The sequence below is a fragment of the Roseovarius bejariae genome (assembly GCF_009669325.1).
In the GTDB taxonomy this organism is placed as follows: Bacteria; Pseudomonadota; Alphaproteobacteria; order Rhodobacterales; family Rhodobacteraceae; genus Roseovarius; species Roseovarius bejariae.
On sequence record NZ_SZWE01000001.1, the window covers coordinates 1,183,999 to 1,241,669 of the forward strand.

Annotated in this window: 42 protein-coding genes, 1 tRNA gene, 2 pseudogenes and 1 other annotated feature (2 of these 46 only partly in view); of the genes and pseudogenes, 28 read left to right on the plus strand and 17 right to left on the minus strand. The window is 57.7% G+C overall.

Annotated features, from left to right (window positions below):
• A protein-coding gene (locus FDP25_RS05675) for a histone deacetylase family protein (RefSeq protein WP_154149768.1) crosses the window boundary here: on the plus strand, positions 1 to 324 show its end. The gene continues 600 nt to the left of window position 1, outside the view; 324 of the gene's 924 nt are visible here — the last part of the coding sequence; the start codon falls outside the window, past its left edge; its stop codon occupies positions 322 to 324.
• A gap of 72 nt (positions 325 to 396) precedes the next feature.
• Here the strand turns inward: FDP25_RS05675 and FDP25_RS05680 are convergent, their stop codons facing one another.
• Entirely contained in the window at positions 397 to 1,320 is a 924-nt protein-coding gene (locus tag FDP25_RS05680; protein ID WP_154149770.1) for a sulfite exporter TauE/SafE family protein, read from the minus strand.
• A 301-nt stretch (positions 1,321 to 1,621) separates the two neighbouring features.
• On the opposite strand from FDP25_RS05680, the gene FDP25_RS05685 reads away from it, so the two are divergent.
• The 12 genes from FDP25_RS05685 to FDP25_RS05740 all read left to right on the plus strand — a co-directional run bounded on the left by FDP25_RS05685 (position 1,622) and on the right by FDP25_RS05740 (position 15,193).
• Positions 1,622 to 1,906: a lipid-A-disaccharide synthase N-terminal domain-containing protein gene (locus tag FDP25_RS05685; protein ID WP_425500501.1), complete on the plus strand. Its 285-nt coding sequence runs from the start codon at positions 1,622 to 1,624 to the stop codon at positions 1,904 to 1,906.
• Positions 1,890 to 3,401, plus strand: coding sequence for an ArnT family glycosyltransferase (locus tag FDP25_RS05690; RefSeq protein ID WP_154149772.1), 1,512 nt, complete (start codon positions 1,890 to 1,892; stop codon positions 3,399 to 3,401). The genes FDP25_RS05685 and FDP25_RS05690 overlap by 17 nt, the downstream gene beginning before the upstream one ends.
• Positions 3,398 to 4,234 carry a glycosyltransferase family 2 protein gene (locus tag FDP25_RS05695; protein WP_154149774.1) on the plus strand — a complete coding sequence of 279 codons (837 nt, stop codon included), beginning with the start codon at positions 3,398 to 3,400 and terminating at the stop codon, positions 4,232 to 4,234. Before FDP25_RS05690 ends, FDP25_RS05695 begins: the two co-directional genes overlap by 4 nt.
• Before the next feature lie 199 nt (positions 4,235 to 4,433).
• Positions 4,434 to 5,111 (plus strand): response regulator, encoded by a 678-nt coding sequence (locus tag FDP25_RS05700; protein ID WP_343031966.1) that lies wholly within the window; start codon positions 4,434 to 4,436, stop codon positions 5,109 to 5,111.
• Positions 5,108 to 6,463 (plus strand): ATP-binding protein, encoded by a 1,356-nt coding sequence (locus FDP25_RS17380; protein ID WP_154149775.1) that lies wholly within the window; start codon positions 5,108 to 5,110, stop codon positions 6,461 to 6,463. Before FDP25_RS05700 ends, FDP25_RS17380 begins: the two co-directional genes overlap by 4 nt.
• 361 nt (positions 6,464 to 6,824) lie before the next feature.
• A complete protein-coding gene (gene gpmI / locus FDP25_RS05710; protein WP_154149777.1) occupies positions 6,825 to 8,342 on the plus strand; it encodes a 2,3-bisphosphoglycerate-independent phosphoglycerate mutase in 1,518 nt (505 codons plus the stop codon).
• On the plus strand, positions 8,339 to 9,481 hold the full coding sequence (locus FDP25_RS05715; protein ID WP_154153163.1) for a murein hydrolase activator EnvC family protein: 1,143 nt from the start codon (positions 8,339 to 8,341) through the stop codon (positions 9,479 to 9,481). Before gpmI ends, FDP25_RS05715 begins: the two co-directional genes overlap by 4 nt.
• Before the next feature lie 7 nt (positions 9,482 to 9,488).
• Positions 9,489 to 10,829, plus strand: coding sequence for a S41 family peptidase (locus FDP25_RS05720; protein ID WP_154149779.1), 1,341 nt, complete (start codon positions 9,489 to 9,491; stop codon positions 10,827 to 10,829).
• Between the two features lie 234 nt (positions 10,830 to 11,063).
• Positions 11,064 to 12,782 carry a chloride channel protein gene (locus tag FDP25_RS05725; protein ID WP_154149781.1) on the plus strand — a complete coding sequence of 573 codons (1,719 nt, stop codon included), beginning with the start codon at positions 11,064 to 11,066 and terminating at the stop codon, positions 12,780 to 12,782.
• Complete coding sequence (locus tag FDP25_RS05730; RefSeq protein WP_154149783.1) at positions 12,769 to 13,821, plus strand: ABC transporter substrate-binding protein; 1,053 nt, start codon at positions 12,769 to 12,771, stop codon at positions 13,819 to 13,821. Before FDP25_RS05725 ends, FDP25_RS05730 begins: the two co-directional genes overlap by 14 nt.
• Before the next feature lie 53 nt (positions 13,822 to 13,874).
• Complete coding sequence (locus tag FDP25_RS05735; protein ID WP_154149785.1) at positions 13,875 to 14,357, plus strand: RNA pyrophosphohydrolase; 483 nt, start codon at positions 13,875 to 13,877, stop codon at positions 14,355 to 14,357.
• 239 nt (positions 14,358 to 14,596) lie between these two features.
• Positions 14,597 to 15,193, plus strand: a complete 597-nt coding sequence (locus FDP25_RS05740) for a hypothetical protein (protein ID WP_246175770.1) — start codon at positions 14,597 to 14,599, stop codon at positions 15,191 to 15,193.
• Positions 15,194 to 15,400: 207 nt separating this feature from the next.
• Here FDP25_RS05740 and FDP25_RS05745 read toward each other — a convergent pair whose 3' ends face one another.
• The 5 genes from FDP25_RS05745 to FDP25_RS05765 all read right to left on the minus strand — a co-directional run bounded on the left by FDP25_RS05745 (position 15,401) and on the right by FDP25_RS05765 (position 22,012).
• Positions 15,401 to 16,750, minus strand: coding sequence for a lytic murein transglycosylase (locus FDP25_RS05745; protein ID WP_154149787.1), 1,350 nt, complete (start codon positions 16,748 to 16,750; stop codon positions 15,401 to 15,403).
• Positions 16,751 to 16,849: 99 nt separating this feature from the next.
• Positions 16,850 to 19,105: a ribonuclease R gene (gene rnr, locus FDP25_RS05750; RefSeq protein ID WP_154149789.1), complete on the minus strand. Its 2,256-nt coding sequence runs from the start codon at positions 19,103 to 19,105 to the stop codon at positions 16,850 to 16,852.
• A gap of 48 nt (positions 19,106 to 19,153) precedes the next feature.
• Entirely contained in the window at positions 19,154 to 20,155 is a 1,002-nt protein-coding gene (locus tag FDP25_RS05755; RefSeq protein ID WP_154149791.1) for a YcjF family protein, read from the minus strand.
• 1 nt (position 20,156) lies between these two features.
• Positions 20,157 to 20,600, minus strand: coding sequence for a GNAT family N-acetyltransferase (locus FDP25_RS05760; protein WP_154149793.1), 444 nt, complete (start codon positions 20,598 to 20,600; stop codon positions 20,157 to 20,159).
• Positions 20,597 to 22,012, minus strand: coding sequence for a YcjX family GTP-binding protein (locus FDP25_RS05765; RefSeq protein ID WP_154149795.1), 1,416 nt, complete (start codon positions 22,010 to 22,012; stop codon positions 20,597 to 20,599). The genes FDP25_RS05760 and FDP25_RS05765 overlap by 4 nt, the downstream gene beginning before the upstream one ends.
• 113 nt (positions 22,013 to 22,125) lie before the next feature.
• On the opposite strand from FDP25_RS05765, the gene truA reads away from it, so the two are divergent.
• Both truA and FDP25_RS05775 read left to right on the plus strand, forming a co-directional pair.
• Entirely contained in the window at positions 22,126 to 22,893 is a 768-nt protein-coding gene (gene truA / locus FDP25_RS05770; protein ID WP_154149797.1) for a tRNA pseudouridine(38-40) synthase TruA, read from the plus strand.
• A 57-nt stretch (positions 22,894 to 22,950) separates the two neighbouring features.
• Positions 22,951 to 23,027: transfer RNA gene (locus FDP25_RS05775), tRNA-Arg, on the plus strand.
• 209 nt (positions 23,028 to 23,236) lie between these two features.
• Here the strand turns inward: FDP25_RS05775 and FDP25_RS05780 are convergent.
• Positions 23,237 to 25,084 carry a TniQ family protein gene (locus FDP25_RS05780; RefSeq protein WP_154149799.1) on the minus strand — a complete coding sequence of 616 codons (1,848 nt, stop codon included), beginning with the start codon at positions 25,082 to 25,084 and terminating at the stop codon, positions 23,237 to 23,239.
• A 514-nt stretch (positions 25,085 to 25,598) separates the two neighbouring features.
• On the opposite strand from FDP25_RS05780, the gene FDP25_RS05785 reads away from it, so the two are divergent.
• From FDP25_RS05785 to FDP25_RS05795, 3 genes and pseudogenes are all read left to right on the plus strand, one after another.
• Positions 25,599 to 25,988: a hypothetical protein gene (locus FDP25_RS05785; RefSeq protein ID WP_154149801.1), complete on the plus strand. Its 390-nt coding sequence runs from the start codon at positions 25,599 to 25,601 to the stop codon at positions 25,986 to 25,988.
• Positions 25,985 to 26,356, plus strand: a complete 372-nt coding sequence (locus FDP25_RS05790) for a hypothetical protein (RefSeq protein ID WP_154149803.1) — start codon at positions 25,985 to 25,987, stop codon at positions 26,354 to 26,356. Before FDP25_RS05785 ends, FDP25_RS05790 begins: the two co-directional genes overlap by 4 nt.
• A gap of 246 nt (positions 26,357 to 26,602) precedes the next feature.
• Positions 26,603 to 27,988 (plus strand): annotated as a pseudogene (locus FDP25_RS05795) (IS1182 family transposase).
• A gap of 136 nt (positions 27,989 to 28,124) precedes the next feature.
• Here the strand turns inward: FDP25_RS05795 and FDP25_RS05800 are convergent.
• From FDP25_RS05800 to FDP25_RS05825, 6 genes and pseudogenes are all read right to left on the minus strand, one after another.
• On the minus strand, positions 28,125 to 30,101 hold the full coding sequence (locus FDP25_RS05800; RefSeq protein WP_154149805.1) for an ATP-binding protein: 1,977 nt from the start codon (positions 30,099 to 30,101) through the stop codon (positions 28,125 to 28,127).
• A 462-nt stretch (positions 30,102 to 30,563) separates the two neighbouring features.
• Positions 30,564 to 31,598 (minus strand): IS110 family RNA-guided transposase, encoded by a 1,035-nt coding sequence (locus FDP25_RS05805; protein ID WP_154149807.1) that lies wholly within the window; start codon positions 31,596 to 31,598, stop codon positions 30,564 to 30,566.
• A 92-nt stretch (positions 31,599 to 31,690) separates the two neighbouring features.
• A complete protein-coding gene (locus FDP25_RS05810) occupies positions 31,691 to 31,966 on the minus strand; it encodes an MIT C-terminal domain-containing protein (RefSeq protein WP_246175878.1) in 276 nt (91 codons plus the stop codon).
• Positions 31,921 to 32,342 (minus strand): annotated as a pseudogene (locus tag FDP25_RS05815) (transposase); the annotation flags it as partial. The gene FDP25_RS05810 and the pseudogene FDP25_RS05815, both read right to left, overlap by 46 nt.
• Positions 31,942 to 32,055 (minus strand) — a sequence feature (AL1L pseudoknot). (Overlaps the previous pseudogene by 114 nt.)
• Positions 32,343 to 32,444: 102 nt before the next feature.
• The gene (locus FDP25_RS05820; RefSeq protein ID WP_154149809.1) at positions 32,445 to 35,273 is read right to left on the minus strand and encodes an SNF2-related protein; all 2,829 of its coding nucleotides are present in this window, start codon (positions 35,271 to 35,273) and stop codon (positions 32,445 to 32,447) included.
• A 12-nt stretch (positions 35,274 to 35,285) separates the two neighbouring features.
• Positions 35,286 to 38,201: a hypothetical protein gene (locus tag FDP25_RS05825; RefSeq protein ID WP_154149811.1), complete on the minus strand. Its 2,916-nt coding sequence runs from the start codon at positions 38,199 to 38,201 to the stop codon at positions 35,286 to 35,288.
• 149 nt (positions 38,202 to 38,350) lie between these two features.
• On the opposite strand from FDP25_RS05825, the gene FDP25_RS05830 reads away from it, so the two are divergent.
• Genes FDP25_RS05830 through drmB form a run of 3 tightly spaced genes read left to right on the plus strand, consistent with a single transcriptional unit; the run spans position 38,351 to position 46,636 of the window.
• Positions 38,351 to 40,648: a UvrD-helicase domain-containing protein gene (locus FDP25_RS05830; protein WP_154149813.1), complete on the plus strand. Its 2,298-nt coding sequence runs from the start codon at positions 38,351 to 38,353 to the stop codon at positions 40,646 to 40,648.
• Complete coding sequence (locus tag FDP25_RS05835; protein ID WP_246175773.1) at positions 40,645 to 43,773, plus strand: DEAD/DEAH box helicase; 3,129 nt, start codon at positions 40,645 to 40,647, stop codon at positions 43,771 to 43,773. The genes FDP25_RS05830 and FDP25_RS05835 overlap by 4 nt, the downstream gene beginning before the upstream one ends.
• Before the next feature lie 10 nt (positions 43,774 to 43,783).
• Positions 43,784 to 46,636, plus strand: a complete 2,853-nt coding sequence (drmB, locus tag FDP25_RS05840) for a DrmB family protein (RefSeq protein ID WP_154149815.1) — start codon at positions 43,784 to 43,786, stop codon at positions 46,634 to 46,636.
• A 64-nt stretch (positions 46,637 to 46,700) separates the two neighbouring features.
• Here the strand turns inward: drmB and FDP25_RS05845 are convergent, their stop codons facing one another.
• From FDP25_RS05845 to FDP25_RS05860, 4 genes are all read right to left on the minus strand, one after another.
• Positions 46,701 to 47,996, minus strand: coding sequence for an MvaI/BcnI family restriction endonuclease (locus FDP25_RS05845; RefSeq protein WP_218939968.1), 1,296 nt, complete (start codon positions 47,994 to 47,996; stop codon positions 46,701 to 46,703).
• A gap of 122 nt (positions 47,997 to 48,118) precedes the next feature.
• The gene (locus tag FDP25_RS05850; protein ID WP_154149820.1) at positions 48,119 to 48,463 is read right to left on the minus strand and encodes a very short patch repair endonuclease; all 345 of its coding nucleotides are present in this window, start codon (positions 48,461 to 48,463) and stop codon (positions 48,119 to 48,121) included.
• Positions 48,456 to 49,502 carry a DNA (cytosine-5-)-methyltransferase gene (gene dcm, locus FDP25_RS05855; RefSeq protein ID WP_154149822.1) on the minus strand — a complete coding sequence of 349 codons (1,047 nt, stop codon included), beginning with the start codon at positions 49,500 to 49,502 and terminating at the stop codon, positions 48,456 to 48,458. The genes FDP25_RS05850 and dcm overlap by 8 nt, the downstream gene beginning before the upstream one ends.
• A gap of 3 nt (positions 49,503 to 49,505) precedes the next feature.
• Positions 49,506 to 49,808 (minus strand): BrxA family protein, encoded by a 303-nt coding sequence (locus tag FDP25_RS05860; protein ID WP_154149824.1) that lies wholly within the window; start codon positions 49,806 to 49,808, stop codon positions 49,506 to 49,508.
• A gap of 479 nt (positions 49,809 to 50,287) precedes the next feature.
• On the opposite strand from FDP25_RS05860, the gene FDP25_RS17040 reads away from it, so the two are divergent.
• The 7 genes from FDP25_RS17040 to FDP25_RS05890 all read left to right on the plus strand — a co-directional run.
• Positions 50,288 to 50,623, plus strand: coding sequence for a hypothetical protein (locus FDP25_RS17040; protein WP_172982755.1), 336 nt, complete (start codon positions 50,288 to 50,290; stop codon positions 50,621 to 50,623).
• Positions 50,624 to 50,802: 179 nt separating this feature from the next.
• Positions 50,803 to 51,633: a Tn7 transposase TnsA N-terminal domain-containing protein gene (locus FDP25_RS05865; protein WP_246175775.1), complete on the plus strand. Its 831-nt coding sequence runs from the start codon at positions 50,803 to 50,805 to the stop codon at positions 51,631 to 51,633.
• A complete protein-coding gene (locus FDP25_RS05870) occupies positions 51,630 to 53,984 on the plus strand; it encodes a DDE-type integrase/transposase/recombinase (RefSeq protein ID WP_154149826.1) in 2,355 nt (784 codons plus the stop codon). Before FDP25_RS05865 ends, FDP25_RS05870 begins: the two co-directional genes overlap by 4 nt.
• Positions 53,984 to 54,946, plus strand: coding sequence for an ATP-binding protein (locus tag FDP25_RS05875; RefSeq protein WP_154149828.1), 963 nt, complete (start codon positions 53,984 to 53,986; stop codon positions 54,944 to 54,946). Before FDP25_RS05870 ends, FDP25_RS05875 begins: the two co-directional genes overlap by 1 nt.
• A 365-nt stretch (positions 54,947 to 55,311) precedes the next feature.
• Complete coding sequence (locus FDP25_RS05880; protein WP_246175776.1) at positions 55,312 to 56,136, plus strand: glycosyltransferase family 2 protein; 825 nt, start codon at positions 55,312 to 55,314, stop codon at positions 56,134 to 56,136.
• 44 nt (positions 56,137 to 56,180) lie between these two features.
• Positions 56,181 to 56,894, plus strand: a complete 714-nt coding sequence (locus tag FDP25_RS05885; protein WP_154149830.1) for an FkbM family methyltransferase — start codon at positions 56,181 to 56,183, stop codon at positions 56,892 to 56,894.
• Positions 56,866 to 57,671: the 5' portion of a glycosyltransferase gene (locus FDP25_RS05890; RefSeq protein ID WP_172982756.1), read on the plus strand. The gene runs 160 nt beyond the window's last position; 806 of the gene's 966 nt are visible here — the first part of the coding sequence; it begins with the start codon at positions 56,866 to 56,868; the stop codon falls past the right edge of the window. Before FDP25_RS05885 ends, FDP25_RS05890 begins: the two co-directional genes overlap by 29 nt.

The following is a 57,671-nucleotide window of genomic DNA, read 5'->3' on the forward strand; positions in this document are numbered from 1 at the left end:
AACGTGATCAACGTGCCCCTCGACCCGATGACCGATGGCGAAACCTTCCGCGCCACCTATGAGGAACGGGTTTTCCCCCGCCTCGGCGCCTTCGCGCCCGAACTTCTCATCATCTCGGCCGGGTTCGACGCCCACCGCGACGACCCGCTGGCACAACTCAACCTGCTTGAGGATGATTTTGCATGGGTCACGAACCGTCTCTGCGACATCACCGACAAGCACTGTCAGGGGCGCGTCGTCTCTGTCCTCGAAGGCGGCTACGACCTTGACGCGCTGGCCTCCAGCGCGGCGGCGCATGTGGATGTGCTGATCGCGCGCGGGTAAATTCCGGCCTGAAACGCGCCGCGCGTGCGTTTCAGGATCAACTTCACAGAAAGACACCACGGTCAGGACGGCTCAGATGCCCCGCGCACCGGCCACCGAATACACCTCGACCGGTTCCAGAACCATGTCGAACCCCAGCTTGAGGCATACCGCCAGAACCAGCGTGGCAAGCAGAATTCGCACCTGCTCGGCCTTCAGCAACAACCCGATCCTTGATCCGATCTGCGCCCCGATCACACCGCCGACAATCAGCAAAACAGCCAGAACCGTGTCCACGGTATGACTGCTGTAGGCATGCATCATCGTGGTATAGGCCGAAACGAAAAGGATCTGGAAAAGCGACGTGCCCACCACGACCTTTGTCGGCATACCAAGGATGTAAATCATCGCCGGCACGATCACAAAGCCGCCACCGACCCCCATGATCGCGGAAAGCACCCCCACGAAAAACCCGACGATCAACGGCGGGAAAACCGAAATATACAATTTCGACGTGCGAAACCTGACCCGCAGCGGCATGGCATGAACCCAATCGCGGCGCGTGCGCCTGACTTTCGGTTTCGGGCCCTGCATCTTGGCCCGACGGATAGCGTTCAGGCTTTCGATGAACATCAACGCGCCGATCAGGCCCAGAAAGACCACGTAGAACAGGTTGACCAGCAGATCCACCTGCCCGAGCTGCCGCAAGAGGTTGAAGACATATACCCCCACGGTCGATCCGGCCAGCCCGCCGCACATCAACGCGAACCCCATGGGAAAATCCACCGTCCCGCGCCGCAGGTGCGCAAGGATGGCCGAAAAGGACGAGGCAACGATCTGGTTGGCCGAAGTGGCAACGGCAACGGCGGGCGGAATACCGATAAAGAACAAAAGCGGCGTGATCAGGAACCCGCCCCCGACGCCGAACATCCCCGACAACAGCCCGACAACCAGCCCGACAGACAGCAGAAGAGGCCCGTTCACAGAGACTTCGGCTATTGGCAGGTACAGTTGCATGGCGCTGACTTGGGATATTGCGTTTATCCGGCCTCTACGCCCAAGACACGCAGGATGCAAGCCACGGCACCGGCAAATCCGGCCCGCCGCCCCGATGCCCTGCGATGGCATGTTGTCCGCGCCTGCCCCCTCCCTCGGGGCGCGGGCCTTGTCGTGCCGTAAGCAACAGTTCGCTCATCACATCCCAATGCGGCTCCACTTACAACCTGTAAGCATCCTGTAAGCAAGGGCTGCTTCTGGTCTGTCTCGCGCGGCATGGCCTTCTGCACGCTCGCGCGGAATAGAACACGGAGCAGACCCTTTGAACACCCTCTCATTGCCCCCGATGCTGTTGCTCGGATTTGCCGGGCAGCTACTCTTCGCCTCGCGGTTCTTGGTGCAGTGGATCGCATCTGAACGCGCTGGGGCCTCTGTCATGCCGATCGTTTTCTGGTGGATATCACTGGCGGGCGGCGTCACGCTTCTGACCTACGCGATATGGCGGCAGGACCCCGTTTTCATCATGGGGCAATCGCTTGGTCTCATCGTCTATCTGCGAAATCTCGTTCTCATCTCTCGTGCGCGGCTCAATGATGCCGCGTCCTGACAGGTTTTACATTCTCGTCGGCTTCACGCTCCTGATGGTGTCGGGCGTGCTTTTGCGCCCGATGATGCCGATAGACGAGACCCGTTATCTGTCCGTGGCATGGGAAATGCGGCTTGGCGATCACTGGCTGGTCCCCTTCAAGAATGGCACCCCCTATGATCACAAGCCCCCGCTGCTTTTCTGGCTGATGAATCTCGTCTGGCTTCCAGGAGTGAGTGAAACGGCAGCACGTCTCGTGGCCCCCGCCTTTTCCGTCGCGACCCTGTGGGCAACCGGCCGGGTGAGCGACGCAATGGGCCTGGGCCGCGACACCGGCACGGCTGCCATGCTGATCTTGACGACAGGCGCCGCATTTCTGTTTTACGGAGGCGAAACCGGCTTTGACACGATGCTGGCCCTGTCCGTCGTTTTGGCCGTTTGGCAGCTCTGGCGCATTGCGCAAGATCAGACATTCAAGACTGGTCAATGGGCACTGTTCGGCGCCGCATTGGCGCTCGGTGTCATGAGCAAAGGGCCCGTCGTTTTCGTGCATGTCCTGCCGCCCCTCGCGGGCCTGTGGCTGTGGGCGCCCCGCACCCCGCGCGTCGTCCCGGGCGTGGCCGTGGCACTGGCGGCCTGCATCGGCCTGGTCGGCCTCTGGCTGCTTCCCGCGCTTGTTCTGGGGGGGGCCGACTACCGCGAGGCCGTGCTCTGGACACAAACAGCCGGGCGCACCGTTTCGAGTTTCGCCCATGCCCATCCGGTCTGGTACTACCTGCCGCTGCTTCCGGTCTTGCTTTTTCCATGGGGGTGGCTTCCGGGCTTCTGGAAACGCCTGCCGCTGGATGCCCCCGAGCGGCTGCTCTGGATCGCCACTCTGGGGCCTTTGCTGATCTTCAGCCTTATCAGTGGGAAACAGTTGCACTATCTCGTGCCGCAGCTTCCCTGGATTGCCATACTCCTTGCGCGGCGCTGGCCGGATCGCATCCGGCATGGCTGGATTCCCGCCAGCATTCTGATCGTGCTTGCGATCGCGTTCTGCCTGCTGGCCTTCGGTGTTGCAGGGGACGAGGCCGCGCTGCTTCTGACATGGCCCATCGCCATCACCGTCGCCATTCCCCTACTGGCCGTGGCGGGGGTCATCGCGCTACGGCCCGGTTTGACGATGCTCGCGGGGCCAGCGGCCATCACCGCGCTGCACCTGTGCTACACCCTGGGTCCGGCAGGTGACATCATGTCACCTGCCCGTCTGGCCCAACGCCTGGCCCCCGCAGACGGCCACATCGCCATGATCTCCAGCGTCTATCACGCCGACTTCCATTTCGCCGGACGCCTGCAACACCCGTTCAAACTGCTGACGACGCCCGAGGACATCGAGCGTTTCGCCAAGAGCGACCCCAAGGGGGTGATCCTGGGACAGCCCGAACGCGCGCCCATGCCCTCATGGCCCCCGGCCGAAACCATCTATTACCGCAACGAGAACTGGGCCCTCTGGTCCACCAAGGACAAACCATGACAGCACCGCAAATCGCCTTCGTCGTCCCGGCCCATAACGAGGCCGGCAACCTGCCGACCCTCTTGAACGGCTTACGCAAGCTGGCCCGTGATCTCGACGCCGAAGTGCTTGTCGTGAATGATGGCTCGACCGATGAAACCGCACAACTGCTCGGCAGCTTGGCGCGTGACTGGCCCCAGCTGAGAATCGTGACGCATTCACACGCCTTGGGGCAATCCGCCGCGCTGCGCACCGGCATCCGAATGGCACGCGCGCCGATTATCGCAACCCTGGATGGCGACGGCCAGAATCCACCGGAAAACCTGCGCCCGATGATCGCCACCTTCCAGGCGTCCCCGCCATCGGTCGGCATGATCCAAGGGTTGCGCGCAAAACGCAGGGACAGCCTGTCCAAACGCCTCGCCTCCCGCTCGGCCAATGCGATCCGGGGGGCACTCCTGCGCGACGGGTGCAAGGATTCCGGCTGTGCGCTCCGGGTTTTCTGGCGACAGGCCTATCTGGACCTGCCTTGGTTCCAACACCTGCACCGGTTCATGCCCGCTCTCATGAAACGGGACGGATGGGAGGTTGTCACCATGCCGGTCTCCCACGCGCCCCGTGCAAGCGGGCAGTCACATTATACCAATTGGCAACGCGGTCTGGCCGGGCTTCCCGACCTGTTGGGCGTGGCCTGGCTGATTTGGCGGTCTCCGAAACGCATACATTATGGCTGCTGGTGGGCATCCCAAAGCCACAGCCCGGAATGCGATACCCGCCCCCAGGAATCGGCACCGGACCGTCAGAACGCAATCCCCATCGCCGCAAACAACCCAGACTCGGCGCACTCTTCGTGAACACTGCCCTTGGAAAGAGCCGATGAACACACCGCCCCACACAAGCCGCCAAGCGCCGCCCGACAGTGATCAGGGTGGTCTTGTGACCGGCGCCACACTATCTGATACTGACACGGCCCCAGACCCGGAGACTTCCGGTCGGGCTGAAACAATGGGGGCCGGACATCTCGATCCGCCCCGGTCAGGAGACAGGCGCGCCGTGCGGATACTCTATATCGAGGATAACCAGAAACTGGCACAGAATACCGCCGCCCTCCTGCGCCAAAGCGATTTCGTGGTTGATTGCGTCACGACGGCGGCCGATGCGCTCCATGCCGTCGCCAGCTTCGAATACGATGCCGCTATCCTCGATCTTGGCCTGCCCGATACGGATGGCATGGCGCTCCTTGATCGGCTGCGCGGGCAAGGCCCACAGATACCTGTGTTGATCTGCACTGCACGCGATACACTGGAAGACCGTATCGCAGGTCTCAACGGCGGTTCGGACGACTACTTGGTCAAACCTTTCGCCGTCGAGGAATTGATCGCCCGCCTCAGGGCCATCCTGCGCCGCCCGGGCGGTGCTCTCGGGCTCCACCTTCGGGCTGGCAACCTGACCCTTGATACCGTGGCACGGGACGTCAGGATCGACGGCAAACAGATCAAGCTGTCACGCCGTGAACTGGACCTTCTCGAAGTTTTCCTAAGGCGCAAAGGCCGGGTTCTGTCGCGCAGCGCAATTGCCGATGCGCTCTATGGCTTCAACGACGAACCGACACCGAACGCCATCGAGGTCGCCGCCCACAGGCTTCGCAAGAAACTCGCCGATCTCGGGGCCTCCCTGAAAATCGAAACCCTCCGCGGCATCGGGTACGTTCTGGAGGACGACGGAACGTGACACCCGTTTTGACACGGATTTTCGGGGATCGCGGCTCGTTGCTCCGGTCGATTGTCGTGAATGTTTCACTGGCACTTCTGGGCTGCGTGATACTGGCCACATCCATCATTGCCTGGGAATTCTACGAACACCTACAGGAACGGACCGCCCTGGATTTACGTCAGGAGGCGCAAGAGATCGCACAGCAGATCCGCACCGACGCCCCTGACCTCGGCCTCACATCCGGCGCCCTGCGGTTTCGCGGAGACAAGGGCGTTTACCGTTACACGGTCTTCGATCGCGACATGACACCGGTTGTCGGCGGGGAACTGGCAGAGATGCCAAAAGACGCGCGTCAACGGCTGCTGTCTCAAGCCACGTCCGCCCCCCTGAAGCTTGGCGACAATCGCATGGCCCTGACGGTTCAGGGGCCCGAGGATACGACCGTGCTGGTGTCCACCGAAACACCCAAATCCGGTTGGGGGCAGGTCAAAAGTCTACTCTACGAACTCGGCGAGCAAGTCGCATGGCTGGCCTTCGGGGCCGTCATCCTTATGGCCGCGGCCATCGCAACGGCCCGTCGCATCCAAGCCCCCCTGCGCAAGACCGCCGAACAATTGAAAGCGGTGGCCCCCGGCACCCCTGACATTCGTCTGGGCAAGGCCGACCTGCCAACGGAATTTGCGCCTTTCGTGGCCAGCGTCAACGCCGCCTTGGACCGTTTGGAAGAAGGCTATCAGGCTCAGCGCGATTTTTCTTCGAACGTCGCGCATGAGGTGCGCACACCGCTTGCGGTTCTGCGCTCGACAATCGAACTGGTCGAAAACACCACGCTGCGCAACGACCTTCTGGAAGATCTGGAACGGCTTGACCGGCTGTTCTCGCAATTGATCGAACTGGCCCGCGCCGACGCCGCCGGTGAACGCGCCATGACCACCGTTGATCTTAACCGGATTGCCATTGATCTGGCCGCCGAAGAAAGCCTGCGCGCGCTGCGTCAAAACCGCAGTCTTGCCGTGACAGGCGCCGGGACAGCCCCCGCTATCGGTCATGCCGGCTTGCTGAACGTTGCCCTCGGGAACCTTGTGAGGAACGCATTGGCACATTCGCCGGAAGGCACCGAGATCGAAATCGAGGTGCTCGCCTCGCCGCCCGGCTGGCGTGTCTATGATCGTGGGCCCGGTGTTCCCGATGATATGAAACCCGTCATCTTCGATCGCTTCGAACGCGGCAAAACGAACGCGCATGAAGGGGGCGTGGGCATTGGCCTGTCTATCGTTTGGGCAGTCATGCAGGCGCATGGCGGGCACTGCCGGGTCGAGGACCGCAAGGGGGGCGGTGCGGTTTTCACACTTGAGTTGCCAGAGGCTTAGAGGCGCCCCTCTGGCGATGGCCTGACGCTTGTCCGTCTTCGCCTTCGGCACGTCGCAACTCACGTACGAAACTCCCGTACGTTTTGTACGTTTCGCACCGTGCGCCCGGTTAACCCGCAAGTCTCCCGCAATACATACCGACGTCATACCGACGTCAAACCGACGCGATGCAGAACCGGGTTTTGCTTCTTAACCAAGGGTTTGCCCCCGATTCGTCCAGCCCAGGGGATTTGCCCCCTGCGTCACCACGTCCATCATCGTTTCAAACGCGCCCCTGCACCCCCACATTACCTGACGGCAAGGGGTTCACCCCGCCGCCGCAAGGCGCTAGAACCCCTGCAACCCGAGGCAGGAGCAAAGCATGAGTACCCCGAAACCCGTTGTCCTGTGCATTCTTGATGGCTGGGGCCTGTCGGACACGACCGAGGCCAACGCCCCCGCGCTTGCACAGACACCGAATTTCGACCGGCTCATGCAGACCTGCCCGAATGCCACCCTCATCACCCATGGCCCCGACGTGGGCCTGCCAAGCGGGCAGATGGGCAACTCCGAGGTGGGCCACACCAATATCGGCGCGGGCCGCGTGGTGGCGATGGACCTCGGCCAGATCGACCTTGCGATCGAAGACGGGTCGTTCTTCGAAAACGAGGCCCTGCAAGCCTTTGTTGCGAAACTGAAAAAAACCGGCGGCACCGCGCACTTGATGGGGCTGGTCTCGGACGGCGGGGTGCATGGGCACCTGAACCACATCCTCGCCGCGGCCAAGGCTATCTCGCAGGCGGGCGTGCCCGTGGCGCTGCATGCCATCACCGATGGGCGCGATGTGCTTCCCCGTTCCGCGCGCCCCTTCTTCCAAACCCTTCAGGAAGGCCTGCCCGAGGGCGCTCACGTGGCCACAGTCACCGGCCGCTACTTCGCCATGGACCGCGACAACCGCTGGGACCGCGTGCAGGAGGCCTATGAGGCCATGATCCACGGACAGGGCATCCGCGCCAAGGATACCCACACGGCCGTCACCAACGCCTATGCCCGCTCGGAATCGGATGAATTCATCTCGGCCACGGTGATCGGCGACTACGACGGCGCCAAGGACGGCGACGGGGTCTTCTGCCTCAATTTCCGCGCCGACCGCGCCCGCGAGATTCTCAGCGCCATAGGCGACCCGGATTTCGACGCCTTCGATACAGGCCAACGCCCCGGCTGGGCCGCGCTTCTGGGGATGGTGGAATACTCCGACCGGCACAACCGCTACATGGAAACGGTCTTTCCGGCGCGCGACATCGTCAACACGCTGGGCGAATGGGTCGCGAAACAGGGCAAACGGCAGTTCCACCTCGCCGAAACCGAGAAATACCCACATGTCACCTTCTTCCTGAACGGCGGCAAGGAAGACCCCGAACCGGGCGAGGATCGCTACATGGCCGCCTCCCCCAAGGTCGCCACCTACGACATGCAACCGGAAATGAGCGCCCCCGAAGTGACCGACCATTTCGTCGGCGCCATCGAGGACGGCTACGACCTGATCGTGGTCAACTACGCCAACCCCGACATGGTCGGCCACACCGGCGACCTCAAGGCCGCCATGGCCGCCTGCGAGGCCGTGGACCAAGGGCTTGGCAAGGTGCTGACCGCGCTGGAAAAAGCCGGTGGCGCGATGATCGTCACCGCCGACCACGGCAATTGCGAAACCATGATCGACCCGGAAACCGGCGGGCCGCATACCGCCCATACCCTCAACCCGGTGCCGGTGATCCTCGTGGGCGGGCCAGAGGGGGCAACCCTCCAACCCGGCCGCCTTGCCGACCTCGCGCCGACGCTTCTGCACCTCATGGGCCTGCCGCAACCGCCCGAAATGACTGGCGAGTGCCTGATCGCATGAGGGGGCTGGCCGCGCTTGCAGGGATCCTGATCGCTGGCGCCGTGGCCGCGCAAGACCCCGCGAGCGCACCTGCCCCGGGGGACGCCGCCCGCGCCGCCGCCGAACGCCTGTCCCGCGCGGGCCGGATGCTGGACGAGGCCAAAGGCGCCCGCAACCGCGTGAAAGCCCTGTCGGAAACCGTACACGCCTACGAAGACGGGCTGGAAGCCATGCGTGAAGGTCTGCGCCGGGCCGCCATCCGAGAAGAAACCCTGACCCGCGCATTGCAATCGCGCGAAGATGACGTGGCCCGCCTGCTGGGGGTGCTGATGGCCATGGGCGACACGCCCGCGCCGGTGCTGCTTCTGCACCCGTCCGGCCCCGTGGGCACCGCCCGCTCAGGCATGATCCTGACCGAAGTGACCCCGGCCCTCAACGCCCGCGCCACCGAGTTGCGCGAACGACTGAACGAAGTCGCCATCCTGCGCGGCCTGCAAGAAACCGCCGCCGACACACTGGCCAAGGGCTTGCAAGGCGCACAAAAAGCCCGCACAACCCTGAGCCAGGCGGTGGCCGACCGCACCGACCTGCCGCGCCGCTTCACCGAAGACCCGGTCAAAACCGCGCTGCTGATCGCCTCGACCGAAACCCTCGAAGGCTTTGCCAGCGGCCTCAGCGAAATCGCCGTGGACGAAGCGCCGGGCAGCCTGCCGGGAATCGCGGATCGCAAGGGGCACCTCCCTCTGCCCGTCCAGGGCCGCATCCTGCGCCGCGCGGGCGAACAGGACGCCGCCGGCATCGCCCGGCCCGGCATCGTCATGGCCACACGGCCCCGCGCCCTTGTGACCACACCGGCCCCCGCAACCGTCCGCTATCGTGGACCGCTCCTGGATTACGGAAACGTGATCATCCTCGAACCGCAAGCCGGGATTCTTCTGGTGCTTGCCGGGCTTGACGTGGTCTATGGTGACACCGGACAGGTCCTGCCGGGCGGCAGCCCGGTGGGCCTGATGGGCGGCACGGCCCCCGATGCCGACCTGATTTCATCCGCCTCTCTCCAAGAGACGGGTGCCGAACATAGCGAAACCCTCTATATAGAGGTGCGAGAAAACAACTCACCCGTGGACCCCGCCCAGTGGTTCAAGACAGACGAAGGATAACCGCACCATGAAGAAATTCCTGATGGCCGCCGCCGCCGGTATACTGGCCGGGATCGTCGTGACCACACAGGTGGCCGCCCCCCTGCTGGCGCAGGAAGCCAAACAGCAAACCAATGTCTACGAACAGCTCGATCTTTTCGGCGACATCTTCGAGCGGATTCGCTCGCAATACGTGGAAGAGGTTGACGAGGCCGACCTGATCGAAGCGGCCATCAACGGCATGCTCACGTCGCTTGACCCGCACTCCAGCTACCTCAGCCCGCAAGACGCCGCCGACATGCGCGTGCAAACCCGCGGCGAATTCGGCGGTCTGGGCATCGAGGTCACGCAGGAAGACGGTTTCGTCAAAGTGGTCTCGCCCATCGACGGAACCCCGGCGGATGATGCCGGCGTCGAAGCGGGCGATTTCATCACTCATGTCGATGGCGAAAGTGTTCTCGGCCTGACACTGGACGAAGCGGTTGAAAAGATGCGCGGCCCGGTGGGCAGCGAAATCGTCATCACCGTGGTCCGCGAAGGTGAGGCCGAACCCTTCGACCTGTCGATCATCCGCGACACCATCAAGCTGACGGCGGTGCGGGCCCGCACCGAACAACAAACCGTTGTGCTGCGCGTGACCACTTTCAACGACCAGACCTATGACAACCTTGCCGACGGCCTGAAAGAAGAGTTCGAGGCCGCGGGCGGGGCGGAAAACGTCAATGGCATCGTGCTTGACCTGCGCAACAACCCCGGCGGGCTGCTGACACAGGCCATCAAGGTCTCGGATGCTTTCCTGAATGAAGGTGAAATCGTCTCGACCCGCGGACGCGATCCGCAGGACGGTGAACGCTTCAACGCCACCGAGGGCGACCTGATCGACGGCAAACCCATGGTCGTGCTGATCAACGGCGGCTCGGCCTCGGCCTCGGAAATCGTGGCGGGGGCGCTTCAGGATCACCGCCGCGCGGTGGTCGTGGGCACCAAGAGCTTCGGCAAGGGCTCTGTCCAGACGGTGATGCCGCTGCGGGGCGATGGCGCGATGCGCCTGACGACCTCGCGCTACTACACCCCCTCGGGCCGGTCGATCCAGGCGCTGGGCGTCTCGCCCGACATCGTGGTCGAACAACCCCGCCGGGCGCCGGAAAGCGGAGACGAGGAAGAGGGCACAACGCCCCGCACCCGCTTCGAGGCCGACCTGCGCGGCAGCCTCGACAACGACAGCCTGAGCGAAGACGAGATTCGCCAGATCGAAGAGGAACGCGCCCGTGCCGAGGAGGCCGCCAAGCTGCGTGAAGAGGATTATCAACTGGCCTATGCCATCGACATCCTCAAGGGCCTCACCACGCTGAGCGGCGACGCCGAGTAAGCGTTCAGGTCCTTCTTTTCAACGGCCCGCCCCATCCGGCGGGCCGTTCTTGTTTGGGGGGGTGTGATCTCGGTTTCCGCCTTCGGCGGGAACCTCGGCGCCTGCGGCGGGCGGGGCGCACTGCACGGGCCTTGGTGCGGGTGGCCGGTGTGGGATGCCTCCGGCGGGAGTATTTGGCGAAAGATGAAGACCTGTACCATTGCACCGGCGCGGCACTTGCGGAAGAGTGTCGGCATGGTGCCTGACCGACCCTCCACCCCGCCAGACGTGGCCTCGCCCGCCCGCCGCGCGATCGTTTTGATGCTTTGCGCGCTTGTCATCGGGGGGGCGGCCTCGCTTGCGGCCATCGGTCTGACCGATGCGGTTTTGTGGCTCAACGATGTTCTGCTGATCGCGCCGCGCGCACGGGTGCAATACGAGGATGCCGGGATGCTGGTGCCCGTGGCCACCGTGGCCGTCCCCGCGCTTGGGGGGCTGATCGTGGCGCTGATCTGGAGGTATTTATCGTCGGCAGGCCGGGTCTTGGGGCCGCCAGACGTGATCGAGGCGGTTCAGTTCGAGCGCCCCCTGCCCGACCTGCGCAGCGGCGCGGCCTCGACCCTGGCGGCGATGGTATCGCTCGGGTTCGGGGCCTCGGTGGGGCAATACGGGCCGATGGTTTACCTTGGCGCGATGCTGGGCGGGCTGGTGCGGCGGCTGCGGCTGGGGGTGCCGAACCTGCCGGCGATCGGTGTGGCCTGCGGGGTGGCTGCCGCCATCGCCACGGCCTTCAACGCGCCGGTGGCGGGGCTGGTCTTTGCCCATGAGGTCGTCTTGCGGCATTACTCCACGCAGGCCTTCGCACCGACCACGGTTGCGGCGGTCACCGGCTATGTTCTGGCCAATGTGGTCTTCGAACGGCCCGCCTTGTTTCTGGTGCAGTTCGAAGGCGTGCAACATGGCTATGAGTTCGTGCTTTTCGGGGCCCTTGGCCTGCTGTGTGCCGCGCTGGCCATGGTCTTCATGCGGTTGATCCTGCGGGTGGCGGCCCATGCCGCGCAAAGCCGCCTTCCCGCAGTCCTGCGCCCTGCCGTGGCGGGGATGGCACTTGGCCTGACGGCGCTCTGGCTGCCCGATGTCCTGGGGATCGGCAAGGAGGCGCTGCGCTTTGCCACCATCGAAGGGGCCTTCGGCGCGGGGGAACTGGCGGTGCTGGTCGCGGCCAAGATCACGCTGACCGCGCTTTGCATCGGCTTCGGCTTCGCCGGGGGCGTCTTCAGCCCCGCTCTCCTCATCGGGATCCTCTTCGGCGCGCTGTTCTGGACCGCCGTGGACGGCACCGGGCTCCTGCCCACCTCGGGCATCGCGGTCTATGCCATCTGCGGGATGATGGCCCTGACCAGCCCGGTGATCGGCGCGCCGCTCACCACCATCCTCATCGTCTTCGAACTGACCCGCAACTATGACATTACCATCGCCGCCATGGTCGCCGTGGTCTTTTCCAACCTTATCGCGCACCGGTTCTTTGGCCGCTCGCTGTTCGACGTGCAACTGGCCCGGCGCGGCACCGACCTGTCGGCAGGACGCGACCGGGCACGACTAGAGGCCATGCCCATCACCACCTGCCTGACCACCGACATGATCCGCGCGACAAACAACGAACCACCGGAGATCATCCAGGCCCGCCTCGCCGCCTCACCATGGTCCGAGGCCTATATCACCGACACCGCGGGGCGCTTCCTCGGGGTCCTGCCGCAGGGGGGCCAAACCCTGATACCACCCGCCCTGCACTTCAATGAAGCCACCACCGTGCTCGATGCCATGCAGGCCCTGCGCGGGTTCATCGGCGATGGCATCCCCGTGGTCAACAGCGAAACCGGGGCCCTCATCGGCGTGGTCTCCGAGGCCTCGGTGATCGAAGCCTACCTCGACATCTCCCAATCCCTGAGGCGCGAAGAAAATGCGGTTCTTTAGCGCCCTCCTGATCCTCCTCGCCACGCCCGCACAGGCCGAGGAGCTGACCGTCGTCACATGGGGCGGCGCCTACGAGGCCGCGCAAACCACGGCGATCTTCGCCCCCTTCACGGCACAGACCGGCATCGAGATCACCACCGCCCGCTACGACGGCAGCCTGACCGCCCTCAAGGCCCGCGCAGACGCCGAAGGCTGGGACGTGATCGACATGCTTGAACCCACGGCGATCACCGCCTGCGACGCGGGGCTGCTTGCCCCGCTCGACCATGCCGCCCTCACCAAGGCGCCATCGGATTTCGCGCCGGCAAAACTGCGCCGCTGCTCGCTACCGCAAAACGTCTTTGCCACGGTCATGGCCTATGCCCCCGATGCCTTCCCCGGCATCAAGCCCACCAGCATCGCCGATTTCTTCGACACCGCCCGTTTTCCCGGCAAACGCGCCATCCGCAAAAGCCCCGACGACATCCTCGAATGGGCCCTGCTGGCCGAGGGCGTGCCCCCCGCGCAGGTCTATGACCTGCTCAGCACCGATCGTGGGTTGCGCCTTGCCTTCCGCAAACTCGACCAGATCCGCGATCATATCATCTGGTGGGAGGATGCCGCCGACCCGCCCCGCATTCTGGCCGACGGCCGCGCCAGCATGGCCAGTGGCTACAACGGGCGCTTTTTCGCCGCGCAACAGGCGGGCGACCCGCTCAGCGTGGTCTGGCACGGGCGCATCATCGGGTACGAGGTCTGGGGCATCGCCAAAACCACCGATGCCCCCGAGGCCGCCCGCGCCTTCCTGCGGTTCGCCACCCGGCCCGAGACCATGGCCCGCCTGTCCGAGCGGATTCCATACGGCCCCGCACGGCAAAGCGCCCTGCCCCGCATCGGGCTTCAACCGGGCACCGGCATCCCGATGCGCGACCACCTGCCCAATGCGCCGCAACACGGGCCCACCTATCTTGTCCGCGACAGCCTCTGGCACAGCCACACCACCAACCTGCGGCAACGCCGCTTCGAGGCATGGCTTGCCGATAATGGCAAGGGTGGTTGACCCCGGGCACGGCACACCGCATGTAATGGGCGAATGCTATCCACGAGGCCGCCATGACACCCGAAGAGATCGCCAAACTGCCCTATCGCCCCTGCGTGGGCGTGATGCTTGTGAACACGGCGGGCAAGGTCTTTGCCGGGCAGCGCATCGACAGCGAGGCACCCGCATGGCAAATGCCCCAGGGCGGGGTCGATCCGGGCGAGGACCCGCGCGATGCCGCCCTGCGTGAGCTTTGGGAAGAAACCGGGGTGAAATCCGACCTGGTGACGGTCGAGGCCGAAACCACCGAATGGGTTCCCTATGACTTGCCGCATGACATCGTGCCGCGCATCTGGAAGGGCCGTTTCAAAGGGCAAGAGCAAAAGTGGTTCCTGTTGCGGTTTCACGGGGCTGACAGCGACATCGACATCGAAACCGAGCACCCCGAGTTTTCCCAATGGCGCTGGATTGCCCCCAAGGACCTGCTGGATCAGATCGTGCCGTTCAAACGCGCGGTCTATGACCACGTTCTGACCGAGTTCGAAACGCGGCTCTAGGCGCAGGCCCTAATGGGTCCTGCGCCCAAGGCGGTTGCGCCGTTCGCCGGGGCCGCCGAGTACGGGTCAAAATCGCATGCCCTTCAATTGGCAAGCTCTTGCCGCCCCGCTTTCCTTGCCTGTCGCGCCGTGGCATCCTGACCGTGTCAATTGTCTAAGAGCCTGTTATGAGTAAGACCGCCACCTTCCGCGATCCGCTTTTCCCAAATGGCGATTTTCTCCATCGCCTTCACAACGCAATGACCGCGTTTACCCTAAGCCGTCTGGGCGGGTTGATGTCAAAAGGCCGGTTGCGGCCAGCCGCCGGGCTTGCCGTCCTGTCGCTATGCAGCCTGCCGTTTGCCCCGGCCCACGCGCTCAGTTGCCTGCCCCATGATGTCGCCCGGACCTACGAACAGGCCGCCCAATCCGACGATACCTATATCGTCGTCCATGGCACCCTGACCTTCGATGAGTCGCGTCTGCCAAAAACCGATTGGCAAAACCAGCAGAAGACACCGCCGAACACCCTTATCCCCGCACGGCTCGAAGGTCAGGCGCTGACGCGGAAAGGGTTTGTCGCGCCCTTCACCCGCCCGATCACCTTCAATGTCCAATGCCTCGGGCCATGGTGCGCCAGCGCCGAATCCGGCACGCCCTACCTCGCCTTCCTGCGCAGAACCGATGGGCAATCGGGCGCCGGCACCTCGGGCAGTTCCGATACCGGAAACAGCTATCAACTCGACATCAACGCCTGCGGCGGCATGGGCTTTGCCGAACCGTCCGAACAGGCGCTTGAAACAGTGGTACAATGTTTCCGGGGTGGTCCCTGCAAACCGCAACACCCGCGGCCGTGAAAAACCTTATCGCCGTATCATATCCATGCCCTTTTGCCTCGGTGGTGCCGAATCTTCACATCGCCACGCTGACAGGACAATCTTGCCAAAAGGTAAATCGGGGTGCGCGGTGGCCCGCCCCTTCCGAGTTTCGTACGAAACTTTTTCGCCACCCCCTGATTTTCGTACGAAACTCGGGGGGTAAACGTACGACTCGTACGAAAATTCTCAGCGGCGGCGCAGGTGCCCCAGAACCGTCTGACTGGGATGGCCATCCGCCTTCACACCGATCGACCGCTGGAACGCCTGAATCGCGCCAACCGTGTTCGGCCCGATCAGCCCGTCGATCTTCTCAATGGCAAATCCCTTGCGCTTCAGACGTCGCTGAAGCTCCTTTTTTTCATTGAAACTCAACGGCTTATACCCGCGCGGCCAGCTGGCCTGAATGGGCGGGCCACCCTTGATCCGGTCCGACAGATGGCCCACCCCGATCACGTAGGCATCGGCATTGTTGTAGCGTTCGATCACCCGGAAATTATCGAACACCATAAACGCCGGTCCCCGCGTTCCCGCCGGAAGCATGATCGACGCCGACCCAAAATCTCGTATGGGTTTACCATGCATACCCACAACACCTTGTGTCGCCCAGTAAGACGGCATTGCCGTGTTGCTCCGCTTCGCACGCCCCGGACTGAACCCCCGGGGCACTTTCACCTCCACCCCCCAAGGCTGCCCCTTGGTCCAGCCAAAGCGTTTCAGATAAGCCGCCGTCGAGGCCAGGGCATCCGTCGGGTCATCCGACCAGATGTCGCGTTTTCCATCGCCGGTGAAATCCACAGCATAGGCTTCATAGGATGTCGGGATAAACTGCGTGTGGCCCATGGCCCCGGCCCATGACCCTTTCATATTGCCCGGCGTCACATCCCCGGCTTGCAAAATCTTCAATGCCGCAACCAATTGAGATTCAAAGAATTTTCCGCGTCTTCCGTCAAAGGCCAAGGTCGCCAGGGACTCGATCACCGGCAAGGTACCGCGCCTGTCGCCATAGGAGCTTTCCATCCCCCACACCGCCAGCACCACCTCCTTCTCGACACCATAGCGTCGCTCGATCGCGTTCAAGGCCCGGCTATAACGGCGCAGCATCCGTTGCCCGTCCTGCACCCGTTTGGGGTTGGCCGCACTATCGAGGTAATCCCATATCTGCTTGGTGAATTCCGATTGGTTACGATCCTTCTGGATCACGCTTGTGTTGTACCGCACCCCACGAAAAGCCTGGTCGAACACTCGTGAACTGATACCTTGCGCACGTGCCCGACCGCGGAACCCGTCGATCCACCGTTGAAAGGCACTATTCGAGGTGGAAACCTGTATCACGTTGGAAGAATTGGATAAATCCGCAGGACGGGCCACTGGCCGCAAACTGCTGACCGGTGTGTCGATGACCATGACCGCCGCTTCGCTGATCAAGCCCGATCCCGGTCTGGCCTGTGGTCGCAAGGAGGTTTCAACCGGCGCCGCATGCGCCACTGCTACGGACAACATGGCCACGATCGCGGACCAGACACCACCATTTTTCATTGCTCGACCCCTTTGTTTCTGGGTTTTGAGCTATGGTAGCGCGATTAACCTAGAATCGAAAGACAACTTACCGACCGCCGCGAAACATCGCCGACAAACCTAACGCCTGCTGCGTTTGACCTTGCGCTTGACCTTATCCGCCTTGCGCTTGGCCTTTGCCTGCTTGCGCCGGGGCGGCTTGCCCCGCCCCTTGACCGGGCCACGCGGCATCTTCTCGCCTTCGATGCTGATCAGTTCAAGCGCGATACCGCCCGTCACCGGCGCCGCCTCTGACAATTTAACCGTCACCCGTTGACCCAATTGGATGGTCAGGCCAGTATCGGCCCCCATCAGGGTCCCGGCGTCGCGGTCGAAATGGAAATACTCACGGCCCAAGGACCGCACCGGAATCAAACCATCGGCCCCGGTTTCATCCAGCTTCACAAAGGCCCCGAACTTGGCGATGCCATTGATCCGCCCGGAAAATTCCTCGCCCACGCGTTCCGACAGGAAGGCGGCAAGGTAGCGATCAGTGGTATCCCGCTCGGCGGTCATAGAGCGGCGTTCGGTATCGGAAATATGCTGCGCCGTGGTTTCCAGTTTGTCGATGTCTTGAGGACGCAGGCCATCGTCGCCCCACCCATGTGCCGTAATCAGCGCCCGGTGCACCACCAGATCCGCATAGCGCCGAATTGGAGAGGTGAAATGCGCATATGCCTGCAAGGCAAGGCCGAAATGGCCGAAATTGCTGGGCGCGTAATAGGCCTGCGTCATCGACCGCAAGGTCGACATGTTGATCACTTCGGAATGATCGGTGTCCTCGGCGGCCTCCAGCAGCGCATTGAGATGCGCCGTTTTCAGAACCTGCCCTTTGGCCAGCGTCAGACCGGCAGATTCGGCCACATCGCGCAGGGTGTCCAGCTTCTCAGGCGAAGGTTCTTCATGCACCCGGAACAGTAGCGGCGATTTCTTGGCGATCAGGGTTTCGGCGGCGGCCACATTGGCCAGCACCATGAATTCCTCGATCAGCTTATGGGCATCCAAGCGGTCGGCGAAATTCACCGATAAAACCTTGCCTTCCTCGCTCAATACAACCTTGCGTTCCGGCAAGTCGAGGTTCAGCGGCTGCCGCCGTGCACGCGCCTTTTCAAGTGCGGCATAGGCGCCGTAAAGTGGGCGGATCACATCCTCCATCAGCGGGCCGCATTGGTCATCCGGCTGCCCATCAATGGCCGCCTGCACCTGCTGATAATTCAGTGAAGCGGCCGAGCGCATCAGCCCCCGCACAAATCGGTGCCCCACCTTTTCACCATTGGGTGCAATCTGCATCCGCACGGCGATACAGGCGCGCGGCACCCCTTCGTGCAGAGAACACAGGTCGCCCGATAACCGATCCGGAAGCATCGGCACCACGCGGTCGGGGAAATAGCTGGAATTGCCGCGCTTGCGGGCCTCACCATCCAGCGCGCTGCCCGGCGTCACGTAATGCGCCACATCGGCAATCGCGACCCAGATCACATAGCCGCCGTCGTTCTTGGGGTCGTCATCCTCATGCGCCCACACCGCATCGTCATGGTCACGCGCATCGCTTGGGTCGATGGTGACAAGCGGCATATCGCGCATATCCTCGCGCCCCTTAAGGCCTGCGGGTTTCATGCGGTCGGCCTCGGCGATCACCTCGTCGGGGAAATCATCGGGGATGCCGTGTTGGTGAATGGCGATCAGCGACACTGCCTTGGGTTCGGACGGGTCACCCAAGCGCTCGACCACCCGCGCGCGCGGCAGGCCCATCCGGCCCTTGGGGCCGGATTGTTCGGCCTCCACCAACTCGCCATCCTTGGCCCCGCCGGTGGCATCGTCGGGCACCTGCCATTCCTTGCCGTCGCCCTTGTCGATAGGCACGATCCGCCCGCCTTCAGATCGCTTGCGGAATATCCCCAGAACTTTGCGCGGGTTGGCCCCGATCCGGCGAATAAGACGCGCCTCGTAATGGTGGTCCTCGCCCTTTACCTCTTGCAACCGGGCCAAGATACGGTCGCCCTCGCCAAGTGCAGGATCACTGGCACGCAGGATCATCAACACCACAGGCTCCACCCCCTCGCCATGCCATTCCAAGGGCTTGGCCAGAAGCTCCCCGTCATTTGTCATGCCCGACACCTGCAAGACACTCACCGGCGGCAGTTTGTCCGGGTCGCGGTAGGTTTTCTTGCGCTTTTCCAGATGGCCCTCCTCCTCAAGCTCTTTCAGGATACGCTTGAGGTCGATCCGCGCAGCGCCCTTGATGCCAAAGGCCTTGGCGATATCGCGTTTCGAGGTGAGGGTCGGGTTATCCGAAATCCATTGCAGGATCTCGTCTTTGGAGGGCATCTGGCTCATGGCTTTGGCCTAACACGAAAGATGGGCAGGGGCCATTGCCGAAACGCATCACGCGGCCCGGCCGAACAACCCGGCCAAAGCCCGCTTGACCAAGCCGGTGACAGAAGGCCGCTTGCCCCGCGTGAACGGCAAGGGGCGACAAACTTCCATCGCCGCCACACCAACCCGCGCGGTCAGGGCCCCGTTGACCACGCCCTCGCCAAAGCGGCGTGAGATTTTCGACAAGACCCCGCCCCCAGCGACCGAGCCGATCAGGTCATCGCCCACGGCCACGGCGCCCGTGGCCACCAGGTGTGTCATCACCGCCCGGGCCAACCGCCAGCTGCCAAGCGTTCCAGACCGCCCCCCGTAAATCTCGGCAATGCGCCGGATCATCCGCAGGTTTGCCGTGAGCGCCGCGACGACATCGGCCATGGCCAGCGGCACAACGGCGGTAACGGTTGCGACCTGCCGCGCGGCGGCCTCGATCTCACGCGCGGCGGCGGCATCCAAGGGGGCCAGAACCTCTACCTCGGCCAAACCCAGAAGCGCGGAGGCATCGAATTGATCCGCTTGCAAGTCCGACAGTTTATCGCGGCCCCAGCGGGTATCCTCCCGCCCCTTGTAAAGCGCGGTCAGGTCGCGCACCACGGCCCGCGCCTTGCCCAAATCCTCTTCGCCAAGCGCCTCTTCCGCTTGTCGATGCAGGCGGTCAATCCGCGACAGCCGGGAAAAGGCGGCCAGCTCCTTCAGGGCGATCACGATCAGCACCAAAAGGAACGCAGAAATCAAACCGGTTACAGCATAACCCAAAACCGGCGCCCGGGTAATCAATCCGGTCACGAAATCCCACGCCGCCACCGAAACGACCGCCCCCAGAATAGTCAGCAAAAGCCCCCAAAAGAGCCGCGCCAAGCGAGATGGGCGGCGCGCCGCCAAGGTGGCAACCGCCTGCATCGCGCGGCCCTCGGGCGGTACGGGCATCTCCGGGTCAGGCACGGGTGGCGCGCTATCCGGCCCCGGCGCGGCCTCCTTGCCCTCCAGATCAATGAGGATCGGCCCCTTTGTCATGTCAAAGCGCCTCCCGCGCGTACCAGATCATGCGAATATCAGGCAGGTTTTCGTCATTGCCCGCGCCGGTGCCACGGCCCGCCTCGGCAAAGCCTTCGCGCGCATAAAAGGCCCAAGCGCCATGGTTTTGCTGCAAAACATAAAGGTCCAATTGACACGCCTGTGCCTTGGCGTCCTGTAACAACGCCCGGCCTACCCCGCGGCCCCGGGCCTTGGGGTGTACGTAAAGCGCATGAATACGGCTGCCCTCGCGGGCGATGAACCCAACGGGCCACGCCCCATCAAAGGCCACCCGCACCCAACCCCGCCGGATTACCGTGCACATCACGCGTAGATCAGTGAAAGGGGAGCGCACCTTTGGCAACCATGCAGTCCCCCGCGTGAAGGCCCACAGGATCGCCAATAGCCTTGGCACATGGCCGATATGCCCCTGTCCTAGCCTCATAGCTTATCCCCGATCAGGAACTGCGCCGCACGGTCCAGCCGGATATGCGGCGGCCCCTCCCCGGGTTTCAGAGACAGTTTGGCAGGCGCGAAACTCATTACCTCGTAATCGGCGTCCAACCATGTTTCCGCGCCCTCCCGTGCAGGCCCCAACAGGCGCGCGGGGTCTTCGGGCAGATCGCCGGGATAAAACGCCGCCTGCTTGCCACTACTCAACAGCCGCCCACGCACGCAATCCAATGGCGTGCCATCATGATCGATGGTTTCCTCCACCGTAGCCCGAAGTGCGGCCAAGGCCATGGCCTGCGTCTCGGCCCCGGCGAAATCCGCCCGGTCCCGGGCCTCGCGCATCAGGGCATTCATGATCCCCGTAAGGCGGGCGTGCTGGCTGTGATGCAAATGGTCGGCCTTCGTGGCGGCAAACAGGATTTTCTCGACCCGCTGCCCCAGCAACAAACGCGACAGAAAGGCGTTCTTGCCGGGCCGGAACGCGCTCAGGATGTCCGCCATGGCGCGCCGCATATCCTCCACCGCCTGCGGGCCGCTGTGAATGGCGCCAAGCGCATCAACCAGAACCACCTGCCGGTCGATCCGCGCGAAATGATCGCGAAAGAAGGGTTTGACCACCTGCCCCTTATAGGCCTCGAACCGCCGCTCCATTTCCCGCCACAGCGATTTGCGCGGTGGGTTATCTGGCGCGGGCAAAGGTGCAAAAGTGATCGCAGGGGAACCCGCCAAATCGCCGGGAAGCAAGAAACGCCCCGGAGTGCAGTCGTAAAACCCCGCCAGTCGGGCCTCCTGCAAATACTCGGTAAAGCCCTGTGCCAAGCCCTGCGCCACGGGCTCTTCCAGTTTGTCTACCGTATCCGTCGCCTTGGCCTGCGCAAGATAGGCCTCAGCCTGTGGACGCGCGCCGATCCGCTGCAATACATCCTCGGACCACTCGGCATAGGTCTTGTCCAAAAGTGCCAGATCAAGCAACCACTCACCGGGATAATCCACGATATCCAGATGCACTGTGCGCGGGCCGGAAAGCCCGCCAAGCAACCCCGTGGGCTGCACCCGAAGCGACAGACGCAATTCCGACACGGCCCGTGTGCTTTCGGGCCAGCGGGGCGCCTCCCCGGTCAAGGCCGCCAAATGCGCCTCGTAATCGAACCGCGGCACGGTATCGTCTGGCTGTGGTTGCAAGAAGGCCGCACTGATCCGCCCATCGGCGGCAGCCAAAAGCCCGGGCATCCGCCCGCGATCCATCAGGTTGGCTACAAGCGAGGTGATGAAAACCGTCTTGCCCGCGCGGGAAAGGCCCGTCACGCCCAGCCGGATTACCGGCTCGAAAAAGGCTTCCGACAGGGTGTCGGTTACATTCTCAACGCCCCGCGATAGGCCATCAGCGATATCGGTAATGATCAAATGACCTGCCCCTTTGCCCGTCTTGCCAAGAAGATAGCCCCCCGCCCCCCGCGATACCAGAGGGGAGCTTTGGGGGATTGTTCCCCCATCCGGGCCGCGCTATGGCTCGCCCCATGCCCAGATATGCGCTCAAAGTCGAATACCATGGGGCCCCCTTCGCGGGCTGGCAACGGCAGGCCGATCAGCCCTCCGTGCAAGGCGCGATTGAAACGGCGCTCGCCAAGCTGGAACCGCGCGAGCACACCATCGCCGCCGCAGGACGCACCGATGCGGGTGTGCATGCCCTGGCGCAAGTGGCACATTGCGACATGGAGAAAGACTGGTCGCCGTTTCGCCTGTCCGAGGCACTGAATTACCACCTCAAGCCCGCTCCCGTGGCCATCGTCGATTGCGCACAGGTCGAAGATGACTGGCACGCCCGGTTTTCCGCTCTCGAACGGCGCTATTTCTTCCGCCTTCTGATGCGCCGCGCACCTGCCACCCATGACAAGGGCCTGGTCTGGCAAGTGTTACAACGCCTTGATGCGCAAGCCATGCGCGAAGGCGCCGCACACCTCATCGGCCACCACGATTTCACCACCTTCCGCTCGACCATCTGTCAGGCGAAAAGCCCGGTCAAAACCCTCGACGCACTTGACATTTCCGAGGTGCAGGGGCTCGCAGGCCCGGAGCTCCACGTTCACCTGCGCGCCCGCTCCTTCCTGCACAACCAAGTACGCAGCTTTGTCGGCACGTTGGAACGGGTCGGCGCAGGCGCTTGGGCTCCCGCTGAGGTGAAAGACGCTCTGGAGGCCCGCAACCGCGCCGCCTGCGGCCCGGTCTGCCCGCCCCATGGCCTCTATCTCGCCGGCGTCGGCTACCCGGACGATCCCTTCGCCTGAAGCACGAGCGATTTGCCTTTGATCTTGCCTGCAACCACGGCTAAACGAGAAATCAGCGGTCCCGTAGCTCAACTGGATAGAGCAGCTGACTTCTAATCAGCAGGTTCGGGGTTCGAGTCCTCGCGGGATCGCCAGTTTATTTAAATGTCAAAGGGGCATAAGCGTGCGCAAAATGGCAGCTTTTCGTGCGCACCCCTGTCAAGATTTATTTTCAAAATCACGGAGAAATTCTTTCAAGTGTTTGAAAGGCATACAACTTTTGGGACGAGGGGGCGCTAAATATCTTTTCTGGCAAACATGGAGGTTCACACGTTCACGATCCAAAGATGCCACGGCCCCTTCGTTACGCGAGCGCTTTGGACGCCTCCGACCTCAGATAGATCAGCCCAAAATCCTGTCCGTCCGTACTGAATCGGCTCACTCGGAAGCGCGAGAAAAGATTCCTCACAGTGTTGCGATGGTGTCCAGTTTCCTCGGCAAGCGTCGACACCGTAACGAACCGGCGGTGAAAATTTGAGATGTCTTCGGCGCTAAGGCGATATTGAATACGTCCTGTCTTTGGGTTGGTGCATTGCATCGCAGGGATGTGACCCGCCTCGATCAGCGCAATGAAATGTCCATTTCCCCGGAGGCCGACGGATCGGGCGAACTCAGCAGCACTCATTACGCCGGGGACATCCATCTCTTCGGTGCTCTCACCCGTCCAATACTTGGCGGGTAAATCGTCCACCTCACTCTTGGACACGACGATGCCGTGAAAGCCGGGAATGCCCTCCCGTTGCCCTACAGATAGCTGCCCTTCCCGGATCGCCGCGATCAGATCCACAAGACTTATCTTCGTCCGGTTCCGGGCAAGGAGCAAGGTTTCCCAATCGACGGCATCTTCCGCGACTGGATCCGCCATTTTAGCGAGTTCTGTAACAAACTCTGTCCCATCAGAAATCCGCCATGGGCTTTTGACCTTGGCTGCGCGTGTGCGAGGGACCAGCAAGCCTTCCTCCGTCAAAGCCACGAGTTCTCTCTTCGTGGCCCCCATCGCCTTTCGCATGGCGGCGGGCCCGACAAGGGTCGGAATTTCCTTTAATAGCGCAGAGTGCGTCTGTGCATCAAAGACGCGGCGGCTTTGAGTACAATCATCCTGTTGAGCGATGGCCTCGGCCTCAATCAAGAAGGGCTCGACGACCTGAGCACCGACACCGATCTCCTTTGCAGCAGTGGCGACAGAATGCAGGCGGCGCTCGGTGACCACTTCACCAAGCAGCAGCTCACCCGGCGCGATGGGCCAATGATCGAGAATACACTCGCGCAAAATTCGACGGAACGGGGCAAAACTCTCCTCGACCGCGTAATCCCGCGTAAGAGTAGTGTATAGAACGCCAAAGGCCTTGTTGCGTTCGTAATGGTGGCTGATCGCCGCTGTCGCAATCTCGTCAAGGGCCGCTCGAATGGCGGTTTCGCCGTGTCGAGCAACATCGAACCCCGCGGCGTGAGGCGCAAAACGGACATTTGTGTCCTCAGACTGATCCGCTCCGAGCACCGCTTGCCCAAGAAGTCGACAGAACGTCGTTGCTGTGAAAAGTGGCTGCCCATTGAACCACGTGTCGTCTCGACCAGTCTCAAGCCGGCCATCCAACCAGTAATCGTAAGCCGACGGAGGTGTTTCAAGCTTATCAAGACGTCCTGTCAGTATGTCAGTCTCGATCTCACGTAATCGCGCCGCGAAGTCATACCGATCCCGGGGCGTTTCGAATGTCCACAGGGGAACCAAGGGATGATGATGCCGCACACATACATTCGCCTCCCGCATTTGCCAGTCACCGCGCATGACCATCCCGGCTAAGTCTGGCCCATCATGCGCCGCGGAATCTTCACGAAGGCAGACAGGACAGCCCTTGATCTCCGGGTTGCGAAGCGCCCGAGACACTAAGATCTCACCACGAAAATTCATCCGGACGTTCCCAGCCCGACGTCCTGTCCAAGAGAGCATTTCCTCCATCTGTTGTGAATCAAGCACAGCCCAGTCAGCAAGAGCATCGAAAGCTTCAGGCTTTTGGTCCAGAAAACTCTTGAAGGGCGCCCCTATGTCATAGGCAAGATCAGCGACACTGGTTTGCCAGGTCGCCGCAAGACGCGATAAATACGAATATATCGTTTCTCGATGAGCGGGTTGAGGATTGGAGACAGGCAGCATTGACAAGTGACGAAAAGGATCTGGGTTTATGAAAAAGGGTAATGCGGTCCGAAAGGGCTATTCACGGGGCACGCAAATCGGCCAATAGAGTATCGAATGAGTCTTCCTGGTCCGCTCATGACTGATGGCTTTGATCGGAATTGTTCATGACTGTTCTTTGTTACAGACGAACCGCCTGATTTGCAAATTGGATTGGCATCGGGTCGGCTCGGCCTGCTGTCTCCATGAATATGATGACGTGGTCCTTGCATGGTTTCGCGCCAAGAAGCGAATCAAAACTTAAAAACTTACTAAGCTACTGAATAAATGTATTATTTTTGAGCTCTCCATCATCGAAAATTGGGTGAGGAGCGAAATGCACGCCTATTGGACATTGACGATGTCGAATTTGTCCGGCGCGGCCCTCCTGATGAGGCCGCGCTGGACAAATCCTCAACGTCAACCCTGAAGACCTCGAGCAAGAACACCCCCTGACGCGGCCCATAGTGGGGCCGCACACACCAGAGAGGTGATCATGAAACATACTACTGATATCCGTGTCTTGCTTCGACACATAAACCGGGCGAGCGAGTTCCTTCGCTGGCTCCAAGCGGATGGCGATCATCTCATCGCCTCCGCCTATCTTTTGGGCGGGCCGAACTGGGCTCAGCGGGCTCGATCCGTCGTCAAAGCCGCACGAGAAGGGCGCGACCTGTCTGCGCGTCGAGTTGCGCTCAAGGGCTTGCAGCACCTCCTACACCTCGACCTGGTGCAGGATCTCAAAAGCCAGGAAGCACTGTGCTTTGCGCGCTTGCATCCAGATGATCCGCGTGCCGATGTGGCGCGACAGTGCGCCGAGGCGATGAGTCGTGGCGTACGGGCCCTTGAGGCCCTGCGACTTGTCGGCATTAAGGGGTCAGCATGATGGAGAATGAAAGGAAAAACGCGCTCGAAACGGCGCGCACCCTCACCCGGCTTGCCGCACAATGGATGGAACTCATGAAATTCCGGGCACACGCATCGGCTCCGGCTTTTTCACCAAGCATGTCTCACTACCACGATATGCTCGATCCTGCCGCAACCGATTCAGCTCGACTGGCGGCATGCCGGACAATGCGCGAATGCGTTCTGCGTCAGGCCCATAAAGAGGACCTTGATGGGGAAGCCACATATGTCGGCCGTCGGCCCATGGACCCATATCGTCTTCACTGGCGCACGACGCGCGAGGGTGCCACGCTCTTTATGATCGGGCAGCTTCTCGCAACAGCTATAGAGTCCTTCGAGACCGTATAAGGCAATCGGGGCCGCAATACGCGGCCCCGTACTGATTTCAAAGGTTCAGGCTATCATAAGTTGTGCACTTAAATCTGATCACCTTTTGGCGTTTCTGGCTTCGGCAAAAATACCTCTTAATCAATGTCTAATTCGTCCTGACTAGCGTTTCGAAATCTGCATCGGGCGTATTTTGTTGAAAAACTCGCGCTTGATCGGAGCGTAAGTTGCTGATTCAATTTTCCATATCAGTTGGAGGGTTGAGCAATGATGGGACCGAGACAGGAAGCGCAAGCGGCCTTTTTCTACGAGTTCTCGCTTGAGGATCACGTCCCGCAAGACCACCTGCTTCGATCCATCGACCGGTTCGTCAACCTGAGAAGCATCCGTGCCCATCTTGCAGATTTCTACAGCCATACCGGGCGGGCGTCCGTCGATCCCGAGTTGCTGATCCGGATGCTGCTGGTGGGCTATTGCTTCGGCATCCGGTCCGAGCGGCGGCTCTGCGAAGAGGTTCATTTGAACCTCGCGTACCGGTGGTTTTGCCGCCTGGATCTGAGTGACCGGGTCCCGGACCATTCCACGTTCTCGAAGAACCGGCACGGTCGTTTCCGCGACAGCGAGTTGCTCCGCCACCTGTTCGAAACGACCGTTGCCCGCTGCATCGAAGAAGGCCTTGTCAGCGGTCAGCGTCTGGCCGTCGATGCGAGCTTGATCGAAGCCGATGCCAACAAACAGAACTCGACGCCGAAGGAAGAGTGGGACGCAGCGAGCATCGACCCGGCGGATGCACCCCGCGCGGTTCGCGAGTATCTCGACACACTGGACGAGGCCGCGTTCGGTGCCGCCAGCGAGGTCCAGCCCAAGTTCACGTCGCATTCCGACCCGGCCAGCCAATGGACCGCAGCCCGGAAAGGGCCTGCTTTCTTCAGCTATTCCGACAACTACCTGATCGACACGGATCATGGCGTGATTGTCGATGTGGAAGCCACAAGGTCGATCCGACAGGCCGAGGTTGGGTCAACCAAGACCATGCTGGAGCGGGTGAAGGCCAGATTCGATTTGCATCCCGAACGGCTGATCGCGGACACCGCCTATGGCTCAGGGCCGATGCTCGGCTAGCTCGTAGATCATAAGATCGCACCCCATATCCCGGTGATAGACAAGGCTGGTCGCAACGATGGGACATGGACGCGGTCGGACTTCGAGTGGGATGCCGAGAACGATCAATATATCTGTCCCGAGGGTCACGCCCTGAAGCAGTTCCGCCGCAACTACTCCGACCCGAACCGGGGGCCGACCGGCAAGGGCACAGCCCGATACCGCGCATTGAAGGACGTCTGCCAGGCGTGCCCATCCAAAGCCAAATGCTGCCCCAACGCCGAGGCGCGCAAGATCACCCGTGAAGAGCACGAAGATGCCAGAGACATTGCCCGTAACATCGCCAAGACCCGTCAATACGACGTCTCAATGAAGCTTCGGAAGAAGGTTGAGATGCTGTTTGCCCATCTGAAACGCATCCTCGGCTTGGGCCGTCTCCGATTACGTGGGCCGTGCGGTGCAAACGACGAATTCCTCCTCGCCGCCACCGCCCAAAACCTCCGCAAACTGGCGAAGATCTTTCCAGCACCGCAGCAAACGCGAAAAGCTTGATAGGACAGGCGTTCGCGCCGGATTTGGAATAGCTATTTCTGCGCTCGCAAACGTTAGTTTTTCCACAGAATCGGCGGGAACCGGACTTTCGCTGCGCCACACATAGTCGGCAACGATCCGCAGAAAACAGACGTAGTCATACGGAAATCCCTATACGTTCGAAGAACGCTCTATTGCGCGACTTGGCGGACTCGAGAACGTCTTTGAAAGACGAAACCTCGATAAAAATCGAATAGGACGAGTCCCACGAATAATAGGTGTTTGAACCCGCCTTTCGGTGGAAGTTCCCAAGAGCTTTCATCACGTCACGCAGCCTGGGCGTTACATCCGCGATGATGTGACACATGAACGGCGTAGTTTCTTCGATTGAGCGGATGGGTGTCCCGTCATACTTGATGGCCTCGCCAGACTTCCGCATGTCTTCAACATACTTTCGGACTTGCGTGATGGGGTTTTTCTCCAACGTGTAGTTGTCAATCTTCGGGCGCTTGAATTCCACGATAGTGATGGGGGACGATTTGTCTTCATTCTCAAAGCCAAGGCCAAGGTCGAAAATTGAAACGTCCGGCCTATCCTTCGGGTGAGCAGGATCGGACACCTGCTTTTCCATGCGGGTGTCAGAATTGAAATACGAGTAGAACGCCAGCCGGTCGTCAACGATCCACAAGTTGTGGTCGTCATAATCCAAATCCGAGGAAGTGGATCTCAGGGGGCAGATTATGTCGTGGAGAACGTCTTCATACTCGGATTCTTGGTCGGTATCGGGCTTAAATTTCAAGCTCTCTTCGAACACGTCGAGAACCAGCTTGCGCTTCATGACGTATTCGGCAAGTGACGACACGGACTCTTGCTTCAGCTCTGCTACATACTCTTTGGCCTTCGCCTCCACATCAGGCAGCTTCTTCTCAATTGACCGTTTGAAAGCGTTTTTGCGGCGCTCATACTGTCGCAGTGACTGACGGGACATTTCTACAAAGATGTCTTCTTTCCGGTTCGTGCCGTAATGAAGCGTCTCCGCGATTTCGACGTCATTTCCTTGAATGCTTAGGAAACGGGGGTGCTCGATGCGCAGAGCGGTGACAATGCCAGTCTGCTTCTCTCGTATCTCAGCGAGTTCGGGAGCGAGGAATTCCTTAACGCGCTCTTTCGCCTGATCGACGATGCTCTCAACTTCATCTTCTGACAACGAGAAGTCCGTTCTGGTATCATTCACAGAGTCATCAAGGGCCGAACTTTCGATATATCCAAGGAACGCGAATTTATTGTCGATAGCCTTGAGGCCTATCACCCCGTCCATGTCGAACCGCTTAACAGCACGTCCGTTCGCGCCCAGGTAAAGTGCGTTCGTGCTTCTTTCGTCGTCAGAGATTGCTTTGGGAAGCAGAAAGCAGTGGCAGACGAAATCTTCGGACGCACCAGAAACCGATACATTGAACCGATAGTCCTCATCGCGTTCAACTGAGTCTGAGAATGCGTCGAACAGGTCTATCTCGGCATCTACATCACAGACCGTAATTTTGGGATGACTGATGTTGATGAAGTAGCTGATAAAATGGGCCAAAAGCCGATTTGTGATCGTGCTTGCTTTCTTTGGTATGTGGAGAGCGTAGTCCCGTTTGTAGGGGGTCAATTGAATAATTGAACCTGCGGTGCTTCGATCCGCCGGAGAGAAAGTCAGGTTATCCGTTGGATTGGAAATTTTGAAATCAAACGAAACTGAACGCCCGCTGGACCCATCATCATAAACGCTCTTGATGCGCACCTCATCCAGCACCTTGAGCCAGACAAGGCGTCCTACGCCTTTTCCGCCAATCTTCTCCTTGGCACGTGAGTCCATTCGACGGAAGGACTGGAGGTTGCTTTCGTTGAATCCAATGCCGTTGTCAGAAACAGTGAAGCCTTCCATATCCCCAGATTCAGTGCGATGCAGTTCGATCGAAACTTCACCCTTGCTGAGATTGTCTTTGCCAAATCTGTCTTCGACGGCGTGAATGGAATTCATCACAGCTTCAAACAGCGGGAAAAGTGAGTTCTTGGCATTCGGAGAAAGAGATAAATTTCGAATGCGTCCTGCGGGGTCATTGTCCCAGCCTGTTTGAACTCGAACGTCCATACTATATGCTCCAATCTGCCCTTAGTGGCACTATGACTGCGTCGCTGGTTGGGCGCAATCCGCCCGTTTTTCTCGGCGCCGACCGGCAGGCCCATGTGCCAAACGTGCTGTCCGCCACTCTACTTCCTTCAGTGAGACTGCGGTGATCGTTCGGAGCACTTTCGTTGGCCGGGAAGCAGACGCCGGACCACACGAGATCGAATGGCAGCTTCTCTAATTGGGCGTTTGGGTCAAGCTCGTTTTCCTTCTTTCTTGTGGATCATTGTCACTCATCCGGGTCACGCTTCTCTTCGCAGTCTGGTTGATGCCATCGGGCATCGCTGCACGCATGTGTCAAATTGGCAGTGGAGAGCCTTGCTTTGGGACGCGCTTCTCGTTGCGCAGCAGCCATTTTCGGCTTCTTCCACAGACCTCGTCCGGTGAGGGACGATCCCGTTCGGCTTTGGAGGGTGGCGGATCAGATCATGCTGTGCCCTTCACCTCGGCCGGACGGAACTCGGTGCCATCTGCCCACATTCTATGCAGCAGGACGGCCAACTTTCTGGCCACCGCGACAACGGCGCGGCGGCGTCCTTTGGTTCGCACCAGTCGCATGCCCCAAGATTTGATCTGAGAGCCCGCCATCGTGCGCATCAGTAGGGCATTTGCAGCCGCATAAAGCGTCGCTCGGACATCCCGGTCTCCGGCTTTGGAAATTCTTCTGGGATTGTCATGCTCGCCAGATTGATAGCGCCTTGGTGTCAGCCCAATATGAGCAGCAACCGTGCGAGACCGTTTGAAGCGCGCAGGATCGTCAACGGCAGCCTTGAAGGTCAGCGCGGCAATCGGCCCGACACCCGGAACGGTCATCATCCGGAGGCAGACCTCATCCCGGGCGGCGGCACGTTTCACACGGCGGTCCAGTTCAAGAAAGTGCTGATACAAGACCAGTCGCGCATCGAGCAGCGGGATAATCGCATGCGCCAGGACCTCATCCATTTCAATCATCGGACGGACGAGGCCGTCAAAGCTGCCATGCTGCACTGTCTTGGGAAGACGGAGGCCGAAGATCTTCAGCAGCCCGCGCACTTCATTGGCGAGATCAATTGTCTTGTTGAGCAATGCTTTGCGGGTGCTGAGCAAGGCTCGCACACCATGCGCTTCCCGGCTCTTCATGTGGACCGGGCTGAACCAGCCGGTTCGCAGAACATGGGCAATCCCACGCGCGTCGTTCTTGTCGGTCTTGTTGCGCATCGCTGAAAGGACAGCGTTCACTTGGCGGGCTTCCATGCAGACGACATCAAAACCTTCACTGGTCAGACCATAAAAGAGATGCTGGCTCAGCGTGCCAGCCTCAAAACCAACGCGTTCTATCGGATGGCCTAAACTGTTCAAGTAATCGGCGATATCGCCGACTTCACAGGGCAGTTCCCTTTCGAGCATCACCTTGCCTTTGGCATCTACGACACAGATGGCACATGAGCGAAGTGACACATCCAAACCGGCAAAATCTTCCATCATTTATCTCCCTTTTTCACAGTCTGACTGTGATTTTAACGGGAGCTCGACCTCTGAATAGGGGCAGCCCAATTACGCATGCTCTGGGCCGGTCAGGTTCGCAATTCCTGCACATAAGTCACGTAAAAGCCTTTGACCATGCGGTGTTCTTGAAGTCGATCGCCAAGGTTGAACCCGTCGCGTTTCACCGGTGGCTGGAAAATGTCGAGTCCGCGGTCAAGCACAATCTTCCAGCCAGTATCCGTCACAATGTCCCGCGCATGGGCTGAACTGCTACCATCGAAAGCCCACGTGAATTCGACGCCTGTTCCTGTACAGGCTTCATGTGGTCGTAAAATGTTGATGGGGCAATCAGCAGGTGCTTGCAGATCGGCTCGACCCCAATATCCCTGTTCTCTTCGATGAAGGCGATCATGTCCTGGACCGGCGGTCGAGCTCCGCCTGGGCAAAATACGCGCTGGCCTTCTTGAGGATCTCGTTCGCTTGCCGAAGCTCCCGGACCTCGCGTTCCAGGTCCTTGATCCGGGCCCGTTCCTCTGACGTCACGCAATCTCGGCAGCCTGTGTCGGTTTCCTCCTGCTGAACCCAACGCCGCAATGTGTCGCGGCAGCAGCCGATCTTCGGCGCAATCGCCTTGATCGCTGCCGACTGACTCTCGTAGTTTCCCTGATTGTCGAGCACCATCCGCACAGCTCTCGCGCGTGTCTCAGGTGAATAGCGGTTCGCTCTGTTGTCTTTTTCCATGGCTCCAATCCTTCCTCGATTTGGAGCCTCCGGAAAACCCGGAGCAGTTCAACGCGCTTGAGCTGACCTCTCCGCCCCTCGGCACAACTTTGAGCTGGCTGATCAATCGGCGGCGAAGAGTCTGAACAAGCCATGCGACAAGATTGGAGCGCTATGGTCAAACATATTGACGAGATCTTGAGACAATAGCTTGGTGCGCATGTCGGCCGCCTGTTGCCGCGCTTCGGCTCGCCGTTTCTCTGCTGCTACTTGTCCTTCGAGCATCTGCTGTAAATCGGAATTCTGGGCCGCGCTTTTCCGCTGAGTAAGACGCTCCGCAGTCACAGCACTCCCCTTGACGAAGACTTCTGTATCTGCCGCCAAGATCGCTGAACGGGCCTGAAAATCTTTGATCACCCCCGCTCTCTTCTCCGCGAGCCTGTCCTTCTCTGACTTGTGGAATTTTCTGAAATGTTCAGAAAATACTTCGGTGGCTCGCTCGCATTTTGGCAATCGAGGAGATCTGGAGCCTGTTCTGGGTGTTCCTTTACCTGAGAGCAGATCTCTCAGACCATCTCGATCCACGTCTCTGGTTTCGCCGTCATCCTCGATCAAAGTTGCCTCTACATAGAGAGATGCGTCGAAACGAAGCCGGAGCCACCGGCGATCAGCCTCAAGACCAGCGAGCAGCCATTCGTCGATACGTCTCAAGCCGTCGACACGACCATGCTCCCATAGGTCATCTTCCAGCTCACGCAGGCGCGGGTCAGGCAGGTCTGATCCGGGGAGGAATGCCGCTACCGAGATCGCTACTGTGCAGCCTGCACAAGAGTCCCGTAGTGCTCCTTCCGGCAATTCTACTCCGATCGGGTGTTGCGGCGGAGTAGCGAAACGAGTTTGAGCGTCAGAACGTAGTTGGCCTATCAGATCATCATGCAGAGCATCCCCTGTGGAAAAGAAACGTGCTCTTCTTCCAACCTGATCTCCCTTCAGCATTACGTCCTTTTTCGGATCATTGAGACGAGAACGTGTAGTTCGTAGAATTTCCCCGTTTCTTTCATCCATGTCGCCCAAGACGATCGGGGGTTCCGTTCCGAATGGCGGGTATTTGAGCAATCGGACCTTTTCGTTGTCTGCGCTCGACAAGGGATGAACACGAAACGCGCCACAGTTCGACAAAAGATTTATGACAGCCACGGCATCCCTTTCACCAGCCCGGACGAAATCCAGCATTGCCTCGGGAGCCGCTTGAGGGAGTGCTTTCATTGAGAGGAGCTGCTTTGATTGCTCCACCCCTGAGCTCAGTTCCTCCAACAGCGCCAATTCGTCTTCGTGGTTTCCCGAGAGACCACCTGCCGCTCTCGCTACGGCATTTTCAAGACGCGAGATCGTTTCATCATCAAGATAGGGCAACGGAGCATCAAAAACGCCGAGACGATCCATGGCTTGCAAAACCCGGTGATCCGGTGACTGCTCCACCACCATTCGCCAGATCGTGATGTCCCCGATAGATTTCCCGTCCAGAGTCCTTTTGAACCCGCCTGGACGTAGTCGATCCAATCGGCCAATAAGTTGGTCGACCCTCGCAATGCTCCAAGGCAGATTGTAGAAAATCAGATCGTCAGCGAAATGATGCAGGTTCAACCCCGCTTCGACCACCTCTTCCAGAATAAGAATCCTTGCGCCGCTGTGGACCGCGCCAACGACGTCCACCATGCTCGTATGCTGGCCACCTCGCATCGTCGCGATCAGATCATCCTCTTCAAGTTCGGGGAACATTCGGGAAAGCCTTGTCTTCAGGCTGTCGACTGTCGGTGTATCCCCGGCAACAATAATGGCACGCCGGTCTGCATCCCTCTCCCAGATACTGAGCAGCGTATCGCATAGGTCCTCGAAGAGTGTGTCCCCATAGTCGGCCACCGAAGCGTCAACACACTCACGGGTGTCGTTTCCGAGCACCGAAAACGTGTCGTGTCTGAGAGCTCGAAGCATGGTTTCCCTTGCCCAGAACAGCTGTCTGGCTGGTTGCCAGGGGGCACCATCAACTTGCAGATTGCGCGACAGGTTTTCTCGTCCAAGGCGCTTGTTTGCCAAATCGACGCGCGCCATTTCAGCGTCGTTTGGTTTGGAAAGTATGGTCTTGATCCTGCGCTTGGGAGCGGTCTCCGGCCATGCTGCCCGTGTCTGGCGTAGGATGCGACGGTTCTTGGTTACCGCCCACATTGCGGCTTCAGCAGACAATTTATTGCTGGAGACCATCTCGTAGCAGTCGCGACCGAGCTCTTTCAGGACGTCGTCCAAATTCTGTCCGGATTGATTTGCAAGGTTCGCGCGATCCGTCTCAATCATTCCAAAAACCGCACGCGCCCAGTCGGGGCTACCCAGTCTTGGAGTTGCTGTCAGTAGAAGGACGTGTCTGAACCTGCTGCCATTCCGCCCGGAACGGCAGAGACCAGAGAGAAACCTCGCTTGTTCGAGGCTCAAAATGTGAGGCTCATCAACGATTAACATATCGTAGTTGGCAGGGTCTGGCACAACCGGTGTCGACCTGACCAGGTCACTCTTGATGATGTGGACGTATCCGCCACCGCCAATGATTTCGAGTTCTGTGTCTTCAGTCCACATTTCTGCGGAAATATGTCCGCGAACAGAGAGCTCGACCTGCCACTGATAGCTGATCCTTCGCGGTGCAACTATGGCAACCCGTAATGACGGATCCTCACGTTTCAGGACGTTCAACACCATGAGCGCCTGAACCGTTTTCCCCAACCCAACCTCATCTGCGATCAAATGCCTGATGTCCGGGGCATCAAGGACTGTCAGGACATTCTGTATCTGATGCTCATAAGGGTCGGCGGCAACTCCCAACGCTCCCAGCCTTTCCCACGACAAGGCATCCCGAACTCTTCGGAGAGCCAATGTGCTTACGAGAAAACCTGTATAATCATCCATCTCGCATGGCCCTTAATGAACTGCGCGGTATCGTAGCGCGGCGTATCTCACCGCCCGAGCTGTAAAACGGTCAGAAGCAAAACGCACCAATAGGTTCCGCCAGTCAGGGTTTTCAACCGTCTGAGACGGTCGAAGAAAAAGCGATAAGAGCGCTCTCAGGGCTTCGGGCGGAATGTGACGACCGGTCCGCTTCACATCCATGTGGCGGCTATTCAGTTCCGAAATGAGGTCATCGAAGCCGAGGTCCAGATACGGCAACTGAAGCAGCCCGATAGACCGAGTAATAGGCAATACCTTTCGAGCGAGCGGGCGCATAAGGTCGGCTTCCCGTGCATCCTTTACTGCCTTTTGCCACTGACCGTCCAAAACGATGCAATCACCGTCGACGGATGTGCCGTTGGCCTCTTTCAATTGAGACGCGAGATTCGTCCAAGCTTCGTTGACGGCATCATCCAATGCCGGCCACTCGTCTCCGTCCGGGATGACAAGCACCGACACCGATGGGAGCACTTTTCTGAACTCAATAAGGAGGAGCTTTGAAAGCACTCTCAACTGCTCTTCAGATAGCTCATCGAAGTTGTCGTTTCCGGCGGCAAGCTTTCGCTCCAGTGAGTAGCGAACCAGACTTTCATGAAAGCCTGAATTTGACAAATCCAACTTTCTTTCGACCGAAAGCCAGTCTTTACCGCATATTGCGTCTACAATTCCAGCTTCAACGGATGCACCAACCCGACGCCTTATGCCATCGGCTACCAGACTCGTGGAATTCCCGGACTGCCAGGCGACAAGTGCTTCCGATGCTGCGATCAAGCCGTCGGCGTTATCTACAGAGTTTCTGTTCTTTCGGATACGAAGCGAACTTGCAGCGCCGATGTCCGTCAGACTTAAATGCTCAGAGTTGACGAAGAACCGCCCCAGAGTCAGCTCTTGGTCGCCTTCGACGTCTGGCAGCAGGAGTTCCGCCAACAAATCGCAATTCTCACCTTCTGAAAGGGGCAAAACCGGGTTACCGCCGGCATCAAAGGTAATGCTTTTGATGCTCCGGCCGTCGTCAGAGATCCATGTTCTTTGGCTTTCATCAAAGACCCAGTCGAGATGTCGGGCCGGCAGCAAGCGAAAGGTTGACGCAAGGCCTTCGACCTTGGCCTCAATCGTCGCCGTTTTCCCGGAAAAGCTCCATCTTCGCGCAGTCTCTCGGATCTGGCTCATTGAATCGAGCGCGAAGCCGACAGCTCCTGGCAGAGTTTCAACGTAAATTTCGCTGCTGATGTGGTTCCCTTGGACATCCATCAGCGTCACATGAACGGTCGCTCCATCCAGTTTTGAAGGTGCCCTTACATCGAGTGAGCCCAGTCCAGCTCCCACGTCGTTCAAGGTAAGCTGTTCGGGCGAAACATCTATCCGAAGCGGCTCGAAGCTATTGACAGGCCTGAACGCCAGCTTCGCGACTTGCTTGCTACGACCGTCCGAGAAATGAAGGCTACACGGTTCGTCTTGTGTTTCTACGCGAACCCAATCGCCGATCGGTAAAGCACGCGCGGACAGAAAATCATCGGTGGTAGATCGGACCTCCAAATCCACAGATCCGAGTTGCGCCTTTACCCAAAGGCCATGTCCCTCAACTTGGGATATTTCTTCATCTGATTGAACAAGCGTAGCTCCACCGAAAAATTCGACGAGTTCTTTCTGCGCAATCAGTATCCCGTTTGCCGATAGCTTCGCGGCACCCTCCGATGAATTTGCCCTCATCCCAAAAAGCGAGGCGCCCCAGTCCTCCGGGTCTGCGTCGGCCAAGCGCAATTCGAAAAATGCAGCATCGTCTGAGAGCCGCGACCCCGAAAGGATCTGAGGTTGATAGCCATCGCTTTCCACATCGACGAACAGGAGGTTTTCTGAAGGCAAAACAAGGCTCGCTATCGTCTCGCTGATATCGGTTATTCCGTTGATGTCCGGAGCCGGCAATGCTCGCGGGCGGCCAAGGAATATCAATCCTCCGGAGAGGAACTCTCGAAACGGGACAGAACGTCCGGCCACGCTCAGGATTGCGTCCCTCGACTCGCCTCCGGTAAGTGTGTCGACGTGCGCAAGCTGCACCGCATCAAGTGAAGGCCCGCGAATAGCAAGTCCCACAGGCTCATCATCATGCATCAGCAATTGGTAAAGGGGCTTCGGAAACTTGCGCGGCGCGTGATCATTAGCTTGTGTCGCGGCACGCGCCGCCAGTGTCAGCCGCCGGACCTCTTGGTTTCCGCGGAGATCTTCCTCAAGCCGTTCCATGAAAGTCTGCTCAACCTGAAGGCCTTTCACGGATCCATCAGCGAGCGCTCTGACAATGGCAAGCGCGAGGTTTTCATCCCAGAGCCACGCTTCCAAGCGCTTTGAAGTCAGGCCGGCCGCAATTTCTCGCAATGCAGACACGAATGCTGCATTGAAAGCAACTGAGCTGCTGGCCCGAAGAGAACCCCTTACCAAGCGCGCAAGCGGACTATGGATCTCACGAGAAACCAACGCATTTCTGATAGGCCACGCGATGTGCCCAAAAGCTTCGGACCAACGATCATTGAGCGGAGTTGCGATGTTGTAATCCCTGCTCAGCAGCTTGAATACCGCCGTTATTTCTGGCCGCTCGGCGAGGCCAATTTCAGCCCCCAGTCCGCGCTCAGCAAACCCCCAGAATTCGGTCCCCGTGCCTCGATATTGATAACCGAACTCGGTCAAAGCCACGCCGAGTGAAAGTCGGTAAGGCAGCCAGGTTTCTGACCTGAAACCTACCGCGCTTCCTCGAGTTCCCACGGCACGAATGAGCTCGGCAATCTCGGCCGGCAAAAGCCCGTGCTCAATCAGGAAAACGTGCTCTTCGGCACGATCTCTTGAAAGGGCCTTAAAATGCTCGCTTAATCGTTCTTCAAATAAAGAAAGTCGTTCCATATACCGCCAACTCGGCCAAAAGCCGGTCTCCCCGGAGCGAACTGTCCTACAAGAACCACATGAAATTCAATCGAAAAAATCCTTGAAGGGCATCTGAATTGTTGAAACTGTGACGTTCGAATTAGGGGCAGTAAACCTTTGAAACTCAAATGACACCAAGACAGATTCTCGCTGATTTTCTGCGGCACGAGGTATTTTCACTTGGATCACTATCACGATCCAAATCCATCACGGTGCTTGCGGTCAAAGCGCAGACACTTGGCATCGAGAAAGACATTTCCCACACCTTGGCGATCGAAGTCCTCGATGACTTGGTTCTTGCCGGCGATATTGGTGCATGGACCTCCTTTGGAGAGCCGATGCTCCTCTTCCTTGATCGCCGAGCGACGGCGATTGATGAACAGAACACGGTAATTTTCGGGGGGGCGCCCGCGGATGGAGAACTTTTTGGACTTCTCCGCCGAATTGCAACGGATACTGTATTCGAGCAGGAAACGTCCGAGTTTTCGCCAAATCTCTCGGAAGTGGAAACACAGTCCATTGCGGCGCTGGTTAATGATGGCAAATGGTCGCCTTCAGTTTCACTGTCACCAGCCCTCAGAAAGGCTCTGCTGCATCTGGGCTGCGAGCCGGACGCTAAACTCTCGGCCCCTGCGGACGACATCCTGAAGGAGTGGTTACTAACGCTCACTCCAGCCTCCCAAAGCGGCGGCTTGGACGTCAGCCAGCAGATTGTTGTTTCTGAAGATCAGAATGCCCGACTTGTCGTCACTGCGGGACCTGGCTGCGGCAAGACACACACAGCAAGTGCGCGGGTCATTGAATTGGTCAAATCCGGCGTGAGCCCTGCAAGTATCCACCTAATTACTTTTACCCGTGTGGCTGCACAGGAGATCTCTGAAAGGGTCACATCTGCCCTTGCCGATCAGGTGTATGGCGCGGGAATACAAAGTTTCACGCTTGATTCTTTTGCATGGCATCTGATCGGTTCTATCGAAGATCAGGCCGCGTCGGGTGGTTTTGACCGGTCTATACGCCGAGCATCAGCTCTTCTGTCAGCCCGAGAACAGCGCTTGCTCGACTGGGTCGGACGTATTGGTCACCTGATCATTGACGAAGCTCAGGACGTTGTCGGCATCCGACAGGAACTCTGCACACAGCTGATTGCCGCGTTACCTGCATCAGTCGGGGTCACTGTATTCGGCGATTGGGCACAGGCCATTTACGGAGCTTGGTCTGACCAAAGCAAGAAAACCTCGTCATCCGCGAGCAATCTGCACTCACATCTTTCGGCGTCTGAGGACTGGAAAAAGCTTGAACTCAGCTTCAATCACCGCGCAGGGTCATCAAAACTAAAGGCGCTGGCCAGCAACGCGCGAGAAGCCCTCGGCGACACAGAATTGCCGAACAAAGAACGATACCTTTTGGTGCGCGAGATGCTTGAGAACGCGGCGTCGACGCAGGGCGCGGACTTGTTGGATCAGCGCATTCCGTGGAGTTTTGACAATCTGATACTGACCCGAAGTCGCATGGCGGCAGAAACGGCCTCGGCACGTTTGTCGCTGCGCGGCCGACCACACCGGCTGAAGTTGTCTGGCCATACTCAAGTAGTCGAGCCACTGATTGGTGCTATTTGTGCTGGAAAGACAGCCGGCGAACTGCTGACACAGAGCGATGTCGAGCAGCGAATGGAAGCGCTTTCTCCAGCACCCTTTGGATGGACGTCAGATGAAGCCTATGATCTTCTGAAGAGCGTGGCTGGGACGGGCAAAGCTGTCCCAAGACTGAGTGACATAGTCGCTAAGATCGAACAAAGTCCTATACTCATCGCTCATGACTACATCGGACAGTCAGGCCCTCTGATCGGCTCAGTCCATGGCGCGAAAGGCAAAGAAGCGGAAGACGTGTTCTTTCTGATGCCGCCCATCCCGGATCACGAAGACGTCGACTGGGACGAAGAAGCACGTGTCTTGTTCGTCGCCGGAAGTCGAGCATCCAAACGACTCCATCTCGGAAGAACGCGTCCGGTCTTCGGAAGCGTGAGGACAGACGGAAGCAGGTGGATTTCCGGGCGAGGCGGCGGACTGGCGCTTTCGGGGAATGATGGCCTATCGCCTCTGCCCGGCCGTGACGCGGTCGACGCTATATGGGAAGCAACTTTTGATCAGCCCCGCTGCACTTTCAGAAGGGAGAGTGTCGATTCTGAATGGCATTTGGTCCTCCAGAACGGAAAAGCTGTCGCGATAGCAATTGATCCACTCGCGGAGAACCTCAACTATCTGGCAGATGGCGCCCTCAGTCTTCCCCTTGGATCCCTGAGAATTGCGGGATCGTCCACCGTAGTAGCTACGCGGCGGGATGGAAAACCAATCGGAGTTTCGCTCCTGCCGGTTCTACAGGGCACCGCTAGAAGCGGCTCCCAATTCGATGAAAAGGGGAATGCATGACCATTGGTGAAAAGCAAATGGATGCACGCCAGCGTGTTGTGGATCGGCTGAAAGAAGACTTGGTGGGCCCGTATAGCAAAGATGAAATTCTTCGCGACAGCCCAGCCGAGGTTTATTTTTCAGGAATACTCTATGCGCAAAAGACCCCCGTTTCGAGCATCGAGCCTGACGACGACACGATAGTCAACGATGACGATGACGAAACATCAGACAAGACCCCACCAAACACGTTTCGACCAAGCTCCATGGGAGTTTCGTTTGCGGTTGCGCCAAAGGACGGCGACGAAACACTGATCAAGATTTCGGTTTCGGTTGGCACCTACCAAGCGAACGCGACGGAATCCCCGAGCAAGGAAAACCGCTTTAATTGGCATCGGCACCAAAAGCGGGAAACCTTCTCAGTCGAAGTGAACAATCATACTCCAAGTGAAATCAAGCCAATACCGCAGATACCCGGGCTGGGATATTGGTTGCGGAGCAAGAGGCATCAGGACCTCTTCCTCGTAACGGTCATGCTGGTGAACCAGCAGACGAATTCTAAGTCGGCGGACACAGTTGCGCGTGATACAGCAAACTTTTATCAGGTTGGTTTTGATGTAACGGCGGATCCTGATTTTGGTCTCATTGTGCCCAAACCGGCCGTTTTTTCAAAAAGCTCTGATCCTGAAATACAGTCGAATGCCATGCTCTATAGAGACGCCCCGGAATATGCGGTCGGGCACACCTGTTCCGTGAGCTGGAGTCAGGATCAGGACCGCGCGGTTACGCTGTCTTCAGAATGGGTGCCAACGGTAGAAGTTCCAATCGCGAGCGCAAGTGGCGATGAAGAGTTTTTCGGCAATCTCGTCGATCGAGGGGAAAATTCGGTCCTTGGATCGCAATGGCTGTCCGAAGCTGGCGGCTCTGAAATCACGGCCGGTCTCGCGGAATTTTGCCAATGCTACTCTGATTGGATCGTTTCGCAGGAATTAAGGATCGCCTCCTTACCCTCTGAACACCATGAAACCGCCCTAAGGCACTTAGATACCTGCCGGCAAGCATTGAACCGAATGTTGGAAGGTGCAAAACTACTGGCCAACGATCCTGAAGCCCTGTTGGCCTTCAGGCTCGCCAACCGAGCTATTTGGCTCCAGAACGAATGGAAACGTCGAGGCGACCCAGAAATCCAACCTCTTGTGTGGCGACCATTTCAGTTGGCGTTTGGCCTTCTGTGTCTGAAATCCACCAGCGACCCAACAGACACAGACCGCGCGGTTATGGACTTGCTTTGGTTCCCTACCGGCGGCGGCAAGACGGAGGCATACCTTCTCCTTGCAGCATACACTGTTTTCTTACGTAGGCTGAAAGCCCGCGGCGCCACAGACGGCGCCGGCGTAACGGCTTTTATGCGCTATACGCTCAGGCTGCTGACCGCCCAGCAATTTCAACGCGCGGCGTCCATGATCCTCGCATGCGACATGCTGCGCCGCGGGGATGAAAAATGTCCGGGCGTTCTACTTCCTGATCATTTCCAATCGGATGCTTCTATCTCTATCGGTCTTTGGGTTGGAAAGGACACCAGCCCGAATAAAGTGGAAAAGGTGGGCGAGGACGGTTCGCCTGCGCAGGTAGCGGATTGTCCCATCTGCGGCGTGGAACTCGATTGGTCTGTGGACGAAAACGGCGAAAGAGTTCTCGCAACTTGTACCGATGTGACCTGTTCAGCCAACGGGGACGCTGGGCACCTACCCTTTTGGACGGTTGATGAAGACGTCTACCGCGAACTTCCTTCACTGCTGATAGGCACGGCGGACAAGTTCGTCCAAATTGTCAGCAAACCAGAAACAGGCAGGCTTTTCGGATTAGCAGACGCCCACCTGAACCCACCAGATCTGATCATTCAGGACGAACTGCATCTAATCTCTGGGCCATTGGGGACTATGGCGGGGCTTTTGGAAACAGCCATCGACGCGCTTTGTTCTCACAAAGGACATAGGCCAAAAATCATCGGCTCCACGGCGACAATCCGGCGGGCAGACGATCAGATCCGATCACTCTTCAACCGGGAATCTTCTCAATTCCCCCCACCGGGCATTGACCAGTCGAATTCCGGGTTCGCATATACAAAAAAAGGCAGCCCGGGCCGTCTATATGTGGGGGTAACGTCTGCCGGGCGGACGGCCAGTTACATTTATCAGGCCATCTCTGCCTCTCTCTTTCAGGCGGCCTCAGATCTGAGCTTCGTCGGCGCTGACGCGGACAAGTATTGGACGCTGGTGGGCTATTTCAACTCGCTGCGGGAACTCGGCAGCGCGTCGATCATCATGCAGGACGACGTTACGCACAGCATTCAGCTGATTTCTGAGCGTCGAGCGGAAACAGAAAGAAAATTGCAGCCACCCGTAGAACTTACCAGCCGCGTCAAGTCAGACGAAATTAAGGACAAGCTGAAAGAGCTCGAACTGGACCGAAGCAGCGGCGCGGCAGCCGATATCGTATTGGCCTCGAACATGATCTCCGTCGGGATGGACATCAGGCGCCTCGGCCTGATGCTCGTCAACGGTCAACCGAAAACCATTGCCGAATACATCCAAGCAACGAGCCGCGTTGGACGCTCCAACGTGCCTGGTCTCGTGGTGACGCTCTACAACGCCAACAAGATGCGAGACCGAAGCCGATATGAGAACTTCCCAACCTGGCATGGGGCGCTTTATCGTGATGTCGAAGCAACCGGGGTGACACCATTCGCCCCAAGAGCGCGGGATAAGGCGTTACACGCGCCTTTCGTGGCTATGGTCCGACACCTCGTCCCGAAAATGCTTCACTCACCAAACGAGGCCATGAAGTATCGGGCACAGCTCGAAGATATGATCGATAGAATCTGTGCGCGCGTCTCAACCATCGACGAGCCCGAAGCGGCGGCAACGCGGAAAGAACTCATGGAGTTCCTTGAAAACTGGATTCGCCGGGGAAATCTGAAGAGATATTGGGACGACTGGTCAGACGCAGCGCTGTTGATCTCCGCTGAAAAAGCGGCAGAAAGCCAAGCCTCAAATTTCTCGAAAGGCCTCGCCAGAGCGACACCGAACACATTGCGGTCGGTGGAGGCCTCCACCAAATTTGTGGTTACAGAACGAGAAACTTGAGGGCCATGGCATGAAAGAAGTTGGAACCATTCGCAGGAGTCAGATCATCGGACCCTTTGGGCCCGGTTCAATTGTCGACTTCAGACTTCCGTCTGGGGCACTTCTTTCCGGCGTCATGCAGGGCCTCGAAGCCTGGGACGGCTACAGCGGTCCGAACAAAGGGCTGAATGACCCAAATCTGATCCGGGAGCCACGCCTCGAAGCCAAACTCGGGATCAAAGGGTTTCGCCCCCCATTGATTGGGCAATACACCTTCCAGAACGAAAAGCGTGATCGCGTCCTCCCGGTGCGTCGCTTCCCGGACTGGCAATCCTGCCCAGATTGCCACGTGATACAGAAATCAGGAATGTGGGCACCGTCGCGCGGTGGAGACAGTCTTCACTGCGGCCATTGCGCGGGCCGACCCGCGGTTGTGCCCGTGCGTTTTGTCTCGATCTGTGAACACGGCCACCTCAATGACTTTCCGTGGGATAAATGGATCAACCACAAACACGACTGCAAACAACCACTCTTGCAGCTGATTACCGTTGGCGCCGGGATCAATGGACTACGGCTCAAATGCAAAGGGTGCTCTGAAACGAGATCGATCGCCGAAGCCTTCTCTCCAAACGGCATACCAGGACACGCGTGCAGAGGGGGCCGCCCTTGGCTCGGCGACTACGAGACGGGTTGCAAAGCACCTGCAAGGATGACGCAAAGAGGCGCGAGCAACATCTATTTCTCAGTAGTCGAGAGCGCGATCACGTTGCCGGATTGGCGAGCTCATTTCTACGACCGACTGGGCGCAAACCTCAGCACGATGGAAAGCATCGACCATGACCATAATTTGCTGCTTGCCATTATTCAGAATTTGGTTTTGCCAAGCTGGGATGGCAGTGAATGCGCTGACGAAATTTGTGATTTGTATCTCAAAGCCAAGAACAAAGACGCTGATGATGCTACAGCTGACCTTAAGATGGCCGAGTTTCAAATGCTTACGAAGGACACACGCGGAATTGAGTTCGGAAAGAAGGACCTTCTCAACGCGGCTCAGGAAATTCCCGAAACTCTGCGTGGGCTCGTGTCCTTTATCTCGAGTGTCGAACGCCTACGCGAGGTCCGCGCGTTAACTGGCTTCACTCGCCTCAAAGCGTCAGTCGCAGGAAAGCCGGAGCCTTTGCCTCTTTCGAAAAGCTCGAAAGATTGGCTACCCGGAATAGAAGTGAACGGTGAAGGTATCTTCGTCGCACTGGATCAGTCGGCAATACAATCTTGGGAGACATCTCCCGCCGTAGAAACGCATGTCGGCCACCTTCAATCGCAGTGGATGGAAGCCAAACTTGCGGCAGGAGAGAACCCGACAAGCCTGCCAGAGGGACTGAGTGCCCGCTACATACTGATACACACTCTTGCGCATGCACTCATTGCTGAACTTTCGTTGGAAAGTGGATACTCGTCGACATCACTCCGGGAACGGCTTTACGTCGGCTCCGACATGGCTGGCCTATTGATCTACACATCCACGTCCGATGCTGACGGCACGATGGGTGGGCTATCACGACAGGCTGCCCCATCGCGATTTGAGCATAGTTTCTTGCGGGCCGTGAGCTCTCAGGAACTTTGCTCAGCAGACCCGCTTTGTAGCGGCGGTCTCGCGAGCGACGGAGCGTCCGGCAATCACGCCGCCTGTCACAGCTGCGTTTTCCTGCCCGAGACAAGCTGTGAGAGCTTCAACTCTTTTCTTGACCGAACCCTGCTCTGTGCAAGCGACTTTGCCTTTTTTCGAAACTTATCCGAGGCCAATCCTCGAAAAGAAACGGTGCCACTTTCTGCGAAAAGTTCGACTGTTTCCATTCCAACACAAGCCAATCGCGCTGGAGCTGCAAGGGAATTGCAGGTTCCCGCTTTCAAAGACGAACTGGGAATTATTGAGTTCGGCAACACGCTCCGTTCTGATGGTCCCATTAAATTGGACTTCAGCAGTATTGGGTTTGCGACGCCTTCCGGAATGCTATTGCTATCCAGACATATCCGCAGTGCCGTGGATCGGGGGATTGTAACAGGCCACATAGGCACAGAACCAAACGACTATGCCGCGAACGTCGGTTTCTTCAAGCACTGTGGGATCGAGGTGCCCCGCCGACAAGCGTCCGGCGGAGAGAACTATCTACCACTCCAAGCGGTTGATCTGGGCAAATGGCGTAGTGATGCCAAAAAAAGCTCCTTGAGCTTTGGCGAGTTGGCTAATCAAAGAGTTGGCAGAATGGCGCGACTGATCGCGCGTGACACGAGGGGAAACCTTTTCGACCTGATGAAGTATTGCCTTCGCGAGATCGTCAGGAATGCCTTGGAACACGGCGACGGGGACACGATGTGGATTACCGGTCAATACTGGCCCGCGCGAGACACGGTCGAGCTCTCGATTTTCGACAATGGCATCGGCATCCTGAGATCTTTGCAACGAAACGAGAAATTCTCAAACATTGGAGACGACTTGAAGGCCCTCCGCCTCGCAGTTCTGCCAAGCACATCTGGCGTTCACAAACAAGAAAGCTCAAATGCAGCCGGCCCAGAAACGACAGATGACACATGGAACAACTCCGGGTTCGGTCTTTATGTCACCAGTCAGCTCGCCAGAAGAAAAGGTCATTTCGTGATCGGCTCTGGCTCGAAGTTTCTGCGGATCGGGTCGCACAGATACGAGAAAGGAGATTTCTCTTTGTCGGGCACTTACGTGTCCATGAATTTCTCTGTGGCGGAACTTCAAAGAGCGGCGGCTGAGGTTGGCACGATCGTCAAGAAAGGCGAAAGTATTGCTCAACGCTATGTATCCAAAGATGCCGATGCCTTCGCATCAGCCGCATCCAAAGAGATCTTTCAATGATCTGTAGCGGCGTCTTCCGCAGCCCACTGAGAACGCCGAAGCCACAAAATATTAGCCGACGGTTTCACAGCGTCACCGTCTCGAAATGGCCATAGAGACCCGCCAGATCCCTATGGTTGACCCGGAATTGATTTCGCTTCTTAATCTTTCCGTTCTCGACCTTAACCGCTGGATCGAGATACGCTTTCCCTTCATGGATAAGCCTCATGAACTTGAAGAAGTCAGTTCCGGTCCCAAACTGCACTCGATCCGCATATCGGTAACTCTTGGGTTTGCCGCTGGATTCTGACGGAACATATGCCGCTTGGGCATGTTTTCTGTTCCAATGGTTCAGCAAATTGGCGAATTCCCAGCCGGCAGCGACATCGTCATCTCCGTTTACGAGCAGGACTTTACCACCAAGATCATCGATCTTTCCATTTGCCGCATCGTAACCTTCAAGTACCATCCGAACGCCCGTTCGGGCGCTTGCAGGCGCAAGGTTTCGATAGATGCCCCCGAAATTTCTTCTGTTCGGACGGCCTTTCGTATCATCGTAGCCGTAGGAAGCCATAAATCCGTGAAAATCGTCGGAGTAGCGGCCAACCGTCGGCTCCGGCGTCATCAGGGTCACCGGCGATGTCGCCCGCAGCGAAGCAAAATCACGAACTGCGTATTGCTTCAGCTCCCATCCCAGGAAATCCGGCTCGGCCACTCCATTAGGAATTATTCCCAATTCAGCTTCTAAGGTATATCCACCGCCATTCGGGGCGGCATACGGCCTGACTTCACCATCGGAGTGCATGCGTTGCCCAGCGATCCACCCCTTCTGATGAATTCTTTTTAGTTCAGACAGCAGCTCAGATTTCGGATCTCTGCCAGATGCAGAGATGAGTTTGGTGAGGTTCAGGAAAACGCCAATTTCGGGGAGGTCACCGATTGTGTCGAGTTCCCTGACGACGCCGCTTTGCACTGCGGAAACATACCCAAGTATCAATCCGGATGGGACTACGCCGAAAAAAAGAACCCTTCCGGGATCCCGGCTGGTCATGAGATCATTTGGCGCATGAGCAGCTCCTCGAAGGAACCCGGACATCCGGACTTCGGGATATTTTGGATAGAGTATCAACTGCGCATCGGGAGCCCGTGAAGAACCTTCGGCATGAATCCATTCGAATTTCACGGAAGCCTTATCTCGTCGGCGGACTGATCCGGCTCTTTGCTCGAAATCTGTTTCGACCTCACCATGGGGCAGCACGTTCAGAGCTTCGAAGCCACCGCCGAGATAAACTTGATTTTTTGAGTTGTCATTCGGAGCAAGCCGCTTCGCATAAAAACGGGTCACCCCGTATGCTCGCATCACGTCGACCAGCTCTTTCAACGATGCAAATGAGTGTCCCATCCTCGAATCTCTTCAAACTCAATATCTGACGTCAGCCATTTCTCAAGCTGATCGAATAAATGGGAAATATCCAGCCTGCCAGGACCTCGAAGCGCGCATTCTCAGACGATAGCAGTGCGCCAGCCCAAGTCCAGCTGTTCATTGAGGTTGCGCCGGTCCCGATCCACATTTGCCCAGATCTTCTTCTGCCAGAATTCTCTGCGCGTTTCCGGAAGCCTGAAAAGGCTGCAATCGTGCCCGTGGAAAAAGCAACTTCTTACATCAATGATCGCTCGGTAGCGCTTGAGAACGATATCTGGTGTTCCTGGCAACGCACGATCGTGCAGACGGTATCTGAAACCGAGGTGATGGAGGCCTTTTCGAACGATTATCTCCGGCTTCGTGTTCCTCGCCTTTATCGCCGCCATGTTGCGGCTTCGCGTCTGAGTGTCGTGAACGTCAGGCAGGAACGGCCTCTTTCATCGGCGCATCGAGAAGCAAAGCGATATGGGGGGCCATCAGCTGGGCAACGGCTTCAAAAACCGGGACTGCGACACTATTCCCAAACTGACGGTATGCCTGTGTATCGGATACAGGAATTTTGAAGGTGTCAGGGTAGCCCATGAGGCGAGCACATTCGCGAGGTGTCAGTCTCCTCGGGTTCTCGCCCACCCCTCTTTCGATTAGGATTTCGGACCCATCCTTATGATAACGAGCCGACAGAGTTCGCGACACATCATTAGGACCGACGACAGAGCAACCAAATCCATTCCCTGCCGCCTTGTGTTTTGCCGCATAGGCTTGGAGGTAGCCCCAGAGATGGTCACTCAGGACATACTTAGGGTTCACAGCCGCCTCTGAGCCTTCCGTGAAGTGCCCTTCCGGCTTCTCGCTGCCGTCTTCAGGATGCAAGATGTCGCCGAGTCTGACCCGCCCCTTTTCCGGCAGAACCAGATCATCAAATCGGAAGGCAGTCTCTTCGCGGAATCCTACGATAACAATCCGCTCGCGGTGCTGCGGCACAAAGTGCTGCGCATCGATCACCCGAGTGTCCACAGAATAGCCAAGTTCCTTAAGCGCACCCATGATCACTTCAAAAGTCTTGCCTTTGTCATGACTCTTGAGGTTCTTGACGTTCTCAAGCAGAAACGCTTTCGGTCGGTGATGTTCCAGCACTCTGACCACATCGAAGAACAGCGTGCCTTGTGTCTCACATGCAAAGCCATGCTGCCGCCCCAGCGAGTTCTTCTTACTGACCCCGGCAAGAGAAAACGGCTGACACGGGAACCCCGCCACGAGCACGTTATGCGGCGGAATGTCAGCTGCATCAACGTCCCGAATGTCGCCCGCAATCGGGCGATTGTCGCGAAAGTTTGCCTCATAGGTCTGCCGTGCAAACTTGTCCCACTCAGACGTAAAGACGCAATGACCGCCAATGCTCTCCATTGCGATCCGAAGACCGCCGATTCCCGCAAACAGATCAATGAACGTAAAGCCCTGGTTCATGCGTCAGTACCTTTCTATTTTCACCATATCTCGCTCTTCGCGCCAGGTCCAGGTCATCTTCACCTGCGCCTCGCACACCGCGCGGGCTGCCTCGTCGATAAGGAAGGTGCGGTCCTCTTCCGAAAGGGTGAGCAGGCGGCTGGAGATTTCCCGCAGAGTTCGACGGTTTGATGCAGATTTAGGAAGCGCGGTGGCGCCCTCATCAATGGCACGCTGTATTGTGCTCTCCCACCGCTCGCCAGGAACATGAACACGCGCGACCTCAACACTTTCGTTAACAAAAAGCCCACCGGTGCTGAACGACATCTTATATTCTTGTTCGGCAGGGTTGGTAACGTCGTAGCCACTCGCTGTTCTGGTCGTTTCTCGCTTTCGTTGCAAAGGCGATACGGGTTTCTCTCGTGTGCCGGAAAAGTGATGCAATGTCGATACCTTAACCCAGTCCCCTGTTGAGCAACAGACAGACGTAGACCTCAAACGCAGAGGCTTGGTTGGGCCGTGCGGCGGGATCAGAAATGTCTCAGTGTGTCTCTTATTATGGGGTTACTGTTCGGTAGGTTTGCCGGTCGATATAGGAAAATCAGTCTCGGCCGAATCTTCCTGTCGTGTTTCGGATTGGGGACTCAAAGACGCTGTGTCGTCCGTTCTGTCGAATCGATTTCGCCCTGTGCGGTAGGCTTCGAACCTCCATCACATTTTTCAAAACCATCGAGCGTGTGTCATTTTCGCCACTCTATTATCCGAGTGTATAGGCGAATTCGGCGACGCTGTAGAAGCGTAAGATCTTGCGCAGTTTTCTCCTTCGTTGCCCGATCAGCGCGCAAGGGGATAAAATATATACAAAACATACACTTACAGATTCCAAGGCTACCTCTGGTATCGATTGCACCAGCTCGGAAATAATTTTCGCGAAAAAATTTTGGGCGAAATCAGCAGTTGCCCGAGGTGGCGTGCTGGGTACTTTGACGCTCGAAACGAGGCCCGGCACGGCGGATTTCTCAGGCCAACTCCACCGGGTCGTTTCGCCGAAAACGCAACCAGCCAATGTCCTGGCTGTCCAGCCCAAGAGACCGGGCAAGGGCGCAGGCAACGCGATTGAACGAGAATGGAGGAAGAAGTGAATGCTAGGAGCTGACTACCCAGTCTAAACAATCGGATCTTTGGATCCATAAACTTGAAATGACCGCCACCTGAGATCCAATCGGTTCATTTCAACAACTCCCGAAAATACGACCGCCGCCTTCGGGCAGCGTCGGACTGAAGTCCGGCGGGTGGTCTTCCTATGCGAAAGGAAATCAAAATGCCGACTTATTCGGAGGGTCCCGTATTGCCCAGAGAAACACGGCCGGATCGTGATGCAACCAAACGTGAGTATGTCGAAACAGAAGACAAAGTTATCGATCATGACTCCTGGAACTACTCGCTCCCGAAACTCCCTCGCGCAAGCGCGCTTTCTTTGGGCGATATTCGCGGAGTTCTCCCCTTCGATGGGGTTCGGAACCCGAGCGCACGCAGCAATACCTCGCACAAGGTGTTTCTAACCTATCGGACCCCAGCAAATGATTGGAAGCCAAAGGTCGGTATCGCCGAAAGCGCCGCTGAGGCGGCAACAGGGTTAGAGGCGGTGATGTCACGCGAGATCTACGATGTGACGTTTCAACCCCTCACCGTTCACTACCGCGACGAGGATAATGTCCGGCGCTCGTATACTCATGATCTGAAGATCACATTCCGCAATGGGTATAAGCGGCTGATTTTTGTCCGCAATGAAGAAAGCCTCGAGAAGCCCCGTACACAGCGTCAGATCAACGCGATCGTGGCCGCAACGCCCAAACACGCCGCCAACGACATGATTGTGGTCAATGCCAATGACTACACGCGTCAGCGTCGTGACAATCTGATGCGGATGCATCACTTCGTGTTCCAGCCGGATGCTGAGGCTGATGAAGCCCTTTGGGAAACCGCGCTTTCGGTCAAGTCATTCTACTACATGAGGGACCTCTTCCCACACGCGCCCGTTTCAACCCCACGGGCATTTGCCGCCTGCTACCGTCTGATCGCCCGAGGTGCGTTACGCGCCAACCTCGATCATGTGTTGTGGGAACACTCGCGCATTGAGGTGGCAGCATGACGGTGGTTCCACGTTATAACTTCCTTCCCGGAACCGAGCTGACGCTCTTGGAGCGCCCGGTGGTGATTTCCGGACAAGATGCGCACGGATACAAGATGGTCGGCCGTGACGATGGGGTAACCACTGTTCTGCCCTTTGCCAAGTTGGTCGAACAGCTCAAGCTTCCAGGAACGACAATTGATACGGCCATACCCGAGAACGGTGCGCGCCTAAAGCAGCGGCTCGGCGGATACACTTCATCCGCAGCGTTGTCGGAGGAGCAGCGCGAGCTTGGTCGATTTCACGTCGCCGTTTGCCAGGGCATGCTCGCTTATCGGGCGAAAATCCGCGCCGAACGCGGCGATCCAGGCTTTCAGCTATCCGATCGGATTGCGGGTCGCCCGGAGGCACGTCGCTTCATTGCTACCGTTGCGAGTGAAGTATTCGGGAAAAAGGTTCTTATTAACCCGCCTCGGGGCGGGCGCTCAAAGGGTATGTATCTGTACCAGGGGCGCACTTTAATGAAGTATTTCCGGGTTTTTGAAAGCCTGGCGCCAGACGAGTCCCCGATTGATGCTTTGGTCTCATTGGATCACCTCAAGGGCAATCGTACAGACAAGATTGGTCTACAACTTCGAGAACTGATGACCGAGGTTTGGGAAAAGTTCGGGATAGATTATAAGAAGCCCGCTATTTCCAATCTTCATAAACGCCTTGAGACCCGCGTATGGGAAGAAAACAAGAAGCGCCTCCGCAACGACCTGCCCAAACTCATAGTGCCGTCCCACAGGACGCTGCGTGAGCATCTGGACCTTCTCTTAACCCCAACCGAGCAGTTGATCGGGACTGAAGGCCTCAGCCAAGCCCGCAACAAACGCGGGCGTGGAAGCACCGATTTGCGGGCCCTTATAATTGGGGAACTTGTGGAAATCGATGAATGCAAGATTTCCCTCATAGCTTCGGCAAAATTGGCTGGATTCTGGGAGCGCATGTCCGACGGCGAAAAAGAAGCGCTTGAGAACTTGGAGAAGTACATCAAATCCCGGTTCTGGATCTTGGTCATGATAGACGTGGCGACCCGTATGCCCCTCGCCTGGGTGATTTCGGAAACGCCGAATGCAGAAGCCACCTTGGCACTCTTCCGAATGGCAACTCGCGACAAGAGCAGGGAAAAGCGCCTCTACGGATGTAGTGGAGAGCCGGCCGCAGCGGTTGGCCTCATGCACGTGAAGAACGACAATGGGCCAGGCTTGCGCAATTCGACAGCAGTCGGAGCGCTGATGGGCATCGGAAGTATCAACACCGTTACACGGACCTATTCCTCGACGGACCGGTCTGTCATGGAGCGTTTATTCGGGACGCTCGAGATGGACATTTTTAAGCTTTTGCCCGGCTATACCGGTGGCCGGCCGGGCGAACTGCCTGGATACGACGCGAAGGCAAACGGTGTTCTCACGGTCGAGCAGCTCCATGAAATCGTTACACGATATTTAGTCGACGAGTATCCCTCCACCCGGCACTACGGCGTCGGAATGGGCGGCCGCCGCCCCAGTGACGTCTATGAAGCAATCAACGAGACCCGCGGCCAGATACCGCCGATTGATCCGCATGACCGGCGAATTCATCTCGGATGGGAACAAGAAGTCACCCCCACGGATGAGGGCGTCCGGTTATTTCAGGGCATCTGGTTCAACTCCAACGAACTACAGACGAAACGGGACGAATATAGAATTAAAGGAAAAGTGAAGGTCTTCGTCGATCCAGACAATATGAACTCCGCAACTGTTGTATTGCCCAAGGTGAAGGAGCCAGTCGAAGTTCACCTTCAGATGACGGCTTTTGCAGATATGACGCTCCCGGAAATCCTCCGGCTGATGGCCGAACAAAGGCGGGAAGATCCAGAATCTGCAGCCTTCCATGAGGACCGGGTGATGCGTACGCGCAAGCAGCGGTATGACCAGATCGCCGCCATCGGCGTAGAACACAATCTGTCTCGCAGCTACTCGACGATCGCTGAATGCAAAGCCATGGCAAAGGCGGTCTTCTCCGGTGCGCGGGTGATCCCGTCGCAACCGATCCCGGCAACAACACGGCCGGAAGCGATCACAGACCTTCAACCTTCCGAGGGAGTATATCGTATTGGCGATGACGAAGAGCCAATCGACGGGACGGCGGAGATGAATGATCCGGTCGGGATGCTGGGTGAAACAGGACCCAAAGATCCTGCAACGGGCTCACTTGCGACTTCCGAAACAAACGACTCCCAACCGAACTCCGGGCACCCATCGCCGCCCAATACCAGGTCACCGGGCAAGCAGTCGGGGCCCACAGGAGCCTTGTCACGCCCCAAAAACCTGAAAGGTCTGGAATAATGAGCTTTATCAACAAGCATGTAGTCAAGGCGTCTGCGCCTCTGAAGTCGGCCCATTTTCCGTTCCCCAGGGGAGAGAAACTGTTCGATGCGATGTCTTGGTGTACGACGGATTATTATACCAAGGCATCGTCGGGCCAGCCTTTTGAAGCGCGCGGTGTGCTGGTCATCGGCGAGTCGCGCCAAGGCAAGTCCCACGAAATCAAGCGTCTGCGCAAGAAATTCAACGACGGATCGGTCATTATGCCCGACGGTCGTCCCGTAAAGATCATTCATTGCATCCTTTCTGGCAAGGTCACCTGGAAGGACTTGGGTGTGAAGATCTTGGGTCTACTCGGCTATGAATTGAAGGGCCGTCGGACTCAAGCTTACATCTGGGAGAAGGTCATTGAATACGCCGAACTACAGGGTGTTGTCGGTATTCACTTTGATGAGTGCCAACACGTCTTCAGCGATGAGGGAGAGCGAACGAACCAGCAGATACTCGACAGCTTCAAAACGCTCCTGAAGGAGACGCGCTGGCCCCTCATGCTGATCCTGTCAGGCATCCCGAGCCTCGCCATGCATGTTGCCAAAGAGGAGCAGCTGGCCAGGCTGCTCCGAACAGTTCACTTCGAGAGCATCGACGTGACCCAAAAAACCGATATGGATGAGTTGTTGCAATTGACCTTCAGCTACGCGGAGAAGGCCGGGCTCGATATTGGCTCTCTTGCAACAACGGATTTTTTGGAGCGTCTCGCCTTCGCCAGTTGCAACCGCTGGGGACTGGTAATTGAGATGCTTATCGAGGCGTTTACGAACTGCCAGATCCATGGCGACGCGATTTGCTCAACCGAACATTTCTCTAATGCTTACTCAAAAATTTACTCTACCCCAATCGGCTATTCTCCTTTCACCATTCCGAATTATCGGGAAAGCTTTGACCAAGACAAGCTCATGGATATTCTAAAACGAACGCGCTGATTTCTCGGAAATCACCTCAAGCAAAAGGCTCGCTTCGGCGGGCCTTTTCTTTTGCATTCTTCAGCCTTGGGTGCGCACACATATCGTCCCAGCGTGCATGCTTATGGTGTGCGCAATCGCAAGCGCCGGATAAAATCGCATAATATCAAGTAGTTAGATATGGTGATTCGGCTAATGAAGCTGTGAGGTGCGCATTCATATGCCCCATTGGCATTAAATTTATCAATATGTTATAAAAAACCATCTTCGCAAAAATTCATTACACAAACTTGCCGGAAGCAATACGGAAGCAACAGTGCAAGCAATTTGGTGTTGAAAATTTGCAGCACTTGGCGAGTCGTGAACTATCCGACTGGTGTCTTTGAATGCTGGAACTGATGGGAAACTTAGGTTTCGGCTTGCGGGCGCATACCTTCCTTGGCAGTAACTCAACTATGATGAAAGCACCTTTTCTAAGTATTTGCATTCCAACCTATGACATGGGTGGAAATGGCGCGCAGTTTTTAGAGCAATCGCTTACAAAGCTAACGCATCAAAGTTACCAAAACTTCGACGTGGTTGTTTCCGACCAATCAGATGGGAACGACGTAGCGCAAACCTGCAACGCATTTTCAGAGCGTTTAAACATCAAGCACCTCTTTTTTTCTGATGGGCCAAGGCAAGCATCGGCGAATACCAATAACGCGATGCGGCATGCTCAAGGAGAGGTCGTCAAAATACTGTTTCAAGATGATATTTTAGCGCGTCATGATTCCTTGGAATTGACCGCGCAGGCATTTGAGGAGGATGCGGTTTGGGTGATATGTGGCTCGGCTGTCACTTATGACGACCATAACGCGATTAGGCCCATGGTGCCGCAAATGCATCCACAAATACGGTTTGGAAAAAACACGATAAGCAGCCCATCAGTCCTGTCAATGCGGCGTGGGAAAGCACTAGAATTTGATGAACATCTAATTTGGCTAATGGATGTTGAGATCTATCATCGACTGAACAAAACGTATGGCTCACCAAAAATCATTCCTGAAACCTTGGTTTTAAATCGGTTGCACGAGAGACAAGTCAGCAATACTGGCGTTACGGTCGAACTACGGCGCAAAGAGTTGTCCTATGTTCGTCAGAAGCACAAAATGGGTGAAACACTAAAAGATCGCGTGTCATTTTATAAACAAATACTTAAAGCTCGATAATCAAAATTAATTTGGCGGCAGCGTTTGGTTCCAGGAGATTGAACATGATTTCACTTAAACGCACCTTTCATCGAATGCGAGCGAAGTTCATGCGCTTTGTCATCTACAGGGGTTTGAAGGTGCCGATCCACGGAAGTCACGTTATCCGTCCGATAAAGGACCAACTGCTGTCAAAAAAATATGAGGTTCCTGAAATCGAAGCGCTTTTGCAGCTTTTGCGCCCTAATGACCGAGTAATGGAAGTCGGTGTCGGGCTGGGCGTTGTTTCAGGATTGGCTGCAAAAGCACAGCCAGACGCCCGAATAAAGTGTTTTGAAGCAAATCCAGAATTGATTGCGGCCATTGAGGAGTTGCACAACGTTAATGATATTCATTCGGTTGAGTTACATAACGCGATTTTAGTCCCCGGCGTAGGTGGTAAAACCCGTGACTTTCATATCCATCAATCTTTTGCAGAAGGCTCTTTGATCGCCACCGATAAAACATTACACACCGTTCAGGTTCCTACCTTAAGCGTACAAGAAACGTTGGAGAATTTTAAACCTGACGTTCTGGTAATTGACATTGAAGGTGGAGAGGCAGAATTGTTTCCGCAACTTAATCTGACCGGGGTCAGAGCTCTGATTCTTGAGTTGCACCCAGCGCTCATTTCGCGAAGCGCTGAAATTCAGATATATAAGACCTGTGCAATTGCAGGCCTTTACCCTCGTGTCGACCTCTCATCAGCCAATGTCGTTACTTTCGAGTGCGCAACTTAAAATGGGAAATGAGATGAAGCCGAAGTGCAGCCTTCTTGTTCTGACCTATAATCAAGAAGATTTTGTTGCAGAGGCCGTTAAAGCTGCGCTCGCACAGACCTACTCGCCCGTAGAGATAATAATATCGGACGATGCATCCTCGGACCGAACCTTCAGCATCGCGAAAAACTGCGTCAAAGATTATGACGGGCCGCATGAAATTGTTTTAAATCGTAACAAACAAAACATGGGGGTAATTGCTCATACAAACGCCCTCGTCGCTCGTGCAACTGGCGATATTTTGATCCCTGCTTACGGTGATGATGTTTCATATCCGGATCGCGTTGAAAGCATTGTGGCTTGCTTTGAGGCCGAAGGTCCGCTTTTGGTGCATTCTTATGCCGATCCAATTGATGGGAGCGGTAATCCGACATTAAGTCGATATCTCAAGGCAGATTTTTTTCGAACGACTGACGCTTTAGAAGTGGCTACTTCCTTAGCGCACTATCTTGGGGCATCGGGGGCCTGGAGCCGCGCACTTTTTGACACCTATGGGCCGATCCAAAGCCCATTAGTCTTTGATGATCACATCCTTGGTTTTCGCGCCGCACTTGAATGTCGTGTCTCGTTAATACGAAAGCCGCTTCTGGCCTATCGCGACGGCCTAGGCTTATCACATTCTAAAAAGAATGGATTAGACTCAGAACGAAACCGCCAACAACGAAGAAGGTTGCTGCGACAAGCCTTAGCGGTTTTCGAAGAACGTCAGAAAGATGCGCGTTTGTTTGGCTTAAGCAG

Bases quoted from the DNA above. Each gene is read 5' to 3' on its own strand.
- FDP25_RS05870 (WP_154149826.1), top strand. From the start codon at position 51,630: ATGACGGTGGTTCCACGTTATAACTTCCTTCCCGGAACCGAGCTGACG.
- FDP25_RS05740 (WP_246175770.1), top strand. From the start codon at position 14,597: ATGACCGCGTTTACCCTAAGCCGTCTGGGCGGGTTGATGTCAAAAGGC.
- FDP25_RS05805 (WP_154149807.1), bottom strand. From the start codon at position 31,598: ATGGAAGATTTTGCCGGTTTGGATGTGTCACTTCGCTCATGTGCCATC.
- FDP25_RS05680 (WP_154149770.1), bottom strand. From the start codon at position 1,320: ATGCAACTGTACCTGCCAATAGCCGAAGTCTCTGTGAACGGGCCTCTT.
- FDP25_RS05820 (WP_154149809.1), bottom strand. From the start codon at position 35,273: ATGGATGATTATACAGGTTTTCTCGTAAGCACATTGGCTCTCCGAAGA.
- FDP25_RS05760 (WP_154149793.1), bottom strand. From the start codon at position 20,600: ATGAGGCTAGGACAGGGGCATATCGGCCATGTGCCAAGGCTATTGGCG.
- FDP25_RS05865 (WP_246175775.1), top strand. From the start codon at position 50,803: ATGCCGACTTATTCGGAGGGTCCCGTATTGCCCAGAGAAACACGGCCG.
- FDP25_RS05745 (WP_154149787.1), bottom strand. From the start codon at position 16,750: ATGAAAAATGGTGGTGTCTGGTCCGCGATCGTGGCCATGTTGTCCGTA.
- FDP25_RS05780 (WP_154149799.1), bottom strand. From the start codon at position 25,084: ATGCTGCCTGTCTCCAATCCTCAACCCGCTCATCGAGAAACGATATAT.
- FDP25_RS05720 (WP_154149779.1), top strand. From the start codon at position 9,489: ATGAAGAAATTCCTGATGGCCGCCGCCGCCGGTATACTGGCCGGGATC.
- FDP25_RS05790 (WP_154149803.1), top strand. From the start codon at position 25,985: ATGATGGAGAATGAAAGGAAAAACGCGCTCGAAACGGCGCGCACCCTC.
- FDP25_RS05725 (WP_154149781.1), top strand. From the start codon at position 11,064: ATGGTGCCTGACCGACCCTCCACCCCGCCAGACGTGGCCTCGCCCGCC.
- FDP25_RS05880 (WP_246175776.1), top strand. From the start codon at position 55,312: ATGCTGGAACTGATGGGAAACTTAGGTTTCGGCTTGCGGGCGCATACC.
- FDP25_RS05800 (WP_154149805.1), bottom strand. From the start codon at position 30,101: ATGGACGTTCGAGTTCAAACAGGCTGGGACAATGACCCCGCAGGACGC.
- FDP25_RS05730 (WP_154149783.1), top strand. From the start codon at position 12,769: ATGCGGTTCTTTAGCGCCCTCCTGATCCTCCTCGCCACGCCCGCACAG.
- FDP25_RS05830 (WP_154149813.1), top strand. From the start codon at position 38,351: ATGACACCAAGACAGATTCTCGCTGATTTTCTGCGGCACGAGGTATTT.
- FDP25_RS05690 (WP_154149772.1), top strand. From the start codon at position 1,890: ATGATGCCGCGTCCTGACAGGTTTTACATTCTCGTCGGCTTCACGCTC.
- FDP25_RS05860 (WP_154149824.1), bottom strand. From the start codon at position 49,808: ATGTCGTTCAGCACCGGTGGGCTTTTTGTTAACGAAAGTGTTGAGGTC.
- gpmI (WP_154149777.1), top strand. From the start codon at position 6,825: ATGAGTACCCCGAAACCCGTTGTCCTGTGCATTCTTGATGGCTGGGGC.
- FDP25_RS05695 (WP_154149774.1), top strand. From the start codon at position 3,398: ATGACAGCACCGCAAATCGCCTTCGTCGTCCCGGCCCATAACGAGGCC.
- FDP25_RS05755 (WP_154149791.1), bottom strand. From the start codon at position 20,155: ATGACAAAGGGGCCGATCCTCATTGATCTGGAGGGCAAGGAGGCCGCG.
- FDP25_RS05735 (WP_154149785.1), top strand. From the start codon at position 13,875: ATGACACCCGAAGAGATCGCCAAACTGCCCTATCGCCCCTGCGTGGGC.
- FDP25_RS05885 (WP_154149830.1), top strand. From the start codon at position 56,181: ATGATTTCACTTAAACGCACCTTTCATCGAATGCGAGCGAAGTTCATG.
- FDP25_RS05875 (WP_154149828.1), top strand. From the start codon at position 53,984: ATGAGCTTTATCAACAAGCATGTAGTCAAGGCGTCTGCGCCTCTGAAG.
- rnr (WP_154149789.1), bottom strand. From the start codon at position 19,105: ATGAGCCAGATGCCCTCCAAAGACGAGATCCTGCAATGGATTTCGGAT.
- dcm (WP_154149822.1), bottom strand. From the start codon at position 49,502: ATGAACCAGGGCTTTACGTTCATTGATCTGTTTGCGGGAATCGGCGGT.
- FDP25_RS05825 (WP_154149811.1), bottom strand. From the start codon at position 38,201: ATGGAACGACTTTCTTTATTTGAAGAACGATTAAGCGAGCATTTTAAG.
- drmB (WP_154149815.1), top strand. From the start codon at position 43,784: ATGAAAGAAGTTGGAACCATTCGCAGGAGTCAGATCATCGGACCCTTT.
- FDP25_RS05835 (WP_246175773.1), top strand. From the start codon at position 40,645: ATGACCATTGGTGAAAAGCAAATGGATGCACGCCAGCGTGTTGTGGAT.
- FDP25_RS05785 (WP_154149801.1), top strand. From the start codon at position 25,599: ATGAAACATACTACTGATATCCGTGTCTTGCTTCGACACATAAACCGG.
- truA (WP_154149797.1), top strand. From the start codon at position 22,126: ATGCCCAGATATGCGCTCAAAGTCGAATACCATGGGGCCCCCTTCGCG.
- FDP25_RS05715 (WP_154153163.1), top strand. From the start codon at position 8,339: ATGAGGGGGCTGGCCGCGCTTGCAGGGATCCTGATCGCTGGCGCCGTG.